The 55,881-nt window shown below is 69.7% G+C and carries 54 protein-coding genes and 5 pseudogenes; 23 read left to right on the top strand and 36 right to left on the bottom strand.

The window, feature by feature from the left end:
• Positions 1-139 precede the first annotated feature (139 nt).
• A complete protein-coding gene (locus ACWEN0_RS40865) occupies positions 140-2,830 on the bottom strand; it encodes a PKD domain-containing protein (protein WP_451985812.1) in 2,691 nt (896 codons plus the stop codon).
• 604 nt (positions 2,831-3,434) lie between these two features.
• Between ACWEN0_RS40865 and ACWEN0_RS40860 the strand changes: the two genes are divergently transcribed.
• Positions 3,435-4,256 carry a ZIP family metal transporter gene (locus ACWEN0_RS40860; RefSeq protein WP_451985810.1) on the top strand — a complete coding sequence of 274 codons (822 nt, stop codon included), beginning with the start codon at positions 3,435-3,437 and terminating at the stop codon, positions 4,254-4,256.
• Between the two features lie 166 nt (positions 4,257-4,422).
• Positions 4,423-5,154, top strand: a complete 732-nt coding sequence (locus tag ACWEN0_RS40855; protein WP_451985808.1) for an SDR family NAD(P)-dependent oxidoreductase — start codon at positions 4,423-4,425, stop codon at positions 5,152-5,154.
• Between the two features lie 81 nt (positions 5,155-5,235).
• On the opposite strand, the gene ACWEN0_RS40850 is transcribed toward ACWEN0_RS40855, so the two are convergent.
• Entirely contained in the window at positions 5,236-5,649 is a 414-nt protein-coding gene (locus ACWEN0_RS40850) for a GlcG/HbpS family heme-binding protein (RefSeq protein WP_451985806.1), read from the bottom strand.
• A 269-nt stretch (positions 5,650-5,918) separates the two neighbouring features.
• Between ACWEN0_RS40850 and ACWEN0_RS40845 the strand changes: the two genes are divergently transcribed.
• Complete coding sequence (locus ACWEN0_RS40845; protein WP_451985804.1) at positions 5,919-6,221, top strand: putative quinol monooxygenase; 303 nt, start codon at positions 5,919-5,921, stop codon at positions 6,219-6,221.
• Positions 6,222-6,250: 29 nt separating this feature from the next.
• Here ACWEN0_RS40845 and ACWEN0_RS40840 read toward each other — a convergent pair whose 3' ends face one another.
• Genes ACWEN0_RS40840 through ACWEN0_RS40815 form a run of 6 tightly spaced genes read right to left on the bottom strand, consistent with a single transcriptional unit; the run spans position 6,251 to position 12,095 of the window.
• Positions 6,251-7,411 carry an alpha/beta hydrolase family protein gene (locus ACWEN0_RS40840; RefSeq protein WP_451985802.1) on the bottom strand — a complete coding sequence of 387 codons (1,161 nt, stop codon included), beginning with the start codon at positions 7,409-7,411 and terminating at the stop codon, positions 6,251-6,253.
• 10 nt (positions 7,412-7,421) lie between these two features.
• Positions 7,422-8,144: an SDR family NAD(P)-dependent oxidoreductase gene (locus ACWEN0_RS40835; RefSeq protein ID WP_451985800.1), complete on the bottom strand. Its 723-nt coding sequence runs from the start codon at positions 8,142-8,144 to the stop codon at positions 7,422-7,424.
• Positions 8,141-9,028, bottom strand: coding sequence for a fumarylacetoacetate hydrolase family protein (locus tag ACWEN0_RS40830; RefSeq protein ID WP_451985798.1), 888 nt, complete (start codon positions 9,026-9,028; stop codon positions 8,141-8,143). Before ACWEN0_RS40830 ends, ACWEN0_RS40835 begins: the two co-directional genes overlap by 4 nt.
• A complete protein-coding gene (locus ACWEN0_RS40825; protein WP_451985796.1) occupies positions 9,028-9,954 on the bottom strand; it encodes a VOC family protein in 927 nt (308 codons plus the stop codon). The genes ACWEN0_RS40830 and ACWEN0_RS40825 overlap by 1 nt, the downstream gene beginning before the upstream one ends.
• A gap of 22 nt (positions 9,955-9,976) precedes the next feature.
• Positions 9,977-11,107 carry an FAD-dependent oxidoreductase gene (locus ACWEN0_RS40820; RefSeq protein WP_451985794.1) on the bottom strand — a complete coding sequence of 377 codons (1,131 nt, stop codon included), beginning with the start codon at positions 11,105-11,107 and terminating at the stop codon, positions 9,977-9,979.
• 25 nt (positions 11,108-11,132) lie between these two features.
• Complete coding sequence (locus ACWEN0_RS40815; RefSeq protein ID WP_451985792.1) at positions 11,133-12,095, bottom strand: cyclase family protein; 963 nt, start codon at positions 12,093-12,095, stop codon at positions 11,133-11,135.
• A gap of 84 nt (positions 12,096-12,179) precedes the next feature.
• Here ACWEN0_RS40815 and ACWEN0_RS40810 point away from each other — a divergent pair, with 84 nt between their 5' ends.
• Complete coding sequence (locus ACWEN0_RS40810) at positions 12,180-13,103, top strand: LysR family transcriptional regulator (RefSeq protein ID WP_451985790.1); 924 nt, start codon at positions 12,180-12,182, stop codon at positions 13,101-13,103.
• Positions 13,104-13,198: 95 nt separating this feature from the next.
• Positions 13,199-14,416: an MFS transporter gene (locus ACWEN0_RS40805; protein ID WP_451985788.1), complete on the top strand. Its 1,218-nt coding sequence runs from the start codon at positions 13,199-13,201 to the stop codon at positions 14,414-14,416.
• Between the two features lie 194 nt (positions 14,417-14,610).
• Here ACWEN0_RS40805 and ACWEN0_RS40800 read toward each other — a convergent pair whose 3' ends face one another.
• The 9 genes from ACWEN0_RS40800 to ACWEN0_RS40760 all read right to left on the bottom strand — a co-directional run bounded on the left by ACWEN0_RS40800 (position 14,611) and on the right by ACWEN0_RS40760 (position 23,819).
• Positions 14,611-16,125: an aldehyde dehydrogenase family protein gene (locus ACWEN0_RS40800; RefSeq protein WP_451985786.1), complete on the bottom strand. Its 1,515-nt coding sequence runs from the start codon at positions 16,123-16,125 to the stop codon at positions 14,611-14,613.
• 30 nt (positions 16,126-16,155) lie between these two features.
• A complete protein-coding gene (locus tag ACWEN0_RS40795) occupies positions 16,156-16,920 on the bottom strand; it encodes an SDR family NAD(P)-dependent oxidoreductase (RefSeq protein ID WP_451985784.1) in 765 nt (254 codons plus the stop codon).
• Positions 16,913-18,103, bottom strand: a complete 1,191-nt coding sequence (locus tag ACWEN0_RS40790) for a CaiB/BaiF CoA transferase family protein (RefSeq protein ID WP_451985782.1) — start codon at positions 18,101-18,103, stop codon at positions 16,913-16,915. The genes ACWEN0_RS40795 and ACWEN0_RS40790 overlap by 8 nt, the downstream gene beginning before the upstream one ends.
• Positions 18,100-18,819, bottom strand: coding sequence for an enoyl-CoA hydratase/isomerase family protein (locus ACWEN0_RS40785; protein WP_451985780.1), 720 nt, complete (start codon positions 18,817-18,819; stop codon positions 18,100-18,102). The genes ACWEN0_RS40790 and ACWEN0_RS40785 overlap by 4 nt, the downstream gene beginning before the upstream one ends.
• A 26-nt stretch (positions 18,820-18,845) precedes the next feature.
• Positions 18,846-20,033 (bottom strand): acyl-CoA dehydrogenase family protein, encoded by a 1,188-nt coding sequence (locus ACWEN0_RS40780; RefSeq protein WP_451985778.1) that lies wholly within the window; start codon positions 20,031-20,033, stop codon positions 18,846-18,848.
• Positions 20,034-20,036: 3 nt separating this feature from the next.
• On the bottom strand, positions 20,037-20,498 hold the full coding sequence (locus ACWEN0_RS40775) for a MaoC family dehydratase (RefSeq protein ID WP_451985776.1): 462 nt from the start codon (positions 20,496-20,498) through the stop codon (positions 20,037-20,039).
• Positions 20,491-21,807: an MFS transporter gene (locus ACWEN0_RS40770; RefSeq protein WP_451985774.1), complete on the bottom strand. Its 1,317-nt coding sequence runs from the start codon at positions 21,805-21,807 to the stop codon at positions 20,491-20,493. The genes ACWEN0_RS40775 and ACWEN0_RS40770 overlap by 8 nt, the downstream gene beginning before the upstream one ends.
• Positions 21,808-21,891: 84 nt before the next feature.
• Positions 21,892-22,899: a LacI family DNA-binding transcriptional regulator gene (locus ACWEN0_RS40765; protein WP_451985772.1), complete on the bottom strand. Its 1,008-nt coding sequence runs from the start codon at positions 22,897-22,899 to the stop codon at positions 21,892-21,894.
• Positions 22,896-23,819 carry a dihydrodipicolinate synthase family protein gene (locus tag ACWEN0_RS40760; RefSeq protein ID WP_451985770.1) on the bottom strand — a complete coding sequence of 308 codons (924 nt, stop codon included), beginning with the start codon at positions 23,817-23,819 and terminating at the stop codon, positions 22,896-22,898. Before ACWEN0_RS40760 ends, ACWEN0_RS40765 begins: the two co-directional genes overlap by 4 nt.
• A 254-nt stretch (positions 23,820-24,073) precedes the next feature.
• On the opposite strand from ACWEN0_RS40760, the gene ACWEN0_RS40755 reads away from it, so the two are divergent.
• Positions 24,074-25,252 (top strand): hypothetical protein, encoded by a 1,179-nt coding sequence (locus ACWEN0_RS40755; RefSeq protein ID WP_451985768.1) that lies wholly within the window; start codon positions 24,074-24,076, stop codon positions 25,250-25,252.
• Here ACWEN0_RS40755 and ACWEN0_RS40750 read toward each other — a convergent pair.
• The 3 genes from ACWEN0_RS40750 to ACWEN0_RS40740 form a co-directional block, all read right to left on the bottom strand.
• Positions 25,239-26,120 (bottom strand): fumarylacetoacetate hydrolase family protein, encoded by an 882-nt coding sequence (locus ACWEN0_RS40750; RefSeq protein WP_451985766.1) that lies wholly within the window; start codon positions 26,118-26,120, stop codon positions 25,239-25,241. The two genes, ACWEN0_RS40755 and ACWEN0_RS40750, sit on opposite strands and share 14 nt — an antisense overlap.
• 109 nt (positions 26,121-26,229) lie before the next feature.
• Positions 26,230-27,018: an IclR family transcriptional regulator gene (locus ACWEN0_RS40745; RefSeq protein WP_451985764.1), complete on the bottom strand. Its 789-nt coding sequence runs from the start codon at positions 27,016-27,018 to the stop codon at positions 26,230-26,232.
• A 68-nt stretch (positions 27,019-27,086) separates the two neighbouring features.
• The gene (locus ACWEN0_RS40740) at positions 27,087-27,821 is read right to left on the bottom strand and encodes a dienelactone hydrolase family protein (RefSeq protein WP_451985762.1); all 735 of its coding nucleotides are present in this window, start codon (positions 27,819-27,821) and stop codon (positions 27,087-27,089) included.
• Positions 27,822-28,335: 514 nt separating this feature from the next.
• On the opposite strand from ACWEN0_RS40740, the gene ACWEN0_RS40735 reads away from it, so the two are divergent.
• Together ACWEN0_RS40735 and ACWEN0_RS40730 are read left to right on the top strand one after the other, a co-directional pair.
• Positions 28,336-29,595: an esterase/lipase family protein gene (locus tag ACWEN0_RS40735; protein ID WP_451985760.1), complete on the top strand. Its 1,260-nt coding sequence runs from the start codon at positions 28,336-28,338 to the stop codon at positions 29,593-29,595.
• An 11-nt stretch (positions 29,596-29,606) separates the two neighbouring features.
• Positions 29,607-30,662, top strand: a complete 1,056-nt coding sequence (locus ACWEN0_RS40730) for an alpha/beta fold hydrolase (RefSeq protein ID WP_451985758.1) — start codon at positions 29,607-29,609, stop codon at positions 30,660-30,662.
• A 97-nt stretch (positions 30,663-30,759) separates the two neighbouring features.
• On the opposite strand, the gene ACWEN0_RS40725 is transcribed toward ACWEN0_RS40730, so the two are convergent.
• From ACWEN0_RS40725 to ACWEN0_RS40710, 4 genes are all read right to left on the bottom strand, one after another.
• Positions 30,760-32,235 carry an aldehyde dehydrogenase family protein gene (locus tag ACWEN0_RS40725; protein WP_451985756.1) on the bottom strand — a complete coding sequence of 492 codons (1,476 nt, stop codon included), beginning with the start codon at positions 32,233-32,235 and terminating at the stop codon, positions 30,760-30,762.
• 104 nt (positions 32,236-32,339) lie between these two features.
• Positions 32,340-33,311, bottom strand: coding sequence for a fumarylacetoacetate hydrolase family protein (locus tag ACWEN0_RS40720; RefSeq protein WP_451985754.1), 972 nt, complete (start codon positions 33,309-33,311; stop codon positions 32,340-32,342).
• Positions 33,299-34,378 (bottom strand): amidohydrolase family protein, encoded by a 1,080-nt coding sequence (locus ACWEN0_RS40715; RefSeq protein ID WP_451985752.1) that lies wholly within the window; start codon positions 34,376-34,378, stop codon positions 33,299-33,301. The genes ACWEN0_RS40720 and ACWEN0_RS40715 overlap by 13 nt, the downstream gene beginning before the upstream one ends.
• Entirely contained in the window at positions 34,372-35,268 is an 897-nt protein-coding gene (locus ACWEN0_RS40710; RefSeq protein WP_451985750.1) for an MBL fold metallo-hydrolase, read from the bottom strand. Before ACWEN0_RS40710 ends, ACWEN0_RS40715 begins: the two co-directional genes overlap by 7 nt.
• Positions 35,269-35,593: 325 nt before the next feature.
• Here ACWEN0_RS40710 and ACWEN0_RS40705 point away from each other — a divergent pair, with 325 nt between their 5' ends.
• Positions 35,594-36,580, top strand: coding sequence for a LysR family transcriptional regulator (locus ACWEN0_RS40705; RefSeq protein WP_451985748.1), 987 nt, complete (start codon positions 35,594-35,596; stop codon positions 36,578-36,580).
• A gap of 31 nt (positions 36,581-36,611) precedes the next feature.
• Here the strand turns inward: ACWEN0_RS40705 and ACWEN0_RS40700 are convergent, their stop codons facing one another.
• From ACWEN0_RS40700 to ACWEN0_RS40680, 5 genes are all read right to left on the bottom strand, one after another.
• Positions 36,612-37,277 (bottom strand): TetR family transcriptional regulator, encoded by a 666-nt coding sequence (locus ACWEN0_RS40700; protein ID WP_451985746.1) that lies wholly within the window; start codon positions 37,275-37,277, stop codon positions 36,612-36,614.
• A gap of 861 nt (positions 37,278-38,138) precedes the next feature.
• Positions 38,139-38,507, bottom strand: a complete 369-nt coding sequence (locus ACWEN0_RS40695; RefSeq protein ID WP_451985744.1) for a methyltransferase — start codon at positions 38,505-38,507, stop codon at positions 38,139-38,141.
• Between the two features lie 483 nt (positions 38,508-38,990).
• Positions 38,991-40,112, bottom strand: coding sequence for an epoxide hydrolase family protein (locus ACWEN0_RS40690; protein WP_451985742.1), 1,122 nt, complete (start codon positions 40,110-40,112; stop codon positions 38,991-38,993).
• A gap of 169 nt (positions 40,113-40,281) precedes the next feature.
• On the bottom strand, positions 40,282-40,545 hold the full coding sequence (locus tag ACWEN0_RS40685) for a hypothetical protein (RefSeq protein ID WP_451985740.1): 264 nt from the start codon (positions 40,543-40,545) through the stop codon (positions 40,282-40,284).
• Positions 40,546-40,554: 9 nt separating this feature from the next.
• Positions 40,555-40,704, bottom strand: a complete 150-nt coding sequence (locus ACWEN0_RS40680; RefSeq protein WP_451985738.1) for a TetR family transcriptional regulator — start codon at positions 40,702-40,704, stop codon at positions 40,555-40,557.
• An 850-nt stretch (positions 40,705-41,554) separates the two neighbouring features.
• Here ACWEN0_RS40680 and ACWEN0_RS40675 point away from each other — a divergent pair.
• From ACWEN0_RS40675 to ACWEN0_RS40665, 3 genes are all read left to right on the top strand, one after another.
• The gene (locus tag ACWEN0_RS40675) at positions 41,555-42,877 is read left to right on the top strand and encodes a hypothetical protein (protein WP_451985736.1); all 1,323 of its coding nucleotides are present in this window, start codon (positions 41,555-41,557) and stop codon (positions 42,875-42,877) included.
• Positions 42,878-43,007: 130 nt separating this feature from the next.
• Positions 43,008-43,523 (top strand): sigma-70 family RNA polymerase sigma factor, encoded by a 516-nt coding sequence (locus ACWEN0_RS40670; RefSeq protein WP_451985734.1) that lies wholly within the window; start codon positions 43,008-43,010, stop codon positions 43,521-43,523.
• A gap of 5 nt (positions 43,524-43,528) precedes the next feature.
• Positions 43,529-44,257: a hypothetical protein gene (locus ACWEN0_RS40665; protein ID WP_451985732.1), complete on the top strand. Its 729-nt coding sequence runs from the start codon at positions 43,529-43,531 to the stop codon at positions 44,255-44,257.
• Between the two features lie 276 nt (positions 44,258-44,533).
• Here the strand turns inward: ACWEN0_RS40665 and ACWEN0_RS40660 are convergent.
• Positions 44,534-44,992 (bottom strand): annotated as a pseudogene (locus ACWEN0_RS40660) (transposase); the annotation flags it as partial.
• Positions 44,993-45,267: 275 nt separating this feature from the next.
• Between ACWEN0_RS40660 and ACWEN0_RS40655 the strand changes: the two are divergent.
• Positions 45,268-45,534 (top strand): annotated as a pseudogene (locus tag ACWEN0_RS40655) (integrase core domain-containing protein); the annotation flags it as partial.
• A 26-nt stretch (positions 45,535-45,560) separates the two neighbouring features.
• On the opposite strand, the gene ACWEN0_RS40650 reads toward ACWEN0_RS40655, so the two are convergent.
• On the bottom strand, positions 45,561-46,760 hold the full coding sequence (locus tag ACWEN0_RS40650; protein WP_451985730.1) for an Ig-like domain-containing protein: 1,200 nt from the start codon (positions 46,758-46,760) through the stop codon (positions 45,561-45,563).
• 305 nt (positions 46,761-47,065) lie between these two features.
• Here ACWEN0_RS40650 and ACWEN0_RS40645 point away from each other — a divergent pair, with 305 nt between their 5' ends.
• On the top strand, positions 47,066-47,623 hold the full coding sequence (locus ACWEN0_RS40645; protein WP_451985728.1) for a hypothetical protein: 558 nt from the start codon (positions 47,066-47,068) through the stop codon (positions 47,621-47,623).
• A gap of 654 nt (positions 47,624-48,277) precedes the next feature.
• On the opposite strand, the gene fdhA is transcribed toward ACWEN0_RS40645, so the two are convergent.
• The 3 genes from fdhA to ACWEN0_RS40630 form a co-directional block, all read right to left on the bottom strand.
• A complete protein-coding gene (gene fdhA / locus ACWEN0_RS40640) occupies positions 48,278-49,495 on the bottom strand; it encodes a formaldehyde dehydrogenase, glutathione-independent (RefSeq protein WP_451985726.1) in 1,218 nt (405 codons plus the stop codon).
• Between the two features lie 526 nt (positions 49,496-50,021).
• On the bottom strand, positions 50,022-50,474 hold the full coding sequence (locus ACWEN0_RS40635) for a GreA/GreB family elongation factor (protein ID WP_451985724.1): 453 nt from the start codon (positions 50,472-50,474) through the stop codon (positions 50,022-50,024).
• A gap of 12 nt (positions 50,475-50,486) precedes the next feature.
• Positions 50,487-51,044: a type 1 glutamine amidotransferase domain-containing protein gene (locus ACWEN0_RS40630; RefSeq protein WP_451985722.1), complete on the bottom strand. Its 558-nt coding sequence runs from the start codon at positions 51,042-51,044 to the stop codon at positions 50,487-50,489.
• 240 nt (positions 51,045-51,284) lie between these two features.
• On the opposite strand from ACWEN0_RS40630, the gene ACWEN0_RS40625 reads away from it, so the two are divergent.
• From ACWEN0_RS40625 to ACWEN0_RS40585, 9 genes and pseudogenes are all read left to right on the top strand, one after another.
• A complete protein-coding gene (locus ACWEN0_RS40625; protein ID WP_451985720.1) occupies positions 51,285-51,875 on the top strand; it encodes an NAD(P)H-binding protein in 591 nt (196 codons plus the stop codon).
• A gap of 63 nt (positions 51,876-51,938) precedes the next feature.
• The gene (locus tag ACWEN0_RS40620) at positions 51,939-52,205 is read left to right on the top strand and encodes a hypothetical protein (protein WP_451985718.1); all 267 of its coding nucleotides are present in this window, start codon (positions 51,939-51,941) and stop codon (positions 52,203-52,205) included.
• Between the two features lie 143 nt (positions 52,206-52,348).
• The gene (locus tag ACWEN0_RS40615; RefSeq protein WP_451985716.1) at positions 52,349-52,582 is read left to right on the top strand and encodes a hypothetical protein; all 234 of its coding nucleotides are present in this window, start codon (positions 52,349-52,351) and stop codon (positions 52,580-52,582) included.
• A gap of 24 nt (positions 52,583-52,606) precedes the next feature.
• Positions 52,607-52,990 (top strand): annotated as a pseudogene (locus ACWEN0_RS40610) (hypothetical protein); the annotation flags it as partial.
• Between the two features lie 68 nt (positions 52,991-53,058).
• A pseudogene (locus ACWEN0_RS40605) lies at positions 53,059-53,325 on the top strand (ATP-binding protein); the annotation flags it as partial.
• 94 nt (positions 53,326-53,419) lie between these two features.
• Positions 53,420-54,022 (top strand): ArsR/SmtB family transcription factor, encoded by a 603-nt coding sequence (locus ACWEN0_RS40600; protein ID WP_451985714.1) that lies wholly within the window; start codon positions 53,420-53,422, stop codon positions 54,020-54,022.
• 26 nt (positions 54,023-54,048) lie between these two features.
• Positions 54,049-54,219 carry a hypothetical protein gene (locus ACWEN0_RS40595; RefSeq protein WP_451985712.1) on the top strand — a complete coding sequence of 57 codons (171 nt, stop codon included), beginning with the start codon at positions 54,049-54,051 and terminating at the stop codon, positions 54,217-54,219.
• Positions 54,220-54,785: 566 nt separating this feature from the next.
• The gene (locus ACWEN0_RS40590) at positions 54,786-55,088 is read left to right on the top strand and encodes a hypothetical protein (RefSeq protein WP_451985710.1); all 303 of its coding nucleotides are present in this window, start codon (positions 54,786-54,788) and stop codon (positions 55,086-55,088) included.
• A gap of 214 nt (positions 55,089-55,302) precedes the next feature.
• Positions 55,303-55,548: a 1-aminocyclopropane-1-carboxylate deaminase gene (locus ACWEN0_RS40585; protein WP_451985708.1), complete on the top strand. Its 246-nt coding sequence runs from the start codon at positions 55,303-55,305 to the stop codon at positions 55,546-55,548.
• A gap of 10 nt (positions 55,549-55,558) precedes the next feature.
• On the opposite strand, the gene ACWEN0_RS40580 is transcribed toward ACWEN0_RS40585, so the two are convergent.
• Together ACWEN0_RS40580 and ACWEN0_RS40575 are read right to left on the bottom strand one after the other, a co-directional pair.
• Positions 55,559-55,681 (bottom strand): hypothetical protein, encoded by a 123-nt coding sequence (locus tag ACWEN0_RS40580; RefSeq protein WP_451985706.1) that lies wholly within the window; start codon positions 55,679-55,681, stop codon positions 55,559-55,561.
• A gap of 100 nt (positions 55,682-55,781) precedes the next feature.
• Positions 55,782-55,881: pseudogene (locus ACWEN0_RS40575) on the bottom strand (IS481 family transposase); the annotation flags it as partial.

The following is a 55,881-nucleotide window of genomic DNA, read 5'->3' as shown; positions in this document are numbered from 1 at the left end:
GTTCGTCGAGTACCAGCTGACGTCGGGTCAATGAGACGGTGCCGAACTTGGCCGCCATGCCGGCTGACGCCTCCGGGGAGCATCCGAACAGAAGCCGCCCCGGGGACGCGGGTCCCCGGGGCGGCCGGTCTGCTTCCGCTCAGCTCACGGTGACCGCGGTGTCGTCGAGGACGAAGGACGTTTGTCTCGTGTAGTCCTCGGCTCCTGTGAACTTGAGGGTGATCTGCTGGCCCGCGTAGGGGGCCAGATCGAAGGTTTTCTGGCTGTAGCCGGTGTTGTGATCCAGGTTGGAGTACGTCGCCAGTGTCGCCGCGACAGTTCCCGCGCTGGTGAGCACCTGCACCTTGAGCGTGTCGTACTTGGTGGTCGTCGTGGTTTCGGCTGTGTCGATGTGCTGCCAGTAGCTCAGCTGGTACGTGGAGCACCCGGACGGCAGGGTGACGGGCTGGGACAGCGTGTCGGTGTGCGCCGAGCCGTAACCGTCGAGCCAGGCGTCCCAGCTGCCGGTGTGGGCGGGTTCGGCGGTCTTGCTGGCGATCACGCCGGGCGTGGTCGTCCACGGCGCCGCGCTTCCGGTTTCGAAGCCCGGGTTGCCGAGCAGCTGCCTGGATGTGCAGCCGCTGGGGGTGGCCGGCGCCTCGGCGCTCTGTGCGCCCTCGCCGATCGAGTTCACGGCGCTGACCCGGTAGTAGTAGGGCTGTCCGTTGGTGAGACCGCCGTCGGTGCACGAAAGCACGGCGCCGAGGTTGCCGCAGCCGCCAGTGGTCAGCAAGGTTTCGCCGCCGCTCGCGGTACCGCGGTACACACGGTAGGACGTGATGTTGACGCCTCCGTTGCTCGCGGGCGCCGTCCAGTTCAGCGTCACCTGGCCGTTGCCCGGGGCGGCGGTGAGACCGGTGGGTGCGCCGGGTGGGGCCCCGGCGATGGGCGACGCGGTGACCTGCACGGTCGAGGTGGCGGTCTTCGCGGGCGACGCGCTGTCGGTCACGGTGAGCGTCGCCGTGTACGTGCCGGCGTTGTCGTAGGTGTGGGCGGGGTTCTGCGCCGTGCTCGCCGCACTGCCGTCACCGAAGTTCCAGCTGTAGGAGTACGCCGGTGTCCCGCCGGTGGCAGTTCCGCTGAACGCGACGGTCAGCGGAACCTGGCCGGACGTCGGTGCGGCGGACGCGGAGGCCGCGAGCGGCTGGCCGACCGCGCCGACTGCCACGGCGACGCTCGACGTGGCCGTGTGCGGCGGCGAAGCGCTGTCGGTCACGGTGAGCGTCGCCGTGTAGTTACCGGCCGCGTTGTAGGTGTGACTGGGATTCTGCGCCGTACTGGCCGCCGACCCGTCGCCGAAGTTCCAGCTGTAGGCGTACGGCGCCGAGCCGCCGGTCGCCGAGCCCGTGAACGACACGGTCAGCGGCGCGTTCCCGGTCGTCGGCGACGCGCCGGCCGTGGCCGACAACGGGGTGGCGCCTTGGATCCACAGGTCCTCCAGCGGGTCCCCGAGCGCGGCCTGGTCCGCGGAGGTCATGGGGAAGGTGGTCAGGCTGAGGTTGCCGTTCGGGTCGATGGCGCCGGGCGAGACGTTCTGCAGGGTGCGCTCCATCGCGGCCAGCACGTTGTTGGTGCTGTAGGCGACGTGCGAGACGTAGCCCTGCTTCATGTACTTCGGCGAAGCGACCACGACCGTCGGCACGCGGTAGGTGTTGCTGATGTGGTCGGGGCCGTTGCTGCCGTTCTGGGTGTCGTCCTCGGTCACCACGATCACCGTGTTGTCCTTGTACGACGTGTTGTTCATGAGCGAGTCGACGACCTGTTTGGTGACGGCGTCGTTCTTCGGGATGTCCTGGTAGGTCCCGGGGTGGTCGTTGAACAGCTCGACGTAGGAGTAGGCGGGCAGGCCGTTCGTGGAGACGTAGTTCAGGAAGCCGTCGCCGATGACCTGGTCGTCGTCGTTCTGCGCCTTGCAGGTGTAGTTGTTGTAGTTCAGCAACTCCGGCACGGACGTGCCCGGCCGGTTGACCGGGAGCACCTCGGGCTTGCCGGTACCCGGGTTCTTCCACTCGCCGCTGCCGCTGCTCAGCATCCAGTAGAAGTCACCGTTCATGACGTACGGGTACGGGCCCGTGCCCGTCGTCGTGCCGGTCTGCGTCGCGCACGGGTCCGTGCCGAGGCCGCCCGGACTCGAGACGCCTTTGAGGAAGCGGTCGAACTGCGTCCCGGTGGTGGCCGGGTAGGGCTGCTGCTGGGAGCTGGACTGGGACTGGGCGGAGAAGAGCCACCAGTGGTTCGGGCCGCTCGGCGGCTGCGTGCCGGTGCTGTAGGCGTCCATCAGCGCGTTGTTCTTGGCGAGTGTGTGCAGGTTCGGGACCGAGCCGATGTGGTTCGTGCTCTGCACCGCGCCGTGGCAGCCGGCCTGCACGGTGGTGGCGCAGTCACCGAGGTAGTCGTCGAAGGTGTGGTTCTCCCGGACCAGCACGACGAAATGGGTGAACGGCGGGAAGTAGGGCGCCAGAGGATTCGACGCGGTCGTGGCCAGCGGCTGCACGAGGCCCGACCGGTTCGCGAAATTCTTCGGTTGCGGGAACTGCGTGAATTCGACGCCGGGTGCCGCGAAGGTCGCGCCGCTGCAGTCGTAGTCGTCCCCTTTGTAGGACTGTGGCCGATTTCCTTCCGGAAGGTCTTTGGCGTCGTCCGGGTCGCCGCCCGGCTGCCAGTTCTTGAGCGTGCACGAGCCGACGCCCGTGTGCGGCCGGGCTCCCGCGCTGACCGGGCCCAGTCCGAGCCCGCCCAGCAAGAGCACGACACCTGCGATGATCGCCAACCGCGACTTCCGTCTGTTCATGGGTTCTCCCCGGCAGAGTCCTCGGCGAAACGGCGGTCGACGGCCGCCGAAATGGCATGGTCCGGACCGGAACTGCCCACCACAACCACCCTCAGTCTGGAATTCCTGCCGTAGCCGCTATTTTTAGCGTCCGCTAACTTTCGGAGCGCTCTGGCTTTGATTCGGAAACGTCGTGTCGACCGCTTCGACCCCGGAGATTTCCGCGTACGTCACCCTGGAGACGTTGCGCTCTCGCCAGCGGCCGTGCTTGAACCTTCGTCGGCGACAGCGTGAACACGCGCCGCGCGATGGTGGCGCACGTGAACCCGGTGGCGCTTTGAACAACGTGGTCGGTTCGGCCGCGAAGTCGCCCCTTCAGGACAACCCCTGCCAACCCATTTCCACCGGAGTTCGGTAGCCGTTCGATGGCCTCCGGCCGTCCGGTCACTTCAACCGGCAAGGACAGTCTTCCCGGCAAGACGTTTACCTGCCGTGAGCAATTCTCTTGCCTAGTTCTCACCTTCGTCCATTCCGGACAGACAAGGTTTGCCTCACCTCTTTGAGGACAGGCTTTCCTGAGTTACGGTCATCGAGCCAGCCCGTTTCGACACCTTCAGGAGCTCGCATGTCGCCCGCCCAGATCGCCCTCCTCGGCGCCGTCTCGGGGTTGACCATCTTCCTCGGCCTCCCGCTCGGCCGGCTGCGGGCGGAGCTGCCGCGCACGAAGACGCTCCTCAACGGCACGGCCACCGGCATCCTGATCTTCCTGCTCTGGGACGTCCTCGCTCACGCGTGGGAACCAATCGACACCGGGCTGAGCAAGGGTGAAGTCGGCTCCGTGCTCGGGAACGGCGCGGTGCTGGCGGTCACGTTCGGCGCCGGGCTGCTCGGCCTGGTCCATTTCGATCAGGCCGCCGGCCGCACCGCGTCCCGACGGCGGGCCTTCGGTCCCGGCGCCGCGGCGGTCGGCGAGCTCAGCGCGCCGGCCGTGCGCGACCCGGGCGCCCGGCTGGCCATGACGATCGCCGCCGGCATCGGGCTGCACAACTTCGCCGAAGGCCTCGCCATCGGCAGTTCGGCCGCCGCGGGCGAACTGAGCTTGGCCGTGCTGCTGGTGATCGGGTTCGGCCTGCACAACGCCACGGAAGGCTTCGGCATCGTGGCCCCGCTGACCGGCAGTCGACCTTCCTGGGGCCACCTCGCGTTGCTCGGCCTCATCGGCGGCGGCCCCACGTTCCTGGGCACTCTTGTCGGGCAGGCCTTCGTCAACGACACCCTCTCGATCGCGTTCCTCGGCCTGGCCGCCGGATCGATCCTCTACGTCGTGATCGAACTGCTCTCGGTGGCACGCAAGGCAAATCTCAAGACCACCACCACGTGGGGCCTGTTTCTCGGCCTGTTCCTGGGTTTCGCCACCGACGCGGTCATCACCGCCGCCGGGGCGTGAACTCCGTCTCATGCAGATGGCCAGACTTGTGAAAGTCCCTTGAGGACAAGTCGAGCGATCACTCTGCACCGGCCGGGGAGCAGGGCAGGATCGGTGGCCGAGCGCACATAGGTTCTCCCTGCGGTCGCGGATGCGCGCACGGCGAGGAGATGGCCATACTGGCGGCATGCGGATCTTGATCACCGGGGGAACCAGCGGTCTCGGATGGGCGATGGCGAAGGCGCTTCGCGTCGACGGGCACCACGTCGTGCTCACCGGGCGTGACGCGGATCGCGCGGCGACGACCGCTGCCGAGATCGGTGCGAACGGGATCGCGATGGATGTGCGCGACCCGGTCTCGGTGCGGGCCGGGCGTGACCGGGTCCTCGACCTGTTCGGCGGGCTGGACGTGCTGATCAACAACGCCGGAATCGGGATGCGCACGGTCAACCCGCGGTTCCTGACCGAGCCGCAGCCGTTCTGGAAGGTCTCCGAAGCCGGGTTCGACGAAGTGGTCAAGACGAACCTGACCGGCTACTTCCTCGTCGCGAAGGCTTTCGTGCCCGACCTGCTCGCTTCGCCGGACGGCCGGATCATCAACGTCACGATGAACCACGAGACCATGCGCCGCGCCGGGTTCGTCCCTTATGGCCCGTCCCGTGCCGGTGCCGAATCACTCTCCCGGATCATGGCCGCCGACCTCGCAGGCACCTCCGTCCGGGTGAATCTGCTGCTCCCCGGCGGCGCCACGGTCACCGGAATGATCCCGGACGGCTCGGTCGACACCTCGAAGCTGCTCCCGGCGGACGTAATGGCCGCGCCGGTGCGCTGGCTGTGCTCGCCCGCAGCCGACCAGGTGCACGATGAACGCGTCGTCGCCACCGAGTTCGACGACTGGCTCCGCCACCGGCGAAGCTGACCTGCCGGCCCCACCCGGGCGGCGGGTGCCAGCACGCAGCGGTAGCCGCGTCGGCGGCGCTGATCACGGTCTGGCTGGTCGTCAGAAGGCCGTCGCCGCGGCGTCGGCCACGGTCTGGTCCTGCTCGCCGCTGCCGCCGGTGACGCCCACGGCGCCGACGATCCGGTCCCCGTGCCGCAGCGGGACCCCGCCCGCGAAGATCATGACGCGTCCGTTGTTGGAGGCGTTGATCCCGAAGAACTGCTCACCGGGACCCGCGCTGGCGGCGAGGTCGGCGGTACTGATGTCGAAGGCCCGGGACGTGAAGGCCTTGTTGATGGAGATGTCGACGCTCCCGATCCAAGCCTCGTCCATCCGGATGTGCGCGACGAGGTTGCCGCCGGCGTCGACGACGGCGATGTTGCTGGGCGAGCCGATCTCAGCGGCCTTGGCCTCCCCCGCGGCGATGACTCGCCGGGCGTCCTCCAAGGACACGGACTCCGTCTTGATGGTCATGACCAGGGCCTTCCTGCTGTGAGAACCGGTGGCGAACCCACAGATTGGTGTCGTCCGACCCCGTGCGCCTCCGCCCGGCGGGCCGAACCTCGCCTGCTCCGATGCGCACGGCGGGGCCAGCCCCAGGACTACCCCAGCCGGGGACGCCACCCGGCCCGACAGGTCGACAACCACGCTCGATATCGGGCCCGGCGGGCTGATGCGCCGTCCGCCCACACCACCCGATGCTGAATCCGGTCCGGCGATCGAACGAACCGCAGGAGGTCGACATGTCCGTCACAAAGGGGCTGCTGGTGACGCTGGAAGCGCAGCCGGGCAAGGAAGCCGACGTCGAGGAATTCCTCAACACCGGCCGCTCGCTGGTCGAGGACGAGCCGGCCACCTACCCCTGGTTCGCCGTCAAACTCGGACCGACGACCTACGCGATCGTGGACTTCTTCCCCGACGACGCCGGCCGGACGGCCCATCTGGAGGGCAAGGTCGGCCAAGCACTCGGGGCGAGGGCCGCCGAGCTGTTCGCGAAGCCGCCGGACATCGCGCAGCTCGACGTGCTGGCTTCGAAGCTGACGTGAAGGGGACCGAGGACAGCCCCGAGGCGCCTTCAGGAGCCGACGGTCGCGAAGGTGTCGGTCACCCAGTCGGCGATGAAGGTGCTGACATGGGGCAGGTGGTCGAGTCCGATGTGCTCGGTCGCGCCCTCCTCCGCGGTGAACACCCGCAGTTCCCGCCGGGGTGAGTTGACGGCTTGGTCGTAGGAGCGGTGGGCGTACTCCAGCGGGATCTGCCGGTCGTTCTCGCCGTGGGCGACCAGGAAGGGGACGGTGATCTTCTCGACCACGCCGTCGAGGTGCACGCCGTCGGCGAAGGTGATGAACGTGTCCAGGTCGTCGTGGCCCCACACCCACAGCACGTGCTCCCAGTAGTGCGGGACCGGTCGTTCACCTTCGCGTTCGAGGCGGCGGCGCTGGACCGCGCCCCAGTTGTGGTTGGCGCCCCAGGCGACGCAGAGCGCGAACCGCTTCTCGAACGCCGCGGCGCGGGGTGCGTAGTAGCCGCCGAGGGACCAGCCGACGATCCCGATCCGGGCTTTGTCCACTTCGGACCGCGTCTCGAGCCAGTCCACGGCCGCGCCCGCCCAGGCTTCGGCGTCGATGCGGGCGGTGAGTCCCTGCAGGCGCAGGGCTTCACCAGTGCCGGGCTGGTCGAGCATGAGGCACGTGATCCCCCGGTCGGCGAGTTCGCGCCAGTGCGCCGAGGTGTACATGTGTTCCTTCGTCGAGTCCAGGCCGTTGACCAGGACGATCACCGGCGCCGGCCCGGCATCGGTGGCCGGGGCGAGGGAAAGGTAGGCCGGCAGCGTCGTGCCTTCGTACGGGATCGCCACCCGGGAGATCCGCCGGTCGCGCAGGTCGAAGGCCTTCTGCGCGAGTTCGAGGACCCGGCGGTAGGTGGGCAGCCGGTTCGGGTCGGAGTGGGCGAGCATGCGCTCGGCCTGGCAGAGGTAGTTGGTGGCCCGGAAGTACAGGTCGCCCGCCGTGCGGGTGTGCCCGGCCTGCTCGGCCTGCCCGGCCTGGGCCACGAGCTGGTCGGTGAGCGCGGTCCAGGCCCGCAGGAAGTCCGGCGTTCCGGCATCCGAGCCCCGGGCCGCGGCTTCGCGGAGGGGCCGGCAGGCGCGGTCGACCTCGTCGATCAGGCCGCCGCTGTTGAGCGCGGCCACCACGCCGAGATTCCACACGTAGTTGCCGGGGAAGTATTCGAACACGGGGTTCCCTTCAGGTTCGGGCGGCTTCGCTGATCGACTTGACGCCGCCGTGCGCGGTCATGCCGCCGTCGACGGGGATCTCGGCGCCGGAGATGTAGGAGGCCGCGTCACTGATCAAGAACGCGGCGAGCGCGGCAACGTCCTCGGGGGTGCCGGTGCGGCCGAGCGGGGTCTCGGCGACGTTCGCGGCCCGGAACCCGGGTGGCGCCGAGGCGGTCATCGGGGTGTCGATGTACCCGGGGTGCACGGCGTTGACGCGGATGCCCCGCTCCCCCAGCTCGAGGCAGGCGGCCTTGACGAAGCCGCGCAGGGCCCACTTGCTCGCGGTGTAGGCGAGTGGGTAGTGCCCGGTCAGCGCCGCGGCCGAACCGGTCACGACGATCGACCCGCCGGACGGCATCAGCGGCACCACCGCCTGCACCGCCCGCAGGACGCCGCCGACGTTGACGTCGTGCACGTGCGCCAAGTCCGCGGGGTCCAGTTCGCCGAGCCGCGCCCGCCAGGTGACCCCGGCCGCCGCGACGAGCCCGTCGACTCGCTCGAGGCCCGCGGTGAGCCCGGCCCAGCCGGCGTCGTCGGTGACGTCGAGCCGGTGGTGCTCGACGCCGGGCAGACCGGGGTCTTCGGCGCGGTCGACCCCGATCACCCGGACGCCGTCCGCGGCCAGCAGCCGCGCGGTCGCCGCGCCGATGCCCTGGCCCGCACCGGTGACGACCACGACCTTGCCGGTCACCTCGACCGCTTCCGCGGCCGGGGCCGGGCCGGGCGGACCGGCGGCAGGTCGAGGCCGGGAACGACGGTGTTGCGGATCGTCCCGATGCCTTCGACCGTCATCTCCACGACGTCACCGGGCCGCAAGGGCTCCTGCGTGCCACCGCGGCCCCACAGCTCCGCCAGGCAGCCGCCGTTGCCGCAGGTCCCGGAGCCCAGGACGTCGCCGGCGCGCAGCCGCGTGCCCCGGCCGGCGTAGGCGGCCAGGTCCTCGAACGGCCAGCCCATGTTGGACAGCAGGTCCTGTCCCGCTTCGACGCCGTTGACCGCCACCCGCATGTCCAGGGCCAGGAAGCCGTCCGCATCGCGGTACGGCTCGAGTTCGTCGGCCGTGACGAGCCACGGCCCGAGCGTCGTCGCCGAGTCCTTGCCCTTCGCGGGGCCGAGGTTGACCTTCATCTCGCGGCGCTGGAGGTCGCGGGCGGACCAGTCGTTGAGGATCGTGTAGCCGAAGATCCCGTCGGGGCCCAGGACGGCGGCGACCTCCAGTTCGAAGTCGAACAGCCGGGAGCCGGGCGGAACCGGAACGTCGTCGTGCGCGCCGATCAGGGCGGCGGGGTTGGTGAAGTAGAACGTCGGCGCCTCGTACCACTCCGGGGGCACGGGACCCGGCGCGACCATGCCCTCGACGTGCTCCTCGAAGGCGACGAAGTCCCGGACGCTCGGCGGGGCGAGCGGCGGCAGCAACCGCACTTCGGCCAGCGGCACGGACGGCCCACCGGCGACAGGCCGGGCGCCGCGGACCACGTCCAGCACGGTCACCCCTGCGGGGAACGCGTGGACGCCGTCGCCGGCCACGACGCCCGCGTGCACGGTTCCGCCGTGCTCGTAGGTGGCGAAGCGCATCAGACCGGGGGCGCCACGAACAGGCCCTTGTCGGGGTCGTTGAACGATTTCCGGGCGACGAACTCGTTCATCGCGTTCGCCGTGCCCCACTGGTCGGACACCTCGGGGTCGCTGAAGTCGTGGACGTGCGGGTGCCAGGTGTCCTCGTCGACCAGCTCCAGCTCGGTGGTGTACTCCATCGTGTTGCCGTGCGGGTCGAGGAAGTAGCTGAACGTGTTGTTGCCCGCGAGGTGCCGACCGGGTCCCCAGATCTTCTCGATGCCCGCGCGCAGGAGCCGTCCGGTGCCGCGCATGTACTCGTCGAGCCCGCGCATCTCGAACGACACGTGGTGCAGCGACGGGTGCGGGCAGCGGGCGATGGCCATGCTGTGGTGCCACGAGTTCACCCGCAGGAACCACATCATCTCCCCCATGCGCGGGTGCATGAGGACGTCGGACAGCCGGAACCCGAGGTGCTTTTCGTAGAACGCCCGGGTGGCCTCCGGGTTCGCCGAGTTGATCACCACGTGCGACAGGCGGACCGGGATCGGCTCGCCGGCCTCGATCCTGCGGTGGGCGCGGACGGCGACGTCGGCACTGATCTCGATGGTGCGGCCCTCGTTGTCGAAGAACCGGAAACCGTAGCCCCCGCCCGGGGTGTGCAGTGTCCGTGGCTCGTGGACGAGGGTCACCCCGGCAGTGGCCAGGCGGGCAGCAAGACTGTCTACATCGGACGGTGTGGCGACGCCGAAGGCGATCAGGTCGATCCGCTTGTCGTCGGCCTGGCGCAGCCGCACCACGTACTGCTCGGGCGAGCCTTCCGCGGCGAGGAACGCGACGCCGGTGTCGGTGTGCTCGGTCTTCAGGCCCCAGGCGCCGGTGTAGAAGTCCTGCTGGCGGGACAGGTCTGGCACGGCGAGGTCGACGTGCCGCAGGTGCGTGATCATCTAGTTCTCCTCCGGAAGGGGTTCAGGCGGGCTCGACGACGAGAGCGGAGATCCGGGCGATCAGCCCGGGAACGTCGCCTTGCTCCCGGTCCAGGAGCCACTGTCCGAGTTGGACGGACGCCTCGACCACCGTGGCCGCTCGCGCACAGCGACGTTCGGCGAACCGGGCCCAAACGCGGTCGTCGAGGGTTTCCGACGCCAGCAGCAGTTCGGTCAGCACCGCGGCGTCTTCGAGCGCTTGGGCACCGCCCTGGGCCAGGGTGGGCGGGCAGGAGTGGGCGGCGTCGCCGATCAGCACCACCCGTCCCCGGTTCCAGGGTGCAGGGAGGGCGTGGGTCTCGAACAGGGTGTAGTTGACCCGCGACGCATCGGTGAGCGTGGCCCGGACGTCGTCCCACGGACCGTGGTACGGCGAAGCAAGCTCGCGCATGGTCGCCAGTTGTTCCGCCGGGGACAGGCCGCTGCGGTCCTGCGCGGCCTCGACGACGTAGGCGTAGAGCGTGTCCTCGCTGGTCGGGCAGTACCCGGCGATGTAGGACGGCCCGCCGTAGAACAGATCCGTCCGGGTCACCGAAGCCGGACGCGGGCCGAACGCGCGCCAGATGCCCATGCCCGTCGGCCGGATCGCCGGGTCGACGCCCAGCAACCGGCGGACCGTCGACCGGATGCCGTCGGCGCCCACGACGAGGTCGTAGCGGCCGGCCGAGCCGTCGGAGAACGTGACGTCGACCCCGCCGGCGTCCGGCACCAAAGCGGTGACCGTGCACCCGAAGCGGATCTTGACCCCGGCCGAACCGGCGCGCTCGTGCAGGATCCGCGCCAGGTCCGGCCGGGGCATCCCCACCGTGGCCGGCAGGTCGGGGCCGCCGGTCCGGACGTCGGGGAGCTCGGCGAGCAGCGTCCCGGCGGGGTCCGGGGCACGCAGGCCAAGACTGTCGAAGCCGTATCCGTGCGCCTGCACGGCGTCCCAGACGCCGAGCTTGCGCAGCTCGCGCAAGGCGTTGCCCTGCAGGGTGATTCCGGAGCCGATGGCGGCGGTGTCCGGCTTGATCTCGATCAGGTCGACGGCGACGCCGTGGTCGGCGAGGTGGATCGCGGCGGCCGTGCCGGCGAGGCCGCTGCCGACGACGAGGACGGTGTGCACGGCGGGCATGGGACTCCTTCGTCCGGTCCGGGAGCTACTTGACGGCGACCGGGGCGACCGGCGCGCCGACCGCCCCGGTCACCGGCAGCGGGTCGGCGGTCAGCCAGAACTCGTACCGGCCGTCGGCGGCGCAGTCCGCGGCCAGGGCGTCGAGGTCCCACATCTCGCCGAGGAACAACCCAATGTGCGGGATGGCGACCTGGTGCAGCGGCTGGAAGGCGTCGTCGAACTCGTTGGGCCGGACCTCGAACCCCCAGGTGTCGGTGGCGATCGCGGCGATCTCGTTGTCGTGTAACCATTCCGCGGTGGTGAACGACAGTCCGGGCGCGGGCCCGCCGGCGTAGTCGCCCCAGCCTTCGCGCCGGGCCCGGGCGAGCCGTCCGGTCCGCACCAGGAGCAGGTCGCCGCGGCCGACGTGCGCGGTTTCGCCGTGCGCGGCCATGGTTTCCTCGAGGTGCGCCACGGTGATCGCGAACCCGTCCGGCAACTCGCCGTCCGTGCCGAGCGCGCGGCCGACGTCGAGCAGGACCCCGCGCCCGGCGATCCGGCCGGACGCGGTCTCGATCCCGGTGACGCGATCCCCTTCGCTGGTCACGACGTCTCCGGCCCGGCGGCCGTTCCACGCCACGCCGTGGTCGAAGATGTGCCCGAGCCCGTCCCACTGCGTCGACGCCTGCAGCGGCATGAACACGACGTCGTCGGCCCCGCCGATCCCGTGCGGGAAGCCCTGGGTTCCGCGCTCGGCGTCCAGGCCGGTGTCCAGCATCGTGTGCACCGGGTTCGTGCGGCGGCGCCAGCCCTTCTGCGGGCCGTCGGCCTCGAACCGCTGCGCCAGCGAGAAGCTGACGCCGCGCCTGGCCAGGGCGGCCCCTTCGCGGCGCTTGGCGTCGTCGAGGAAGTTCAGGGTGCCGAGGACGTCGTCGGCGCCCCAGCGGCCCCAGTTCGAACAGCGCTTGGCGGCGGCGGCGATCGCGGCTTCGGGATCGGTGCGGTCCATGCCGCTCACGGTGCGGCATGTCACAGCATCAGGGAAGACGAAATAGCTAATGCGGACTATCAGTCCGGTGGATAACCTCAGGTGGTGAACCTCGCGAGCCTGGACCTGAACCTGCTGGTGACGCTGGACGCGTTGCTGGAGCACCGCAGCGTGAGCCGGGCCGCCAAGCAGGTCGGCCTCAGCCAGCCCGCGGTCTCCGCGCAGCTGGCCAGGCTGCGCCGGCACTTCGGCGACGAACTGCTGGCCCGGTACGGCAACCAGTACCGCCTCACCCCGCTGGCCGTCCAGCTGCGTGGCCGCGTGCAAACGGCGATCAACGGCGTCGAGCGGGTCTTCGCCGCCGAGCCGGACTTCGACCCGGCGACCACCTCCCGTGAGTTCTCGCTCGCCATGACCGACTACGGCGTCGCAGTCCTCGGCTCCCCGCTGGCCGCTGCCTTGGCACGGGAGGCACCCGGCGCGCGCGTGCGGTTCATCGCCAACACCCCGGCCGTCGTCGACAACGCCCGCCAGGTACTCACCGGCGTCGACCTGCTGGTCCTGCCGCACGGCTTCCTCGAGGGCCTCCCGCACCAGGATCTCCACCGCGACGACTGGGTCTGCCTGGTGGACGCCGGGCACCCCGCGGTGGCGCACGGGCTGACGGTGGAGCAGCTGCGGACCATGCCGTGGGTGGTCACCTACCACAGCCCGACCGCGTCGACCCCCGTCGTGCGGCAGATGCGGATGCTCGGCATCGAACCGCACGTCCAGGTCGTCACGGAGAACTTCCTGACGGTGCCGGGCCTCGTCGCCGGCACCGGCCGGGTCGCGCTGCTGCAGCGACGGCTCGCCGAGCGCATCCCGGCCGACACGAACGTGCGGGCGCTGGCCTGTCCCTTCGACGCCGGGCCGCTGCTCGAGGCGGTCTGGTGGCACCCGATGTACGAGCACGATCCCGAGCACCGCTACCTCCGCGAACTGCTGACGCGGATCGCCGCCGGCGTCGCCGGGCATCCACTGCGCTGATACCGCGGTTCGCCAGAAGTGATTTCCGCTTGCCCGCCGCGGAATTCACACTTTCGGCACCTTCCCTGGACCAACGACGGAATTCAGGTGCCGAAATGCCCGAAAGCCCAGCCGTGAACCTGTCATCAGCGGCCTCTGCCACCGGCCAAGGGGCGACCGCCGGCCCGGTCCAGCTGCTCCTCCTGCTGGCCGGGAGCTGCCTGTCGGTGCTCGGTGCCGTCCTCATCGCGCCCGTCCTGCCGCAGCTGTCCCGGGCATTCGCGGACACGCCCGGCGCCGCGGTCATCGTCCCGATCGTGCTGACCGCGCCCGCGCTGCTGATCGGGCTGACCGCGCCGTTCGCCGGTGTCGTCGCCGACCGGACCGACCGGAAACGGTTGCTGCTCGTGGCCATGCTGGCCTACGCCGGGTTCGGAACCGCGCCCCTCTACCTGGACTCCCTCGGGGCGATTCTCACGAGCCGGGTGCTCGTCGGGCTGTGCGAGGGCGCGATCATGACCTGCTGCACCACCCTCATCGGCGACTACTGGTCCGGCGCACGCCGGGCACGTTACCTGGGCCTGCAGACCCTGGTCGCCACCTTGTCAGCCACCGCGTTCCTGGCGCTCGGCGGTGCTCTCGGCGCGTCCGGCTGGCGCACGCCGTTCTGGCTGTACGCCCTCGCCGCCCCGCTCGCGATCCCCATGGCGCTCAAGCTTTGGCAGCCCACGCCGCCCGGCGAGCCGGGCGGACACCCGGCGAAGCTGCCCTGGCGGCAGCTGGCCGCGCCCTGCCTCGTCACCCTGTTCGGCGGCGTCGTCTTCTACGCCCTGATCGTCGAACTGTCCTTTGTGCTCACCGGCGTCGGCGTGACCGCCACCGGGACCATCGGCGCGATCTCCGCGGTCATGTCCCTGGCGACCGCCGCGGGAGCGATCGCGTTCACCCGGATGTCCGGTAAAACACCCCGGACCCTGCTGCCCGCCGAGTTCGGTCTCGCCGCCGCGGGTCTCCTCCTCGTGTTCGCCACCGCCTCACCGGTCGTCATCACGATCGGCTCGGTCTTCACCGGCTTCGGCACCGGCATGCTGCTGCCCACCCTCCTGACGTGGGCGGTCAACCGGCTCACCTTCGACCAGCGAGGCCGCGGTACCGGCCTGTGGACCGGCACGCTGTTCGTCGGCGAGTTCGCGTGCCCGCTCGCGCTGGCCGCGATCGGTGCCGGCACCGGCGGACTCCAGGGCGCGCTCGCCGTCCTCGGCATCGCGTCCACCATCGCCGCGGTCCTGACCGCGTTCCTGCTGCGGCACGACAACCAGCCGCTGAACGGCTGACCGGATTTGCGCAGCACAACCGTTCGGACCGCGGCCGCTCCGCCACTCGCGCAACGTCATCGCTCGCGCACTCACCCGCGGAACGAGCTGAGCCGCGGGGCCCGAACCGAGAACGGACCGGGCGACGACGAGCCAACCGACGTCGCCCGGCGCCCTGGCGGCTTCCGCCGAGGAGACCCGGCCTGGCTGCCAAGTCAGCCGGGTAGCCGGAGAACGCCGTCCACCCGCCGGGGCACCGGCCGGGCGGGAGTGTCGCGCAGTTCGTCCGGCAACGCCTGCTCAGGCGCGTCCTGCCACGTCACCGGCCGCAGGAAGCGGCGGATCGCGGTCGCGCCCACCGAGGTGAACAGGCTGTTCGTGGCGGGCCACGGTCCGCCGTGGTGCTGGGCCCAGCCGACCGCGACGCCGGTCGGGTAGCCGTTGAAGACCAGTCGCCCGGCCGTGTCCCGCAGGGCGCCGATCCACCGTGGCGGGGCTTCCCGCGCACCGAGGTGCACCGACGCGGTCAGCGACGCCGGCAGGCGCCCGATCACGGCCGTGAGTTCCTCCTCGGTGCGGTAGCGCACGAGCACCGTCGCCGGGCCGAAATACTCCGCGAGTGCCTGCTCGGGCAGGGCGCTCGCCTCGACCGACACCAGCAGCGGAGCCACCCGGAAGCCACCTTGCCCAGCGTCGCCTTCGGCCACTGTGGACACCTCCGGCGCAGCGCGGAGCCGGTCGGTGTCGGCGAGGTAGGAGGCGTGGATCCGCTCGTTGAGCAGGGGCACGACGTCGGTGCCCTCGAGCCCCTGCGCCGCGGCGGCGACCACGGCGTCCCCGGCGGCGCCGGCCGGGATCAGGACGAGCCCCGGCTTGGTGCACAACTGGCCCGCGGATCCGGTCACCGACGCGGCCAGCCCGGCACCGATCTCGGCCGCCCGCTCGGCCGCGGCGGACTCGGTGACGACCAGGGCGTTGAGGCTGGACAGCTCGCCGTAGAAGGGGATCGGGTCGTCGCGGCCGTTGACCGCGTCCAGCAGTGCCCGGCCGCCGCTGAGCGAGCCGGTGAAGCCCACCGCCCGCACCGCCGGGTGGCGGACCAGGGCTTTGCCGGCCGTCAGGCCGAACACGATGCCAATCGTGCCCTCGGGCGCGCCGGCTTCGGCGGCGGCGTCCCGCAGGATGTCGTGGACCAGCCGGGAGGTGGCCGGGTGCGAGCCGTGGGCCTTGACCACGACCGGGTTGCCCGCGGCGAGCGCCGACGCGGTGTCCCCGCCGGGCACGGAAAACGCGAGCGGGAAGTTACTCGCACCGAACACCGCAACCGGCCCGATCGGGACCAGCATGCGGCGCAGGTCGGGCCTCGGGCCCATCGGCGTCGAGTCGCTGTGGTCGATGGTCGCCTCGAGGTAGCTGCCCTCCTCCAGGACGTCGGCGAAGAAGGCGAACTGGTAGATCGTCCGGGTGAGCTCTCCGCCGAGCCGGGCCGCGCCGAGTGCGGTCTCCTGGTCGGCGATCGCCACGACGTCGTCGCGGCGGCTCTCCAGGGCGTGGCCGAACGCGCGCAGCAGCGTGGCCCGGCCGCTGCGGCCGAGCGCGTCGAGGGCGGGGGCGGCGGCCTCCGCCGCGGCGACGATCCGCCCGACGGCGGCGGCGTCGCTCGGCGGTTCCCCACCGGGCAGTGCGGCGCCGGTGCGCGGGTCTCGTCCGGTGGTCAGGGTGGCGGTCACGGTACTCCTTCAGTGATCAGGGGCTCCGGCTCAGGTGGTGGTCCAGCCACCGTCGACGAGCAGGATCTGGCCGGTGACGTAGTCCGACGCCGGGGCGGCGAGGAACACGAACGTGCCGGCCAGGTCCGCGGGCGTGGCGAACTGCCCGAGCGGGATCCGGGCCCGGAGCCGTTCGGTGCGGTCGGCGTCGCCGTAGATCCACGGCGACGCCATGTCCGTGGCGACGTAGCCGGGCGCCACCACGTTCGCCCTGATCCCGTAGGCCCCGGCCTCGCTGGCGAGGCTGATCGTGTACTGCGCGACCGCGCCCTTCGTGGTCGCGTACCCCGTCCGCCGTTCCAGGCCGCGGACCGAACCCAGCGAGCCGACGTTGACGATCTTGCCGTAGCCCCGCTCGATCAGCTGGGGCAGCAGGGCCTGCGTGACCTCCACGGTGCCCCGCACGTTCACCCGCCACAGGGTGTCCAGTTCGGCCGCGGTCAGCTCGGTGATCGCGGACCGCACCATCACCCCGGCGGCGTTGACCACCACCGTGACCGGCCCGGCGGCGGCCGCCGCGGCGCGGACCCGTTCGCCGATGTCGTCCGCGGTGACGTCGGCGAGCAGGGTGTCCACCGCGGCGCCCGCCTCGGCCAGCTCGGCCGCCGTCGAAGCCAGCTCCGCCTCGAGCCGGTCGACCAGCAGCACCCCGGCCCCCTGCCGGGCGAGCGCCCGCGCCGCCGCCTTCCCGATTCCGCGCGCGCCACCGGTCACGACGGCGACGCTGCCCCGCAGGGAAAACAGGCCCTCAGACAACGCCGGCCTCCCGGAGCCCGGTGATCTCCTCGGCCGAATAGCCGAGCTCGCTCAGCACCGCATCGGTGTGCTCACCCAAATCGGGCGGCGGGGTCCGCAGTTCCGGTTCGCCCGAGCTGAACCGCACGGGATGTTTGAGCATCTTCACCTTCCCCGCCCGGGGGTGCTCGAACTCCAGCACCGGATCCAGGTGCGTCACCACCGGGTCGGCGAAGACGGCGTCGTAGTCGTTGACGGGCGCGCACCAGATCCCGTGCTCGCGGAACAACGCGAGCAGCTCCTTCGCGGAGCGGTCGCGCAGCACCGGGCCGAGCGCACGCCGGATCTCTTCACGCCGGCTGAACTTCACCGCCGGGTCCAGGAACTCCCGCAGTTCGGCGGGATCACCGAGCGCCACGCTGATCTTGGCGACCGGGCTGAGCGACAGCGCGATGTGATCGTCGGCCGTCTCGTACACCCCGTAGGGCGCCTCGTGGAAACTGGAGCCGAGCGGCTCGGCCGGGCGCTCCACGAGGCCGCCGTTGAGGTGGTACACCACGGGCTCCAGCTGCAGGTCGAGCGCCGCCTGCACCATTGTCGCCTCCACCCGCTGGCCCTCGCCGGTGCGCTGCCGGTGGTGCAGCGCGGCGAGGATGCCCATGGCCAGCAGCGCCGCGGCGTGCTGGTCGACGACGGCCGCGCCCGCCGGGGTCGGCGGGTCACCGGCCCGGCCGGTCGCCGCGGCCAGCCCGGTCATCGCCTGCAGGAGCAGGTCCTGACCGGGCAGGTCGCGGTAAGGGCTGTCGGAGCCGTAGCCGGACCCGCAGGCGTAGATCAGGTCAGGGCGCAGCTCCGACAGCTTTTCGTAACCGACGCCGAGGCGGTCGAGCACGCCCGGCCGGAAGTTGTCCACCACGACGTCGGCGCTCGACGCGAGCTTAAGCGCGGCTCGCTGCCCTTCCGGCGACTTCAGGTCGATCGTCACGCTTCGCACGTTCCGGTGCGACAGCAGGAAGAAAGCGCTTACCCCTTCGACGTAGGTGTTGCCGCCGGACCAGGACCGCTCGTACGCGCCGCGCCCGGGTTGCTCCACCTTGACCACGTCCGCGCCGAGGTCGCTGAGGTACTGCACGCTCGCCGGGCCCAGGAGGAACTGGGTGAACGCGACGATCTTGACGTCACGCAGGATCTGCAGGGGTTTCATGGTTTCTCCTTCAGGAAGCCGCGCACGGCCTGCTGCGCGCGCTCGGTCGCGAAAAGCGGGCCGCCGAGACGCCGCTCGGCGGCCAGCCCCGCGTCGACGCCCTCGGTCAGGCTCGTCCGGACCGCGGCCTTGATGGCACGGGTGGTGGCGCCGGGTGCGGCGGCGATCGACGCCGCCAGCCCGGCCACCGTCTCGCGCAGCCGGCCCGCCGGCGCCACCTTGTCCACGAGCCCGTACGCCAGCGCCTGGCCGGCGGTGATCCGCTCGGTGGACAGCAACAGCAGCTGCGCCCTGGCCGCGCCGACGAGGTGCGGCAGCCGGGCGGTGCCACCACCACAGGGGACCAGCCCGAGCCCCGCCTCCGGGAAGCCCAGGTGCGCTCCTTCGTCGGCCACCCGGATGTCGCAGGTCAACGCGAGTTCCAGGCCGCCGCCGAGGGTGTGGCCGTGCACGGCGGCGATGGTCGGCTGCGGAAGGTCGGCGAGCGCGGCGAACCAGCCGTGTTCGAGATCGGCGCGTTCGAAGCCGCCCGCCTCGTCCGAGGGGAACTCCCGGACGTCGGATCCGGCCGAGAAGGCCCGGTCCCCCGCCCCGCGCACCACGACCACCCGGCAGGACTCGTCCCCCGCCAGCCGGCGGGCGTGCGCCGCGAGCTCGGCGCGGACGGCGAGCGTGAGCAGGTTGAGCGGTGGGTTGTCCACCACCAGCTCGGCCACGCCGCCTGCCAGTCCGCAGTGGACGGTCACTTCCCGCCGGCCTTCGGCAGCAGGTGCCGGGCGATGATGACCCGCTGGATCTGGTTGGTGCCCTCGTAGATCTGGGTGAGCTTCGCGTCCCGGTAGATCCGCTCCACCACGGCGTCCTTGGTGTAGCCGTACCCGCCGTGGATCTGCACGGCGTTGGTCGCGACCCGCACCGCGACGTCGGAGGCGAACAGTTTCGCTTGGGACGCCTGCAGGGCGAACGGCGCGCCCGCGTCCTTGAGCTGGGCCGCCCGGCGGACGAGCAGCCGCGCCGCGTCGATCTCGACGCAGGCGTCGGCGAGCATGAACTGCACCGCCTGGAAGTCGCCGATGCGCTGGGAGAACGCCTCACGGTCCTGCGCATACCGCAGGGAGGCGTCGTGCGCTCCCGCGGCGAGGCCGAGAGCCAGCGAGGCGATCACGATGCGGCCGTTGTTGAACGAGCCCAGTGCGTTGCCCAGCCCGCGGCCGGGTTCCCCGAGCACGTGCTCGTCGGAGACGAGCGTGTCCTGCAGCGTGATCCCGGCCGTGGCCAGGCCGCGCATGCCCATCAGCTGTTCCTTGTGGTCGGCCAGGAAGCCCTTGGCCGGGTCGCCGTCGGGACTCTTGGGCACGAGGAACGTGGTGAGTCCCTTGCTGCCCGCGGCCGGATCGGTGCGGGCCAGCACGACGGCCAGCTCGCCCACCGCGCCGGCGGTCATGAACGCCTTGGTGCCGTTGAGCTTCCACCCCGACTCGGTGCGCTTCGCCGTGGTCTTGACGTTGGCGACGTCGGACCCGGTGCCGGGCTCGGTGACCGCGATCAGGCAGATCAGCTCGCCGGCGGCGATCCGGGGCACGTAGGTGCGGATCTGCTCGGGCGTGCCGCGTTTGACGATCAGCTCGGACTGCAGCTTCGCGAGCAGGCAGGCATTGGCGACCGTGCCGGAGACCCTGGCGAGCTCCTCCAGGGTGATCGACATGCTCAGCTCGTCGGCTCCGCTGCCGCCGTGCTCCTCGGGCACGTTGAGGCCGAGGAAGCCCAGTTCGCCCATCCGCCGGTACAGGTCGTGCGGGAACTCGTCGTCGCGGTCGATCTCGAACGCCCGCGGCGCGACTTCGGATTCGGCGAACCTGCGCACGGTCTGCCGCAGCAGCTCGTGTTCCTCGCTCAGCTCGCCGAGGGGGATGGCGATGGTGGCAGTCATGGTTCAGACCCTCCGCAGGATGTGGGTGGCGACCGCGACGACGTCGCCGTGCTGGTTCTTCGCGGTCACCTGGGACCGGATCTCACCGCGTTCGTCGTCGCGTTCGGCGACGGTGTAGGTCACCGTCACGGTGTCGCCGATGAACACGGGCTTGACGAACCGGACCCGGTCGTAGCCGTAGGACACGGCGGGTTCGTTGCCCGCTTCCTCGATGAGCTTCGTCGAACAGGTCGACATGTAGGAGACGATGAGCACGCCGTGCGCGATCCGGTGCCCGTACCGGGTCTTGCTCATGTACTCCTCGTCCACGTGGTTCGGGCCGAGATCGCCGGAAACACCGGCGAAGAGGTAGATGTCGCTCTCGCCGACGGTCTTGGTGAAGGTGGTCGTGCGGCCGATCGCGAAGGCGCCTTCGGCGAGTTCGGCCGAGATGGGAACCAGTTTGGTAGCGGTGCCGTCAGTCATGGTGAGCCTCCGTTTTCGGTGCGGTGGAAGGGACTCCTGCCAGGTCGCCGCGCTTGACGTGCCCGCGCCACAACGGCGCCAGTGCCAGTGCGGTGACCACGAGGAAGCCGGCCAGCAGGAAGAAGCCGAGGTTGTAGGAGCCGGAGCTGTCCACCAGCGCGCCGACGAGTGCCGGGCCGAAGGCCGAGGCGATGTAGGAAACGCCGTTGGCGATGCCGGTGCCCAGGCCGGTGGTGCCGCGCGGGGTGAGCTCCTGGATGACCGACCACATCGGCGCCAGCGTGAAGCCGAGGAAGCCGACCGCCGCGGAGATGAACACCACCGACATGCCGACCGTCCCGGTGGCCACGCCGAGGTAGGACAGCAGCGCGCCGAGGACGTAGCCGCCGGACCACAGCAGCACCCGGCTGCGGGGCATCCGGTCGCCGATCATCCCGCCGACCAGGTTCAGCACGGCGGCGGTCAGCCAGGGGATCACGGCGAAGGTGCCGGACGAGGTGAAGCCCAGGTGGCGTTCGTGCTCCAGGTAGGACGGCACGAACGTGCTGATGCCCCAGAACCCGAGGCCGTAGCCCATGTAGGAGAACACACAGATCCAGTACCGGTAGTTCGAGACCAGCCGGCGCAGGCTGGCCCGGATCGGCTCGGGGTCGGCCGGTTTCGCCTGGCCGTCCCGGATGTGGCGCAGTTCCGCCGGGGACACCCCGGCCATCTCCTCCGGGCGGTTGGCGGTCCAGCGCCACATCATCGGCAGGGCGACGAAAAGGCCCACTGCCGCCAGCACGAAGAAGCTCTCCCGCCAGCCGAACACGTTGACGATCCACACGATGACCGGGAAGGAGACGGCGGGCGCCAGGAACAGGCCGCCGAGCCAGGCCGAGTTCGCCCGGGCGCGTTCCCGGTCCGGGAACCATTCGGCGACGATCATGTTGCAGGACGGGGTCATGATGGACTCGCCGAGGCCGAGCACGACGCGCAGGACGAGCATCACGACGAAGTTCGAGACCAGTCCCATCGCGCACATCAGGACGGTCCAGGCGATGATCGACCAGATCACCCCGCGCCGGCCGCCGATCTTGTCGCCGAGCGATCCGGTGAAGAAGTTGCACAGGCCGTAGGGGAACAGGAACCCGGTGATCAGCAGGCCCTGGGCGAATTTGTTGCCGGTGATGCCGAGGCTGTCGGTGAACTCCTTGTTGGCGATGAGGACCGACACGTTGGTCCGGTCGAAGTAGGCGACGAAGAACGCGAAAGAGATCGCGATGGCCACCCGGTAGCGGCGGTTGGACATGGCTGTCTGCAAGGACATGAGGGCGTGCTCCTTCCACACTGAAGGGCAGTGTCGGTGTGGATCGGGGGTCGGCGGTGAGGGGAACGGTCCGAAAAGGACCGGTCAGCGGCGGGCGGTGCTGTGCCGCCGCAGGAGTTCGTGCGGGAAGGTGATGCGCTGGCCGGCCGGGAGCGGGTCCGAGCCCAGGATCATCTCCGCGGCGTTGCGGCCGAATTCGTACTGGGAGAAGCTGACGCTGGTCAGCGCCGGGTGCACCATCCGGGCCACCGGGATGTCGTCGCAGCCGATGACGGCGACGTCGTCGGGCACCCGGACCCCGGCCGACGCCAGCGCGTGCATCGCGCCGATGGCGGCGTAGTCGTTGAACGCGATGACGCCGTCGAACGAACCGGTGGCGAGTGCCTTGGCGGTGAGCTCTTCGCCGGCCGACTCGGTGAAGTCGCCGTACACGACGAGCTCCGGGTCGGCGTCGAGGCCCAGTTCCGCGACCGCCTGCCGGTAGCCCGCGAGCCGCCGCTGGGTGACCAGCCAGTTGGGCTGCCCGGCGAGGCACAGGATGCGGCGGCACGAGATCTCCGCCAGGTGGTGCACGGCGTCGGAGATGGCGGCGGAGTCGTCCACGGTGATCGACGGGAAGGGCAGCTGGTGCGGTCCGATCGTGACCACCCTGGTCGAGCTCCAGTCGAAGCCGTCGAGGTGGGTGTCGTCGTCGATCCCGCCGCCGGCGAACACGATGCCGTCGACCCGCTTGTCCAGCAGCAGGTTCACGCAGGCTTCCTCGCGGGCGGGCACGCGATCGGTGTTGGTCAGGATGACCACGCAGCCCGCGGCCTGCGCGACGTCCTCGACCCCGCGGGCCACCTGGTGGAAGTAGGCGTCGGAGATGTCCGGCACGATCAGGCCGATGCTTTGCGTCGTACCCTTGCGCAGGGCCCGCGCCAGGGAGTTCGGCCGGTAGCGGAGCTGGCGCGCGGCGGCGAACACCCGGTCCTGCGTCTCCTGCGGGATCGCCGACGCCTGGCCGCTGAGTACCCGGGAAACGGTGGTCACCGAGACCCCGGCCAGCTCGGCGACCGCCTTGGCGGTGCCCGGTCGAGCGGCTCCGGTCATCGTGCGCCCGTGGGCAGCAGCCCGGCCTCGGCGAGCGCCTGCCGCAGTTGCCCGCGTTCGGCCTCGCTCACCCGTTCCAGCGGCGGACGCACCGCGGGGGTGAGCTCGTGCCCGAGCATGATCAGGTGCTCCTTCATCCTGGCGTACATGTTCGCCATCGGCGCCCGGTAGACCACCCTGGTGAGCGCCTGGATGCGGGCGTACTGCCGCTCGGCCTCGGCGAGGTCGTGCGCCCGGACCGCGGCCAGCAGGCGGACCTGCAGGTCGGCGATCACGCTACCGTGCCCGGACAGGATACCGTCCGCGCCCGATGCCAGCGCTGGTAGCAGGTTCGTGCTGAAGCTGGTGAGCAGCGAGACCGGACGTCCCAGCCCCTGCAGCACGCGGCGGGTCTCCTCGTGCTTGCGCAGGTCGAGGCTCCACTCCTTCACCGCGACGACCTGATCGAGCGAACAGAGGCGCGCCAGGGTGTCCAGGTCGTAGTGCATCCCGGTGAACTCGGGATAGGAGAACAGCACGAGCGGCAGGCCGGCCGCGGCGGCAAGCTCGGCGACGTGCCGGTAGGCCATCTCCTGACTGCCGCCCAGCGCCAGCGCCGGCAGCGGGAAGACGAGCAGCGCGTCCGCGCCCTCGTCTTTCGCGTCCCGGGCGTACTCGATCGCCTGGATGTGATTGTCCGCGTGGACGCCGGAAATCAGCGGCACTTTCCCGTTGATTGTCTCCGCGGCGAGCGCGACGGCTTTTCGCCGTTCCGCCCGATCCAGACTGCTCACTTCGGCGGCGTGCCCGTTGCAGGTGATCGCCACGACGCCGTCGACGTCGGACAGGTGCCGCAGGTGCCTGCGGTAGGCCTCGACGTCGATCGAGAGGTCGTCGTCGAGGGGGAGGATGTTGGCCGGAATTACTCCGTTGAGGTCCACTGACTCTCTCCGCAATCGGTTGCGCAATGGATTGCGTGGACCATACCCTGACGAACACCGACGTTGTCAAGAGGAAGTTCGACCTTCGCTCGGCGGCCGCTGACCGGGTTGACTCGGCCGTGGCGGTTGCCTAGCCTTCGATCATCACGACCGAATTGCGTTCAGTATTGCTGAACGACTCTGTCTACGGTCGCCCTTTTCCCGGAAAGCGACATCCGTCGCGTCGTCGACCTCGCTTCAGCCACAGGAGAGTCATGGACAGTCACAGCACCGGCGATTTCCTGCCGACCACGGAAGAAATCGAAGAAATGGGCAGGCGGGTGACCGGCGCGGTGCTCGGCGGTGGCGCCGACCGGGCCGCGCACTACGCCGAGCACGGCCGCTGGGTCTACCGCCCCATCGACGAGGCCAGCCGGTGGGTCGGCGCGGACTACGACCACGGCAACTGGACGACCGGGTTCTGGGCGGGGGCGATGCTGCACCTCGCCCAGCTCGGCTGCGCCGACGACGGCCTCGTCGAGCGGGCCCGGACGCTGGCGGCCAAGCTGGACTGCCGGGTGGACGACCACGGCACGCACGACATCGGGTTCATCTTCTGGCCGAGCGCGGCGCTGGTCGCCCGGCTGTTCGGCGATCCGGCGGCGGCGTCCTCGGCGTTGCGGGCCGCCGAGGTCCTGGCGGAGCGACGGGTCCCCGGTTCCGGTCACCTGCAGGCGTTCGGCGCGGTCGGCGAGGACCGGTCCCGGCCCACCAGCACGATCGACACGATGATGAACCTGCCGCTGCTGTGGTGGGCGCACCACCACACCGGGGCACCGGAATGGGCCGAGATCGCTCGCGCGCACGCCGACCGGACCGCCCGGAGCCTGCTGCGCCCGGACGGCTCCACCTACCACCTGGCGCGGATCGGCGACGACGGCGAGGCGTTCTGGCAGGGCACGTTCCAGGGCGCGGCCGACGACTCCTGCTGGGCCCGCGGTCAGGCGTGGGGAATCGCCGGCTACCTCACCATGGCCTGCGAAACCGGCTCGGCGGAGTACGGCCGGATCGCGGCGCGGCTGCTCGGCTACTACTGCGGGAGCCACGACATCGACGCGCTGACCCCGTACGACCTGGTGGTCGACACCGGCATCCAGGACTCGTCGGCCGCCGCGATCGTCTGCTACGGCCTCGCGCTCACGCTGCGGCAGGACCCGGACCTGGCTCGTCTGGTGGGAGCGGAAGAACGGCTGACCCGCATCTTGCGGGCGCTACGGCGCGACGCGCTTTTCCAGGACGAGGTCGGCGTGCTCGCCCACGCCTGCTATTCGGCGCCCCACCGGCTCGGGATGGACGGACCCCTGCCGTACGGCGACTACTACTACCTCGCCGCGCTGGCGCTGGTGCGCGGGGTCGCCGACCTCGTCCCGGAGCGGACGATCACTCCCGGCTGAGCTTGCCCGCGCCTCGGACCACCGGGGTGCGCAGGGTGCCCACCTGCCCGATCTCGATCTCGACCACGTCGCCTTCGGCCAGGCCGAGATCGAGTTCGGGCACGATCGAGGTGCCGGTGGAGAGCACCGCCCCGTCCGGGTGGACGTTGTCCCGCAAGAGGTACTCGACCAGCTCGGCCGGCTTGCGGTTCATCTCGGCGGTGTTCGCGTGCCCGCTGAACACCTCCCGCCCGTCGCGCAGGATCCGCATGCGCAGGTCCAGCTTCAGCGGGTCGTCGATCTCCCAGGCCGGCCGCACGCCGGCCGACACCGCGCAGGAGCCCTGGTAGATCTTCGCCTGCGGCAGGTACAGCGGGTTCTCGCCCTCGATGCTGCGCGAGCTGACGTCGTCGACCACCAGGTAGCCCGCGATCTCACCGCGGCTCGTCAGCAGCAGGCCGAGTTCGGGCTCCGGCACGTTGTTGGGCGAGTCGGCCCGGATGACGATCGGCTGGCCTTCGGTGACCACCCGCCAGGCCGCGGACTTGAAGAACAGCTCGGGCCGCGGGGCGTGGTAGACGCGGGCATAGATGTCCGCGTCTGCGCTTTCCTCGCGGCGGGCCTCCTCCGACCGGCGGTAGGTCACGCCGGCCGCCCACACTTCCATTCGCCCGTCGAGGGGCGGCAGCAGCCGCGCACCGGACGCGGGCACGGCCGGTGCGGCGGCGGCCGCGGCGACCAGCTCCCGGATTTCCGTCAGCGGACGGCCAAGGAGCTCGCCCATGCTGCCCACGGGAAGGGCGCGCAGGTGCTCACCTTCGTCGTCCAGCACCCCGACGCGGATGTCCGCCGGCCGCTCGGGCCCGGCGAATCGAACAAGATGGGTCACGCTTTTCCCCTTATGCCTCAGCAACTTCGGAGTTCAGCGATACTGAACGCCGTTCAGTATCAGTCAGACACTACGGGCCCACGAGCAGCCCGTCAACGCGGGGCGCGAGTCAGCGGGGCCGGGCACCCACCGGGCGCGGCGGGAGCTGGAGCGGCGGCACGAGGTACTGCGCCGCGAGCGCGTGCAACCGCTCCACGTAGCCCGCGAGGGTGTCGGGACCGGTCTCGCCGGCGAGCGTGGAGACCGAGATCGCGCAGCACGGAACTCCGTTGAGCAGCACCGAAACCGCGACGCAGGCGATCCCGGGCTCGTTCTCTTCGAGGTCGAGCGCGTAGCCGCGAGCCCGCGCCTGCGCCAGCGCGTCCTGCAGGTGGGTCCAGCCGAGCCCGGGCAGCGGCCCGGCCTTCGTGCCCCCCAGCTGGGCGCGCAACGCCCCGTTGTCCCACTCGTGACAGGCGAGCACCGCGCGGCCGAGCGCGGTGCTCGCCGCCGGGTTGCGGCCGCCGATCTTCGAGCCCACCGTCACCGACCGGTCGGCGTCGACCTTCTCCAGGTAGATGATGTCCGCGCCGTCCAGGATGCCGACGTGGCACACCTGCCGGATCTCCTCGGACAACCGCCTGATCAAGGGCAGCAGGCTGGTGCGGAAGCTCAGCTTCTCCTCATAGGACGCCGCGACCCGCAACGCCTCGCCACCGAGCCGGTACCGGCCGCTTTCCCGGTCCTGCGTGACGAAACCGCGGTGCCGCAGGGCGGACAGGGTGAGGTGGGCCCCGCTCTTGGGACTGCCGAGCGCCTGCGCGATGTCCACAAGGGACAGGCCGTCCGGCCCCTTCTCGCCGAGCAGCTGCAGTACCGCGAGCGCCTTGTCCACGCTGCGCACCGGTGATTCCGCCACGTCCGGTCCCTTTCTGCCCTGCTGAATGGCATTCAGTATAGCTGAAAGGCCGAACAGCGGATTGGTGCTCAGCCGTTGCCCAGGGTGCGGTCGAGGAGGGCGAGCAGGCGGTCCCAGTGGCGCCGCACCGCGGCGGGGTTGAAGGCGTCGGTGTCGGCCATGGTGAAGCCGTGGACGGTGCCGGGGTAGATCTCGGAGGTGTAATCGACGCCGGCGGCGTCCAGTCCCTGGTTGAACTCGTCGAGCGCCTCGGGCGTGATGTCGGTTGCGGCGTGGCCGAAGTGGACTGGGGCGGTGACGTTGGAGAAGCTGCCGGGCCCGTCGGCGCCCACCGGGCCGTGGAATCCGGCGACGGCAGCCACCTGGTCGGGGTGGGCCGCGGCGGTGCGCGTCGCCAGGAGGCCACCGATGCAGTAACCGGTCACCGCGACCGGCCCGGCGCCGACCTCGGGCTGGGTGGTGAGGAACCTGAAGTAGGCCTCGGCGTCGCTCCGGACGCGTTCGGCAGTGTGCGCCTGGATCAGGGGCATCAGCCGGGCGATGACTGCGGGCCGGATCTCTTCGCCGATGTGCGCCGGAAGTTCGATCACCGGTGCCGGGCCGTGCCGGTAGAAGAAGTTGGGGACGAGCACGTAGTAGCCGTGCCCGGCCAGTTCGAGGGCCATCTCCCGCAGCACGGGCCGGATGCCGAACGCGTCCCCGTACATCAGCACCCCGGGGTGCTGCTCACTCTGGTCGGGGAAGGCGGCGAAGGCGTCGGCTTGGCCGTCGGTCGTGGGGATTGTCAGAGTCTTGATGGGCATGGCTTCTCCTGTCGTGGTTGATCTGCTGAGCTTGGAATCAACATGACGGAGGCGGAGCCCTCGCAGCAGCGCGAGACCCTCGATCGAACAGCGGGCCCGCGGAGGCCCGTTCGGCGCTCAGAAGAGCACCGGGTCGCCAATCCGTGTGTGGCGCAACGCCGTCCCGGTGATCATCGCTGCACAGCGTAGCCCACCGGACCGGAACCGCGCCCACGTGAACGGGCCGCGGGTCCAGCTCTGCGGCTTGCGTCCGAGAACCCGAGTTGAGCTGCCTCCCTGCGGGAAATCTCCCGCGGTTGCGTGTTCAGAGCGGGCACTGCGTGTGCGTCGACGCGTCGGCCGCCCCTCACCGAGGCACCCTGGATCGAGCACGTTCGGCGACCCGTGACCGCACCCCTCGATATGGTGCCCGCGACCATGTCCGAGGCGCGCGGGGCGTTGCCGGCGCACATTGCCCCGGCTCGTCCGGTGGCCGATAGTTGCGGAGTTCTCCCGATGTCGTGAGGAGCCCGTCGTGCGCCTGCTCAGCCTGGTGGTCGTTGCGGCCATCGTCGCCGGTGTGGAGGTCGCCGCGCCGGCCTTGCCGGTTGCCGCCGCCGATCCCGCCTACCTGACCAAGGAGGCGACGTTCGGCACCGTCGCCAACGGGTGGGACAAGGTGGAGCGCTACCGCGACACCACACCGGGATTCGCCGACGAGCAGTACCCGCCGGACGGACGGGGCAACCAGGACGGGCAGCGGCTGACCTTCTTCGGCGGGGTGCCGCAGCCGTCCTCGTCGCGGTTCCTGCTCTACTCCGCACCCGGCTGGTCGACCGGCGCGAAGGCCACGCCGGTGCTGCTGGTCCACGGCGCCAACGACAACCCCGACCGGGCCTGGGCCAATCCGAACGAATCCGGCGGCTTCGGATGCGGCTCGGCGACCTGCCCGTCGACCGGGCTGATGCAGTACCTCAGCTCACGCGGGTACCGGGTGTTCGCCATCGGCTTCGCGCACAAGCAGGGCGAGAACCGCCAGCAGGCGCAGCAGGTCGGCGACGCGATCGCGCTGATCAAGTCACGGCTGGGCGTGAGCCAGGTCGACCTGGTCGGCTGGAGCAAGGGCGAGCTGTCCACCCGGATGTACGTCTCCTCGGTGAAGCCCCCGTGGGGACGGTCCTACGCCGGTGACGTGCGCAAGCTGATCACCCTCGGCGGACCGAACGGTGGCTACGACTACCCGTTCGCGCACGGCTACGCGCACGACCTGTCGATCTGGCCGGAGTGCGGCGTCGGCATCAACGCGCCGAGCCCGCACACCAGGATGACCTGCTACGGCGCGTACACCTACCACCCGGAACTGTCGATCACCCCCACTGCCGGCTGGGACACCTACCCCGGGCAGCGGCAGATGCTGGCCCGCTTCGACAGCGCGTTCGGCGTGGACGGCTCGCAGCAGGACTGGTACACGACCTACTACGGCGGCCAGGGTTTCTACACCGACGGGACGGGCATCCAGGCCGCGATCGACGCCGGGTCGATGATCTCCACCATCCAGTCCGCCGGCACCCCGGCCAGCGTCTCGGTGTACCTGCTGGCCGGCGGCTCGCCGAGCATCGTCGGCGTGTTCAACGAGAACCGCGGCCCGAGCGACGGCATCGTCTTCGTGGCCAGCGCGTTGGACAGCACGGGCATCGGCCACCTCGCCGCGACCGCGCTGGTCGGTTCGGTGAACCACCTGCAGCTGGGCTGGGCGTCGGCGTCGATGTCCCAGGTGACCAGCTGGCTGGCGTGAAAGGAACGGCAGTGACCACACTCCTCGACGGAATCACCTCGGCGAAGGTGCCGACCGACCGGCTGACCGCGCACGTACTGGAGGTGGCAGGCCGCGAGCACGGCGAACCGGTCGTGTTCGTCCACGGCAACGTCTCGTCCGCCGCCTTCTGGCAGGAGGTGATGCTCGACCTGCCGCCGCGGTACCGTCCGATCGCGGTGGACCTGCGCGGCTTCGGCGGCACCGACCCGTTGCCGGTGGACGCGACGCGGGGCGTGCGCGACTACGCCGACGACGTGGCCGCCACGCTGGCCGCGCTGGGCATCGACGCCGCGCACCTGGTCGGCTGGAGCATGGGCGGCGGCGTAGTCCTGCAGCTGCTGCGCGAGCACACCGCGCTCGCGCGCACCGTGACGCTGGTCAACCCGGTCTCGCCCTACGGCTTCGGCGGCACCAAGGGCGCGGACGGCGAGCTGGTCGACGCGGCGGGCGCCGGCTCGGGCGGCGGTGGCGCCAACCCGGACTTTGTCGCCCGGCTCAAGGCCGGCGACACCTCGGACGAGTCGCCGTTCTCCCCGCGACAGGTGCTGCTGGCCTTCTACGTCAAACCGCCGTTCCACCCCGCCCGCCTCGACGACCTCGTCGAGTCGATGCTCACCACCCGGGTCGGCGACGACCACTACCCCGGCGACTCCACCACGACCGACGCGTGGCCGGGCGTCGCGCCGGGCACCCGTGGCGTGCTCAACACCCTGGCGCCCGGCAACTTCCGCCTCGACGACCTCGACGCGATCGAGCCCAAGCCCCCGATCCTCTGGGTGCGGGGAGCCGACGACCAGATCGTGTCCGACGCCTCCCTGTTCGACCTCGCCCACCTCGGCCGGCTCGGCGCGGTGCCCGGCTGGCCGGGCGAGGACACCCACCCCGCGCAGCCGATGGTCACCCAGACCAGAGCCGTCCTCGACCGCTACGCCGCGGCGGGCGGCCACTACCGCGAGGTGGTCATCGCAGACACCGGGCACAGCCCGCACATCGAGAAGCCGAAGGAGTTCTCAGCGGCACTGCTCGAGGGTTTGGCCAAAGGCTGATCCGACACCGGCGAAGGACTCGGCAGATCCCGGGGCGGGCTGAGCACAAAGATCCATCTCGCTGCAGCCCGGAGGTGGCGCGAGGTTACCTGTCGGTTCAGCCGAGCAGTTCGTCGACGACCGCCCAGCGCGGCACCGGGTTCATCCCGGAAGGAAGCCGCACTGTCTTGCTGTAGCCGAACTCGCGCAGTGTCTCGGCGGCGTGTTCGCGACCGTAACCACTGTGCTTCGTTCCGCCGAACGGGGTGCCGATGACCGCGCGGTTGTAGTTGTTCACGAACACGATGCCCGCTTCGATACCGCGGCTGACCCGCAGTGCGCGCGCATTGTCCGCGGTGAACACCCCGGCCACCAGGCCGAAATCGGTGTTGTTGGCGATGGCCACGGCCTCGGCCTCGTCGTCGAAGGGGATGACGCACACGACGGGGCCGAAGATCTCCTCCTTGGCCACGCGCATGTCCGGGGTCACCGCGGTGAACAGCGTCGGCGCGACGTAGAACCCCTCGGCCAGCTCGGGATCCACCGGCAACGGGGCCTGCGCGGCGATGACGGCACCTTCCCGGACGCCGATGTCGATGTAGTCGAGCACGCGTCGCTGCTGGGCCGCCGTGACGAGCGGGCCGACGTGCGTGGTTTCGTCGAGGCCGCGCCCGACCCGCAGCCCGGCCACGGCCCGGCTCAGCCGTCCGACCACCTCGTCGTGCACCGAGCGGTGCACCAGCAACCGCGAGGCTGCCGTGCAAGCTTCGCCCTGGTTGAAGTACCCGCCTTCGAGGGCAGCGGCCACGGCGTCGTCGAGATCGGCGTCTTCGAAGACCACGAGCGGGTTCTTGCCCCCGAGTTCCATCAGGGTGGGGGTGAGGTTGTCCGCGGCTGTCTTCGAGACCGCGACACCAGTCGTGGGAGCCCCGGTGAACGACAGCTTCCGGACCAGCGGGTGCCCCGCGAGCGCCGCGCCCACGGACCCCTTGCCCGCGACGACGTGGACGACGTCGTCGGGCAGCACGGACTGGATGATCTCGGCCAGCCGCAAGATGGTGAGCGGTGCCTGCTCCGGGGGCTTCAGCACGACGGCGTTGCCCGCCGCGAGCGCCGGTGCGGTCTTCCCGGCGGTGTGGATCGGGGGCCAGTTGAACGGGATGATCGCGCCGATCACGCCGAAGGGCTGCAGCGTCGTGACGTCCAGCGAATAGCCGGTATCCCGGACCGCTCCGGGCATCTCGTGCGTGAGACTGCCGAAAAGCTCGAACACGGCGATGCAGGATTCGAGGTCGAAAGCCCGCGCCTGACTCCGCGGCTTGCCGTTCTCCCGGGATTCCAGTTCGGCCAGTTCGTCGGCGTGCAGGCGGATCTGGCGAGCGACCTCCACCAGCAACCGGCCGCGCTCCACCGCGGGCCGGCGACTCCAAGCGAGAAACCCATCGTGGGCGGCACGGACCGCCGCGTCGACCTCTGCCACTCCCCCGCCCTGAACCGTGGCGAGGTGGTGGCCGGTGGCGGGGTCTTCGACGACGAATCGGTCTTCCTCGCGTGGAGAGGACCAACGGCTTGTGAAGAGGGTTTCGAGATTCATCGTGCTCCTTCAAAATCCAACAGTCGTGTTGGCTTCTGTTTTGAACGTACGCCTACCACCGGCGTTCTGCAACGCAAGTGTTGGAGTTGGCTGCGAGACCGCGGTCATTGCTGGGTGAGCGGGCTGCGCCGTCGTGTGAGGGGGTGAAGCGGAGCCGCTTGAGTGATCGAAGCGTGGATCTCACCGAGGTTCTCGACGCTCAAGGTGACCTGGTCGCCGGCGTCGAGCCAGGGATACTCCGCTCCACTGTGGACTTTGGCGAGTTCCAGGATGCAACCGGTACCGACGGTGCCGGAGCCGATGACGTCCCCGGTCTGCAGGGTCGTCCCCCGGGATGCGTAGGAGAGCAGGTCGGCGAAGGACCAGAACTGGTCGGCCCAGTTCCCTTCGCTGTAGAGGACGCCGTTCACCGAGGCGGTCATCTTCAGATCGAACCCTTCGCCGCTGCGCTTTCCCTCGATTTCGTCGGGGGTGACCAGGAAGGGCCCGAGGCTGGTGGCCGTGTCCTTGGCTTTGCCGGGGCCGATCGCCATGGTCATCTCCGCCGCCTGGAGGTCCCGGGCGCTCCAGTCGCAGAAGATCGTGTACCCGGCGATGTGGGCGGGGGCTTCGGCCGGGCTGACGTTGGTGGCGGGGGCACCGACGATCGCCGCCACTTCGAGTTCGTAGTCGAACTGCCGGCTCCCGGGGGCGATCGGCACCGTCTCGTGCGGCCCGCGGAGCGCGGCCGGGTTCTGGAAGTAGAAAACCGGTTGCTGGTAATAGACCGGGTTCGTGGGGAGCCCCATCGCGGTCATCGAGGTGACGTAGTGGTTCTCGAACGCCATGAAATCCCGGACCGACGGTGGGCGCGGTATCGGTGGCAGCAGCTGTGCGACACCGGCGGGGACGACCTCGAAAGGGTCGTCTCCGGCTTCGCGGGCGGCTTCCGCCAGGGCCGCGGGAGACCCGATGAGGTCGATCAGCTTCCGGTCGCCGCGGAGGCCGTGGAGTGTTCCGCCCTCGAACAGAGCTGCGTGTTCCTTGTCGTCCGCCGGTGAGCGGTAAGTGGCCCACTTCACTTTCATTGCTCCCATTCGGTGATGGTGATTCCGGGTTCGGCCTTGTCCGGCATTTTCGGCTCCCTTTGCTGCTTGAGACCGAGCAGTGCGGCCGCATTGAGCCCGGCGATGCGCCGCGACTCGGCCATCGGCAGACCGGTCTGCTCAAGCCGGGTGAGCGGGTCGCTCACCGCCATGTCGAACGGGTAGTCCGTTCCCAGCAGGACCCGGTCGGCTCCCATCGCTCGCGTCAGCGCCGCCAGCTCCGACGGCCGGTAGACGAGACTGTCGACATAGAGCTGGGACAGGTACTCACTGGGTCGCTTGGCCATCGAGCGGCTCTCCGGGCGCACCTCGTAGGCGTGCTCGGCCCGGCCGAGGTAGACCGGCAGGAAACCGCCGCCGTGCGCTCCGCAGATCCGCAACCGGGGGAACCGGTCGAGCACACCGGCGAAGACGAGCCGGCACAGGGCGATCGTGGTTTCCAGTGGCTGACCGATGACGTTGCCCAGGTAGTACGACGATAGCCGTTGCTCCACAGTGCATCCCCACGGGTGCACGAAGACGAGCACCCCGAGTTCCTCAGCGGTGGCCCAGAAGACGTCCAGGGCGGGGTCGGAGAACTCGCGCTCACCGGAGCGGGTCGGGATCTGCACGGATCTCATCCCGTACCGCTCCACCGCGTCACGCAGCTGAACGGCCGCCCGGTCGGGGTGCTGGAAAGCGACGTGCGCCATGGCGGTCAGCCGGCCGGGCGACTTCGCCGCCAGGTCGGCCAGGTGCTCGTTCACCAGGTACGTCAGTTCGTCGGCGAGGACCTCCTCCGCCCACGAGTGGTACTGCGTGGGTGCGACGCTGACGGCCTGCATGTCCACGCCCGCCCGGTCCATCGCACTCAGGCGGACGTCCAGTTCGGTGAGCGCCGGGTACCACTCGTCCCGGAACAGACGGTGGTTGACCGCGACGGAGTCCGGCCCGAAGACCGCGAGCTGGGCGCGCTGCTCCGCGACATGCTCGTGCCGACCGGCCACCAGTTCATCGACCGGCGCGTGGGCGTGGGCGTGGATGTCCACCACCAGCGGGAAAACGTCGGCCGTCAGCATGCTTCGCGCTCCGAGCCGATGAGGTTGTCGTACAGCGCCCCCGCGTTCGCCGACTGGATGTAGTCCATCAGGTGATCCAGGCCGACGTCGGTCCGGCACGCTTCGGCGAAGTTGACGCGCTGAACCGTTTCTTCGCGGGACCACCCCTTGGCCACGGCGTCCGCGACGGCGCTCTGCCAGCCCAGCAGCACGGCCCGCTGCTCCCGAACGGCGTCGAGGGTGGTGATCGCACCGTGGCCGGGCACGACGTGGTCGACGTCGAGCTGGGCGATCCGGTCGAGCGAGCGCAGCCACTGGTCGACGTCGGACGTCATCAGCCAGGTCTGGCACCCGGAGAAGATGGTGTCACCGGTGAAAACCGTGCGCTCCCGGGGAACGTGCACGGCGATCTGGCCCGGCGTGTGCCCGGGGGTGTGCAGCAGCTCGAAGGTGTGTTCGCCCAGCCTGAGCGTCAGGTCACCCGTGAACACGATGTCGCCCTTGTTGGGGTCGTCGTAGTACTCGCCGCGTTCGGGAATCAGCTTCGCCCCCTCGGGATCGTCGTCCTCGGCGGCGTTGACCGCGAAGGCGAACGGATCCAGGTCGTAGACGGTCATGAAGTTGTCGAACACCTCTTGGTGGTGGACCACCAGACCGGCACCGGCGAAGAAGTAGTTGCCGAAGATGTGGTCGACGTGGTGCTCGGTGTTGACGACGTAGCGGATGGGACCGTGGCCTTCCGCCTGCTGGCGCATCGCGAGCGCGTGCGTCGGCAGCTGAGGGGTGTCGATGACGACCACCCCGTCCGACGTCACGACGAAGCCGGGGTCGCATCCGCGAGTCCCGGTTTCCACGTACACGTTCGGCGTCAGCTGCCCGAGCGGCCGGGGGCGCCCTTCACCTTTCTCCATCGAGGAGAACCTCCCTGTTCTCGAACGAGTTCTTCTCGGGTGTCACGGCCGGTCGGACCGCTCGCCAACGAGCCGGAACGAGCGGGGAAGTACGGCGATCGGCAGGAGGAGACGACATGCGTTTCTCGCTTCATCGAGGGAAACCGGGTCGGATGTGGACAGTCGCGATCGGGACCTGGAACACCATGCGCCACACGGAGCGGACCGGGGAAGCGCGATCTGCCGATGGGCGGTATCGACCCGCTCTATCCCGGGCCCGCTTGCTGTCGCAGGGCCGGGTGTGTAGTCATGGCGCTGTGAACGAACCCACGACGGCGGGCCACCCGTGAAGGAGCTGAAGCACCTCAACCTGAACCTGCTCGTGCACCTGGACGCACTGCTCGCCCAGCGCAGCGTCTCCGGGGCGGCCCAGCAGCTCGGGTTGAGCCAGCCGACGGTGTCGTCCGCGCTGGCCAGGCTCCGCCGGCACTTCGGTGACGAGCTGCTGGCGCGTCAGGGAAGCAGGTACGTGCTCACCCCGCTGGCCGCGTCCCTGCAACCCCTCGTCACCGACGCGGTCACCAGCAGCGAGCGGGTCTTCCTCGGCCGCGCGGGGTTCGACCCGGCACGCACCCGTCGCCAGTTCGTCATCCTGACGAGTGATTTCTGGCTCGAGGCCGTCGGCCCGGCCGTCAGCCGGCTCCTCAGCGTGGCCGCGCCGGCGTCATCGGCCCGGTTCGACCAGCTGCGCATCGCCGACCTCGACGATCCCCTGGAAACCCTGCGCACCCTCGACGGCATCCTGCTGCCGCACGGAGCCATGCCGGAGGCACCGCACGTGGATCTGCTGACCACCGAATGGCGGGCGCTGGTCGACGCGCGCAACGACCGGGTCGGAACGGTCCTCGACCGGGACACGCTCGCGGCACTCCCGTGGGTGCTCTACGCCGACCGGTCCACGGCGACCGCGGCGCTCGTCCCCTCCACGATCATGCGCCAGCTGGTACTGGCCGGGCTCGACCCGCGCGTCGAGGTCACGGTCGGGACGTTCTCCGCCGTGCCGTCCTTCGTCCGCGGCACCGATCGCGTCGCGGTCGTCCACAAATCCCTCGCGTTGCGCGCCGAACTGACCTCGGGCCTGCGCTCGTTGCCGCTTCCGATGGCTTTCGACGCACTCACGCTGGCGTTCTGGTGGCACCCGCGCCACACCCACGACCACGCCCACCGGTGGTTCAGGTCGTTGACGAGGTCCGCTGCCGCGCTGGTCGCCGCCGACGTCCCGGGCTTCGAACTCGCCCCCGCCACGGAGGAGCCACCCCGCAACGGTAAGTAGGCCGGGGCTGTGGTGCTCGACCCACCGCACATCACCTGCCGACGGCCGCGATACGCCGTGCCGCCTGCACGACGGCCTCCCGGCGCCGAGCCGGCGTGTCGTCGTCCTGCCCGGTCGCGAGCATGCGAGCCATCTGCGGCGTCGCCCACCACTGGACGGCCAGCGCGATGAGCAGGAAGACGAGGTGAGCGGGGTCGATCGACGAGTCGATCAGCCCCGACCGCTGGGCCTCGGCCACCGCACGCGCCTTGCCCACGTACAGCCCGGTTCGTTCGGCTTCGTCCTGGACAGCGCCCGAATCGGCGAGGCCCTCCCACAGGACGAGCCGGGCAACTTCCGGGTGTTCCCGCAAGTAGTCGAACGAGAGTCCGGCGAAGTCCGCCAGGTCGTCCGGGCCCGTCACCTGGCGCAGAGGCACGTCTGCGGCGAGCTTGTCGAGTTCGTCCCGGACCACGTTCGAAAACAGCGCCGCCTTGTCGCCGTAGTACTTGTAGACCCGTTCCCGGTTCACCCCGGCGCGCTTGGCGATCCTGTCGATCGTCGTCCCGGCCGCACCGAACCGCGAAAACTCGGCGAGCGCAGCTTCCTGGATCCTCCGCTTCGTACCCTCGACGTCCCAGGCCATGGCGCAACCATACTCCAACACCAGTGTTGCCGATCCGGCGTTCAGGGCGTACGGTGACCGAACTTCCAACATGAGCGTTGGAGTTTTCACGGGGGCATCGGGTCATAAATTGAAACTTCAAGTTCACTCGTTCGGAGCAGGAGGAGACGTTGGACCTCGCTCCGAGCTGGCGCCGAGCCTGCGAGACGACGACCCACCCTCACCTCCGGAGCTGCGGAAAAGGCGTGTGTCGGGAGCGCCGCGGGCTAGATGACGCGCTGACTGCGCCGATCGGATAAACCGCTCAGAGCGCGCCGTCATGACCCAACGGCCGCGACATCCGTCCAACGTGATCCCACCGCACCCGCCCCCGCGTTACGTGACCGCACCACCCGCCGGCACGGCCGGCCTGCTGGCGCAGTGGATGAAAAGCAAGAAGCCGACAACCACTACTGCCCGTCCCGACCACTGCAGTGGCTTGCGGTTCGCCTTCTACGGCCGCACGTCCGCAGAGTCACCAAGTGCGCTCGCGTCACGCAGGCGTTCAGCCGCGCCCGCTGGTGCTGTTTCCAGCCCGGTTGGGTCAGGCGGCGGGGGTAAGAGCCGCGAAAGGCGGGTAGAACCGCCGTAAGCCGCTGTCGTGCTACTTCTGCTCTGCTCCGCGATCGCGGATGGGCATTCGGCCGAGCTCGACAAATGTGGACACCGGGCGCGTCAGTCGCCGCGGCGCGGCAGCTGCGCGCCGACGCGCCGCGCGGGAGTGCCGTGACGCCAGGTCTCACCAGCAGCGCGAGCCGCTCCGGGCGCCTACCTGAACCGCCGGCCGACGATGACGCCCAGCCATCGGAGTGTGGCGAGGCTGTCGTCCGGTCGCGCCAGGATTTGAGATTGTGGACGGCAAATTCGGCAATCTTCTGATCTGCTCCGCAAGGGTTGTGCATTTATTCAGTATGCCTACATTGGCCGTTTCGTCCCAGTCGTGCAGTATTGATGACGGGAGTATGACGTCGTGCGCGTCGCTAGGTAAGCGTCAGCGAAGAAGTCGCCGGCAAGGACGGAAACACGATCTGACATACCGGCTTCTTCGATGTTCCCGGCAGCCATCGTGGACACGTGCGGCAGATCGTAGCTGGTCACCGACAGGTCCGGGTAGATGCGGCACAGTTCAATGCCGTAGGTGCCGGAGCCGCCGCCGAGATCCAGCAGGCGGTGACGCGGGGTCAGATCGAGTGTCCGACCCAACTCCTGGTCCGTGAAAGCGGAGATCGTGTGCATCGCCTTCCAGAAGACGTCCACGTTCTCCTGGTCGTCGGCGGAGAACACCGATTCTCGGCGTCCGGATCCCAGGCGACCGGCCGATTACCGCGCAAAGCGTCGGCGAGGCCGTCCCAGGCCGGGTACGCACGACGTTCCATATACCGGAAAAGCGCACCGTAGTAGCGAACCCGTCCGGGGACGAGAAACTCCTCGGCGATCTCGGTGTTGTGATAGCGGTCGTCGCGTTTGCGGGCAAGCCCAAAATCGCACAGGCGGCAAGCAGGAGGTCTGCCGGCCGATGATGGATACCCAACGCGCCCGCCGCATCGTCGACGGTCATCCCCTGGCGTCCGAAACGACGCCGAAAAGGTTCATTCAACAGCGGCGGCGACCGTTTTCGCCATCCAGAAAGCGGACACCGGCGACTCTCACCGATATCACTGATCTGATTCTGCTCGCCGGCCACCGGACGACCGCGAGTGTGCTCGGACCGCCGTAATGTCAGCGTGTTCGGCAGCGCCCCACTCGCGGTCGTAGGCGATCAATCATCTATCGGTGCTCACGGAAGAACGCCCGCACGTCCGGTACGAGCAGGTCCGGCGCCTCCAGCGCGGCGAAGTGGCCGCCGCGGTCGAACTCGGTCCAGCGCGTCACCCGATGCTGCCGCTCGACCAGGGGCCGTACCGCGAGCACCAGCTCGTGCGGGAACACCGCGACCCCGAGAGGTGCGTCGAACGTCATCGGTGCGCCCCGGACGGCCAGCGACTCGTAGTAGATCCGCGCGGACGAGTTGGCGGTGCCGGTCAGCCAGTAGAGCATCACGTTGGTGAGCAGCTCGTCGTCGCTGACCGTGCTGGTCGGGTCCGTCCACTCGGCGAACTTCTCCGCGATCCACGCCAGCTGCCCGACCGGTGAGTCGGTCAGTCCGTAGGCGAGGGTCTGCGGGCGGGTGGCCTGCTGGCGGAAGTACCCGGCCGGTTGGGCCATGTACGTGCGCATCGCGTCCACCCGCGCCTGGTCGGTGTCGCTGAGCGGGACGTCGATGTCCTTGGGCGGTGGTGCCACCAGGAAGTTCACGTGCACGCCCACCACGTGCTCCGGGGCCTGGTTGGCCAGGGCGCGGGAGAGGATCGAACCCCAGTCGCCGCCCTGCGCGCCGTACCGATCGTAGCCCAGGCGCCGCATCAGCTCGGCGAAGGCGGCGGCGATGCGTCGGACGTCCCAGCCGGTGTCCTTGGTGGGGCCGGAGAACCCGAACCCGGGGATGGCGGGGATGACCACGTCGAACGCGTCCGCCGGGTCGCCGCCGTGCGCACGCGGGTCGGTGAGCGGGCCGACGCAGTCCAGGAACTCCAGGACCGAGCCGGGCCAGCCGTGGATCAGCAGCAGCGGCAACGCGTTCGGTTCCGGGGAACGGACGTGGATGAAGTAGATGTTCTGGCCGTCGATCTCCGTGGTGAACTGCGGCAACGCGTTCAGGCGCGCTTCGTGCGCGCGCCAGTCGTAGCCGGTCTGCCAGTACTTCGCGAGCTGCTGGACACGGTCCAGCGGCACGCCGTAGGCCGCGCCGACCCCGTCGAGCTGGTCGGGCCACCGGGTTCGGCCGATCCGGTCGTGCAGGTCGGCGAGGTCCGCGTCGGGGATGTCGATACGGAACGGAACAATCGTCATACGAAGATCGTAGGTTCGTTTGTCGGTGGGGTGCGACCTCTGGCCGGTTCCAGCAGCTCTGCCCCACGGTCGCGGCCGTTTGTACAGCACCGGGATCAGCGGGGCTCTCGCGCCCACGGCCAGCGACGACAACGTAACCGGCTCTGACCGATCTCGACCGCACCGGTCGTCAGCGGCTGCCGGCACTCAAGGCACGTCGCCATTGCTCGGTCACCTCTGTGGGTAGCCCTTCGACGTCGACGGCTTCCACATCGAGCAGTCGCTGCATGCCGATTCCGCGCAGCTGTCCGATAACGGCGACCGCGACGGCCTCGGGGCGAACGGTGTCGCGGATCGTGCCCTCGGCGATGCCTGCCGCAACGTCCTCGGCGATGTCATTGCGGAAGGCACTGTCTCGCTCGCGGAACGTCGGGGCCAGTTCGGTGTCTGTCACGGCTTCGGCTCAGAGCAGCAGAAAGGCGTGGCCGGCGGTCGAGGAATGGGCGAGCGCACCGAGGTAGCCGTCGATCAGTTCCTGCTTCGAGCCGAAGTAGTGGGTGACGATGCCGCGGCTGTACCCCGCCCGCTCGCTGACCCGAGCCAGCGTGAGCACGAAGGGCCCCGGCCTGACGGGGCGCGCCTGGGCTCTGTCCGAGCTGGGCCCGGGCACCGAACTGGTCCACGACGAGAAGAAGCAGGCGACCGACTTCACCTCCCTCCAACCAGGCGACGTGCTGGCCCCGGGCGGTGACCTAAGGCACCGCCCTCCACGCATCGGGCAAGAGGTTGATCGATCGACCCGCACCGTGGCTACGCTCACCTTTTGCACACAGGCTGTTCGTCCTACGTTTTGGCGGCAGGCAAGGCTCGAACACGTCTGAATTCGAAGGAATCGTAGGACGAACGCCGCAAATTTGCTTCGCTCGCGCGAGTCGTTCTGCGTGGCGTCGTCAAGTGCAGCCTAATTGACCCGGGCACCACCGGACGATGTTCATTGCCCTGGGCGTTACGCAACTCGACGGAAAGGAGAAAATTACCATGTCGGACAGGTCGACCAAGGTCACCCTTGTCTGCGTCGACCCCGCGACCTAGCCCGACCGCTCGACACATCGACTGCCGGACCGTTACTTCACCACGACGCCGCCGGTGCTTTGAGGGAGCCGGAGCGCCTGGTCAGCACGACTGGCGAGCGCCCAGCGGAGGCCTGGGATCTCCTTCGCGTTCGCAGAACACACCTTGATCCATCTTTTCATGTCAAAAACTTGTCGTTCGCCGACTCGTTTACGCGTTCGTCCAAACGGCGGATAGAGGCGTCAAGATCACGCGCGTAGCATCCTCCCCGGGGACGGGGGTCGCATCTATTACTTTCTGTTCCGGGAAATCGTTCCGGAATCGCGCGGCGGATCGTTCCCGATTCAGAAAATGCCGTTCACGCACCGATTCCAGGGAGGGTAAGGATGCGCATGGACCCGGACAGGAAAGGGAAGACGAAGCTCAGGCGGCGAGCCGGGAGAACCGGCCTCGTCATGGCGGCCGCTTTGCTCCCGGTTGCTTTCGCCGTGCAGACCGGCGCGTCTGCGGCCACCGGCGGCTCGACGTCGGCGTCGGGGGACGATGCGGTCACCCAGTTCGTCCGGACCGCCGGGGCGCCGGTCGTCGACAATCAGGAGGCGCTCGCCGTCTTCCGGCTTTGGATGCACGACCAAGCGGGCTTCGCGGGCAGTGGCTACGTCGGTACGATCGACGATCTGGCGCAGAGATCGATCACGGTCATGTGGTACGGGCCTCGCACGGCTCTGCTGTCGGCGATCGTCAAGGAGGGCGAGCGACGCGGCATCGCGGTGTCCGTTCAGCAGCGCAGCCACAGCCTGCAGCAGATCGACGCGGCGATCGACGCGGTCTGGCAGCAGGCGGCCGCGGGCAGCTGGGCCGGGTTCAAGGTCTCGGCGATCGCCGCCGTCGGCGCGACGGATGACGGCCTGACGGTCTACGGGACCTACACGGAGGTGCCGGCGGCGCATCGTGCAGCTCAGGTGCGGTCGCTGGCCACGGCGGTCGAGGGTATCCCGGTGCGCGTCGTGCCGGGTGTCGGCGCGGAGACGAGCAATGGCCGGGACAACGACTTCGCGCCGTTCGACGCGGGCGGGTACATGATCAGCCCCTCCACCGGGCACACCTGTTCCAGCGGCTTCGCGATCAACCTCAACGGGACGGCTCGCACGACGACCGCGCGCCACTGCGACCGAAACGACTACCGGGATCGTTCCGCCTCGAACACCTACGGCACGGGCATCGTCAATTCCAGGGACGGTGGCGGCCGGGTTCTGAGCGCGAGCGGAGCGGCGCTGGCCCTCGACGGTCCGTACAACTCGGACAACTTCTCGAAGACCGTCATCGGCTACGAGGACCTGGGCATCAACAGCTTCGTGTGCACGGGCGGCGGGAACTCCGGGGAGCACTGCAACATCAAGGTCACCAACCTGCGGGTGTCCTTCAACGACGGCTTCGGCACGTTCTCGACGATCGAAGGCGTGCAGCAGTCGGGAGGCGCGATCGCGGTCATCCAGGGCGACAGCGGCGGGCCGGTGATTTCGCTCGCGAGCACCTCGTCCGGCCAGGTCCGGGCGGCCGGGATGATCCAGGGCTTCCTGGGGTCAGGCTCGACCGGCGCCGCCTGCGGCCCGGTGTTCGACGCCGGTGGCAACTTGTGCAGCACGAACGTCCTGTTCTCCTCGATGCGGACAGTCGTGAACAACATCACCGGCGCGTCGCTGCGAACAGGGTGATCCCGGCCGGTATCACGGTGAGCTCTCCTCGCATGGGTCCCGCGCCCGCCCGGGCGCGGGACCCGTGCGTGCGGACTTCAACAACCGGCCGGGGTGGCGGCGTTATCACCGTGAGGCCAGGCTGAGCGAGGTGAGGCAGGGAAGGACCGCGATGACGTTCGAGGAGTTCGTCCGGGCCGAACTGGGCGCGCTGACCAGGTTCGCCGGTGCGCTCGCCGGTGACCGCTGGCTGGCCGAAGACGTCCTGTCCGACGCGCTGCTCAAGATCGCCGCCCGCTGGCGGCGGGTTTCCGGGATGGCCGACCCGGCCGCCTACGTGCGCCGGACCGTCGTGACCACCTACCTGTCCGACCGGCGGAAAACCCAGCGTCGGCGCACCGATCCGGCCGGCGACCTGTCGGTGCTGGATCGCCCCGGCGGCCCGGACGCGAGCGCCGCCGTCGTCGCGCAGGACGAGGTCGAGCGGCTCCTGGCCCGGCTGCCCCGCCAGCAGAAGGCGGCGATCGTGCTCCGCTACCTGCTGGATGAGTCCGACGACCAGATCGCACAGGCCCTCGGCTGTACGCCCGGCACCGTGCGTTCGCACCTCTCCCATGCCTGCGCGGCCCTGCGCCTCGCCGGCACCACCCGGGCGAACAAGGAGTGAGCACCGTGAACGTCGACCAACTCACCTCGGCCCTCGCCGCGCACGACGCCGATCCCGATGCCGTCCTGTCCGCCCTCCACACCAAGCGACGCCGCCGCGTCCGCAACCGCGGCCTCGCCGCCGTCGGGCTGGCAGCTGCGGTCGTCGCGGCGCTGGTCGTCGTGTGGCAACCGTGGACGACGTCGCCGCAGCCGGCCGCGACCGCCCCGCCGGACATCGCGAACGGCTGTGGATCGGTCTCGTTGCGGGACACGCTCGCAATGGCCCGTCAGAGCGGCGCGTCCGTGCTCGTCGCCAACGGTTCGCTGACCCGGAAAACCGTGGCCGACAACGAGATCTACTACGAAATGGTGCTCAGCTCCGTACAGACGCTCAGCGGGCCGCCGATCACCTCCGGCACCAGCGGCTGGATCGGCAGCGGCCGCGGCCCCGCAGGACCGATCCCCAGCGCCGACACCGGCGCCCTCTGGGCACCCGACGGCCGGTTGTTCGCCATCGCCTGGCCCGCCCGGCAGACCGGCACCGCGGTGGGCCCGATCCTGCGGATCGCCCCGGTCGCCGGCGACCAGGTGATCTTCAGCACGGCCGGCTGCTGGGACACCACCGGCCTGCCCAGCCGGCCTTACTCCGGCAGTCTCGCGGAAATCCCCGGCAGCAACTCCTACACCCGCTCGGCCGCGAACGGCTTCCACGCGGTTCCCCTGGCCACCGTCGAGCAACTGCTGGCGGGCTGACGCGCGTCCGGCTGGGACCGCGCACCTGATGACGCAGGCGAAGAGCGGGTGCGGACCCACGTCGACCGGGAGTCCGCGCCGCCGATCGCGAAGCCGTGCACCAGTGCCGTGGGCCGGCACGCGTACGCGGTCCAGCGGATGGCCTTCCAGAACCGGGCGCTGATCCGGGTCGCAGCGGGCTCGAGACGATCAACGCGACGAGCAGGTCGAGCGCGACCGTTCCGAGGCCCAGCGTCATGCGGTAATAGACCGTGGCGAACGGGACTACCGCGTCGATCAGGCCCGGAAGGGCGCAGTCGAGCCGGTGCGTCCGGTCGCGCTCGCGGCGAGCGCGCCGAGGCCGGTCGCCGCGACGGCCCCCAGGTCGGCCGGGTGCGGTGTCGTACGCAGCACGGCGTGCGCCCGCAGGACGGTCGCCGATCTGCGGTTTCCTCCGCTGCCTTCGCAACCGCGCCCACAGGTGCTGCTCGCCGTCCGACGCCCGGTGCCACCGGAGGCAAGCGGCCAGTAGCAGTCCTCGGAGAGGCAGCGGTTCTCCCGCCGCAACCGGGCCAGCTCGTCCCGCTCGTCGGTGGTCAGCCCGTCGGTGCGGGTTCCCGCGGCCCGCTCGGCCTGGGTGACCCACTGCCGCACAGCGGTCTCGGTCAGGTCGAAGTCCTTCGCGACCTGTCCCACCGACCGGTCGCCGCGCTGGCACAGCTCGACGATCTCGGCCTTGAACTCCCACGTGAACGAACGACGAGGTCGAGGCTACTTCTTGCCCATGGTCTCCATGATGAGGGACATCCTTCCGGAGGCTCGCGCCCCCTGATCTCAGGTGTCCGTCAAAACGGGGCACGCCCAGACTTCCTCGACCGCACCGAGCTGGAACGAGCTGACCTGCCGCGAGGTGACGCGGCGGGCCACGCAGCCGCGATCACGATGCCCGCCACCGAACGCCGCACCGGGAAGGCCAGCGTGATTACTCTGACCGCTTCCGTCGGCGGCCGCCTGCGGGCCCCTGACCCCACCGCATGGTCACCGACAACGGCGCCTGCTACCGCCCGAACGACTTCGCCACCGTCCTGCGCGGGGCCCGGCATCAGCGGATCAACCCCTACACCCCACGCCACAACGGCAAAGTCGAGCGCTACAACCGGATCCTGGCCGAAGAGTTCCTCTACGCGCATGTCTGGCTCAGCGAAGCCCACCGCGCCGCAGCCCTGGCCGTCTGGAACATCCCTCACAACTACCCTCGACCACACACTGCCGCCGGCGAAGGCGACGATGCCGATCGCGGGCGGCGTGTCACAGCTGGCGATGCTCAGCCGTGCAGGGCGCTGCCTGCCTGCCAGGCGCTCCAGCTGATCGCCCAGTCTCCGTGGCCGTTGTTGATCGCCAGCTGTGGGCCGCCCGAGTTGGTGATCTCGACGACGTCGCCGATGTTGAAGTTGTCGAAGAACCACTTGGCGTTCTCGGTGTTCATGTTGAGGCAGCCATTGGAGACGTTGTCGCTGCCCTGGACACCGACCGTCTTCAGGTTCTCGTGCAGGAACTCGCCGTCGTTGGAGATGCGGACGTCCCAGTTCTCCGGGGCCTTGTAGTAGCCGGGGTCGCCCTCGCACACGCCGTAGGTGCAGGAGTCCATGATCGTGTGGTCGACCTTCGCCAGCACGGTGTGCGTGCCGTTGAACGTCGGCGTCGGGCCGCGCGGCGGAGTGTCGGCGGTCTTGCCCATGCTGATCGGCGCGGTCTTCACGAGCTGGCCGTTGTGGAACGCGTTGATCTGGTGCGTCTTGCCGTCCGCCTTGGCGATCCAGGAGTCATGCACCTTGTAGGTGGCCGAGAGGTCCTGGCCGCCGTACACCCCACCCCCGATCGGCGAGCCGAAGGTCGTGGTCTCGAGCTTCACCGTCGAGCCGGCCTTCCAGTAGTCCTTGGGCCGGAAGTGCACCTCACGCTTGCCCACCCAGTACCAGCCGCCGTCCTGGGCTGGTGAGGAGGTCACCTTGAACGACTTCTCGGCCGTGGCCTTGTCGGTGATGTCGTGGTCGAACTTCAGGCCGATGATCAGGCCGACGCCGAAGTCACCCGCCGTCGGCTGGAAGAGCGCCGGCGTGGCGACCGCGGCCGGCTTGATCGTGTGCAGTTCTCCGCGCTGCTCGGTCGCCGCACCTGCCTGGTTCACGGCGGTGGCGACCACCTGGTACGTGGCGCCGTAGCGGAGGTGGTCCGCACTGGTCCACGTCGTCTTGTCCGGCGAGAGTTCACCCTTGACGGCGTTGCCGGTCTGCGGGTTGGTGACCGTGACCGCCTGCAACGTGCCACCCGACGCTTTGACGACGATCGGGTCCTTCGGGCTCAGCTGGTCCGCGGGAGCGAACGCCACTGTCGCGGCCGGCACCCCAGGCGCTGTCGTCGCGGTCGTACCGGCCGCGCCGGCCGGATACGCGGTTCCCCCGGTCGGCCCGCTGCACGCAGCCAGCAACAGAACACCCAAACCGAGCCCGGCGATACGGATCACTCTCACGATCTTCCAGACGTATGCCCCCGTCCGACGTTGCGTAACGATTCGAACTTCGCAGACCCACCTCAGCGAGGCACCGCGAAATGGCTGATTTGCTCTATATGCGTACTTACGGCGCCGCTCCTCGATCCAGCGTTCGGCGGCGCCGGCCACCGCCCGCGACTGTCACTGCGACGCACCGAGTAGCGGTGCAGCTCGGGAGGTGTTGTGTCCGGCCAGCTCCACAACCGTACGGTTGAGTCGAAAATCCCGCGGCAGCTGCTGGTCCGGCCCGAGGACGACGCCCGGGGTACACCCCGGCCGTGGTCTTCGAGGGGCCGCACGTACCGGGAAGACCCAGCTGCTGCACAGCATCGCGAAGGGCTGGAACGGCAAGATCCCCCCACTCGTTCCTCGACGTCGCCGCCGTCGAGGAACGGCTGGGCGAGGACGCGATCCGGAGCCGCTCGCCGCCGTCGCCGCGCAGTTGTGTAGTTCCCGGCGCCAACGCGAAGTTCGCGGCGTCCACTGCCACACCCCGGACGTTCTCCTACCGGACCGCGATCCCGCGGTTCTCGGTCTGGGACTACCGGATCCAGGTGACCCGCGGCACTGACGGCTTCCTCGATCTCACCGGCGCCCGCACGGACGGCCGGGCGCTGACCATCACCGGTGCAGGCAACGCGGACATCACCACGCCCGCCACGTTCACGGCCGGCCCGACCTACACGATCCATGCCACGCACCAGCCGGTCATGACCACCCGAGAGGCCACCGCCGACCCGGAAGGCCGGCTGCCCTTCGCACTCGACGTCGGCGCGGGCGAATTCGGGACCGCCAAGGGTGCGACACCGGGCACGACGACGCTTACCGTCACCTGACGAGCACCTGCCGCCGTCTCCGTTGCAGGGCGGCAGTTGCTCACGGAAAGCAGCACGCGCACCGGCCAACTCGGCAACCGCGACCAGGTCAGCGGGCGCAACGCCCGCACAGGTGTCGAGGTCGAGAAGCGCCGAGGCGCTTCGCACCACGGTGCGCCTCGCTCGTGGACCCGATCAGCTCGCCGCACCGCTCGCGGGTTCGCCATCGGCCGCAGGCAGTTCGCTGTGGCGGGCGGTCGAACCCGTGGAGGTCGCTGCGGCCGAGAAGCATCGGCCGCGTTCCCAGTCCTCGGACAGCGACCTTCCCCCGGCGCGTTCGGTCGCCCACTCGACGACGTCCGCGGGCCATGCGGCCTGATCTGACATCCGGGAGCCCTCCCAGTCCATTCGGCCTCCTCACGGCCGCCGGCCGCGCCGACCCGGCACGACACAGCGACTCGTTCGACCGACCCGATGCGCATGTCGCCCGCGGCGGAAACCCCGGGCATGCCGGTTTCCACGGCGGCGGCGCGCGTCCCTGCGGCGCCCTGGACTCGTCAGGAGGGTCACGCGACGGGCGGTGCGAACCACGACGCGAATCGGCGACGGTCATGGCCGGACCCGTCGCGACACGCACGATGCGGGCGTCGGCGCACCGGGTCGATGCGCGGCCCGTCAGGTTGCCGGGATCATGCCGTGCGGGTCGAGGATGAACTTCCGCGGGACGCCGGCGTCGAACTGCGCGTAGCCGTCCGGTGCGTCGTCCAGCGAGATCACGGTGGCGTTGACATTGCGGGCGATCTGCACCCGGTCGTTGAGGATCGCCGTCATCAGCCCGCGGTTGTAGCGCAGCACCGGGCACTGGCCGGTCGCGAGGGAGTGGGACTTGGCCCAGCCCAACCCGAACCGCATCGACAGCGCACCGACCCTGCTGTCCTCGTCGGCTGCGCCGGGGTCGTCGGTCACGTACAGCCCGGGGATGCCGATCCGCCCACCGGCCCGGGTGATCTCCATCGCGGTGTTGAGTACGGTCGCCGGCGCCTCGCGGCCGTCCTTGGTGTGGCCCTTGGCCTCGAAGCCGACGCAGTCGACAGTGGCGTCCACTTCGGGCACGCCCAGGATCTCGGCGATCTGGTCGGGCATCGGGCCCGCCGACGGGTCCAGCGTGGCGCAGCCGAAGGTGCGCGCGTGCGCGAGCCGCTCGGCGTTCATGTCGCCGACGATCACCACCGCGGCCCCGAGCAGGAACGCCGAGGTCGCTGCGGCGAGCCCGACCGGTCCGGCTCCGGCGATGTACACCGTCGAGCCAGTGCCCACCCCCGCCGTGACGCAGCCGTGGAAGCCGGTCGGGAAGATGTCGGTGAGCATCGTCAGGTCGCGGATCTTCGCCAGCGCCTGGTCCCGGTCGGGGAAGCGCAGCGCGGTCCAGTCCGCATAGGGCACCATCACGTACTCCGCCTGACCACCGGGCCAGCCGCCCATGTCGACGTAGCTGTAGGCGCCACCGGGACGGTCGGGGTTGACGTTCAGGCAGATCCCGGTGTCGCCCTCGTGGCAGGTGCGGCAGCGCCCGCAGGAGACGTTGAACGGCACCGAGACGATGTCGCCGATGGTGAGGTTCTCGACGTCGGGTCCTTTCTCGATGACCTCGCCGGTGATCTCGTGGCCGAGGATCAACCCGACCGGCGCGGTGGTGCGCCCGCGGACCATGTGCTGGTCGCTGCCGCAGATGTTGGACGACACCACCTTCAGGATCACCCCGTGCGGGCACTTGCGGTTCTCGTTGCCCGGCGGGACGCCCGGGCCCGGTCGCAGGACCAGCCCGGGGTAGTCGACCGTCTCGACGCTCACCTTGCCCGGACCTTGGTAGACCACTGCACGATTGCCCGCCATGACGCTCTCCTCGCTGCTCGTCGTGGAGACCAGCCTGGTTCGCGGCCCCGCTTCGGGCACCGGCCTGCCGGGTCTGCTGTGTGGGCCGTCCACTGTCCTGACGGGACGACGACCCGGAGACCGCCCGACCCGCACGGACGCGACTGGAACGGGCACGGCGGCGTCCAACCGAGCAACGCCGCCGAGGGCTGGTCCGGGTCGGTGTGGCGCTGCCCCTGGACGTCGCTGCCAGGCAGCGGGTAATCGAGCCCCGCGTTCTGCTGGTGGCCGTCGGGCCCACCCCCGACGTCCTGGGGTCGGCCTCGATGTCACCGGTGCCGATCTCGACCCGCGCGGCTACGTGCAGGTCACCGATCGGCTCGAGACCACCGCGCCCGGCCTCTGAGCCGTGGGCGAGCGCGCCGGCAGCCCGACCTTCACCCACGTCGCCGGCGACGACCTCCCTGCTCATGGCGGCCATAGGTGGCGTCATCGCGGTGGCGCGGACGGCGAGGGCTGCCCTACATGGCGCTGCGCGATGCCAACGTCACGATTCTGACGGATGGTCGGATGTCAGCGGCCATACGGCGACCACCTCTGCCACCTGGGGCCCGGCGGGCGTCGGGTAGGTGATGCGGTCGCCGGCGCTGCGACCGATCAGCGCCACACCGAGCGGGCTGTCGGCCGTGAGCACCGCACCGCCCGCGTCGCTCTCGGCCTCCTCGGGATAGCCGACCCGCAGATCCTCCTCGGTACCGTCCGGGTGGCGCACCCGCACCCGCGTGCCTCGGGACAGCCCGGCGTCCGACGGGTGGTGGAGCTCGCGCATGATCTCGCCGATCCGGGTGTCGAGGCGGGCCAGCTCGTCGCCCAGCTCCAGGGTCACAGCCTGGTCGGCTCGGTCGCCGGGACCGTCGTCCCCGGTCAGGCCGGCCTGCACTGCTCGCCGCTGGGCACGGAGCACGTCGAGCTCCTCAGCGGGCCCAGCATCGCCGGTCACGGCCGTTCCTCGTCAGCTCGGCACCCGCGATTTCGCGAACTGCTCCACGATGGCCGGACAGAAGGCGGGCAGGTCGGCCGGCGAGCGGCTGGTGGTGAACTGTCCGTCGACGACGACCTCCTCATCGACGGCCTCGGCACCCGCGTTGCGCAGGTCGGTCCACAGGCTGGGCCAGGACGTGAGCCGGTGGCCGCGGACGACGTCGGCCTCGATCAGCGTCCAGGGGCCGTGACAGATGGCCGCGACGGGCTTGCCGGTGGCGACGAACGACCGGATGAACCCGACGGCGTCGGAGTTGATCCGCAGCCCGTCGGGGTTGACGGTGCCGCCCGGCAGGAGCAGCGCGTCGTACTCGTCGGCGGAGGCGTCGGTCACGAGCCGGTCGACGGAGAACGTCCCCGCAGACACCAGGTCGAACTGGCGGGCCTGGATCTCCCCGGGATGGATCGAGAGCAGGTCGCTGGACGCACCCGCTCCGTAGAGCGCCCCGCGCGGTTGTTCCAGCTCGACCCGCTCCACCCCGTCGGTGGCCAGGATCGCGATCCGCTTGCCCTCGAGTTCGTGTGCCATGTGAATCTCCCAGACGTCGTTGCACCGATGAGTCGGCGCTACTTTTCCCGCCCGTAGGACCGAGCCGGAAGGGCCTGCCGGGGCGAAGTGGTCGGTAGCGGCTCGGCCCGCCGTGCCGAATGCGGCGTCCGTTCGCCACCGCAGGCTGCCCCGACGTGCGGTGTTTGGTCCTCGCAGGTCCTCATCCGGCGCGCTCGCGGCGGACATGGTGTGGGCTACTGCCCCGTGGAAGGACCTCTCATGACCATTGCCGTGACCGGTGCCGCCGGCGCCCTCGGACGCCTCGTCATCGATTCTCTGCTCGCCACCCAGGAACCCCGTGACGTCGTCGCCATCGTCCGCGATGCCGACAAGGCCGCCGACCTCGCCGCCGGGGGTGTCGAGGTCCGGGTGGCCGAGTACGCCGACGCCGACGCGCTCGGCAAGGCGCTCCTCGGCCTCGACAAGGTGCTGCTGATCTCGTCCAGCGAGGTCGGCCGACGGTTCGCCCAGCACCGCAACGTCATCGACGCCGCCGCGTCCGCCGGCGTTCCCTACCTCGCCTACACCAGCATGACCAAGGCCACCGAGAGCAGCAGTCCGCTCGCCCCGGAGCACCGGCAGACCGAGGAGTACCTCGCGGCCAGTGGCCTCGCCCACACCGTGCTGCGCAACAACTGGTACCACGAGAACTACCTGGCCCAGCTGCCGGCGATCACCGAGACCGGCGTACTCACTGCCGCAGCCGGCGAGGGCAAGGTCGGCGCCGCCGCGCGCAGGGACTTCGCCGACGGCGCCGCTCCACCGGGGCGAGGCGCCGCGGGCAGAGCCCGGGCACACTCGGTGCTGTGACCGACGACCACGACCGGAAGGGCTCCCGTGAGTACCGCGACGACCGTGTGCAGAGCGACGACCGTGACCGACGCGCCACCGGAGACCGAGCCGCTGCCCGGCGACGCCGCCGCCACCCGGGTCGGCGGCGACGTCGTCGACGAGTGGGGGAAGCAGTCGTTCCCCGCGAGCGACCCACCGGCCAACTGGCGCGCGTTCGGGCCGGAATGCAAATTGATCTATGTCCGAAGTCACAAAAAGGATCGTAATTTGCATGTCGGGGCACGTTATCCCAGGTGGCTGGGCCTGGATGCCCCTTTGGACAGACGGCCCCTGCGCCGATCCGATTGAGGTTTGAACTGAATGTTGACTCCCGCGTTGAATCGATGCGGGAACCAGCAATGTTGCAGGGCAACCAACTTCGTGACCTGAGTGTTATTTCGGCTGTTGGTGGACATTGCACGGACATTGGTGGTCCGGCAATCATCTGCGCCATGACGACGCCGAACCTCCCGGCACCCGAGCCGGGCCACGAGCCGGACAGCGCGATTAATAGGCTGATCGACCGGCTGCCGAAAGAGATCAGCCCCGGCTGGTTCCTTCTTGCGCAGCTGATCCTCGTGCTCGGGGTGATCGGTGTCGCGTACGTCGCAGGGCTCTGGCTCGCCGCCGGCGGCGGCCTGCTCGGCCTCGCCGCGTTGCTAGCCGCATTCCGCAGACATCCGTGAAACACGAAGGCTGGGTCGCCGGTCATGAGGGGTTGCCAAGGGCCCGCTCTTGCAGCACGCCGAGCGTCTCGAACTCCGGCCACGACGATCCTCGACTGGCGCACGTGCTGTCCGATCTCCCGATCACCGTGCTGGTGCGGACGCGCACCGATCAGATCCTGCACCGCACGGTCCCGCAGTAGCAGCCCGGCACCCAGGGCAGGCCCGCCGCCACGGCGACGAGTACGGCCGCTCCCGCGGCGGCTGGAGCACCAAGGTGCACCACCTCGTCAACGGGGCAACGGCCGCCCGCTGGTCGTGTTGGTCGGGCCCGGCCAGGCCGGAGACGCGCCGATGTTCCCGCACCTCATGCGGCACTTGCGCATCCGCCGGGCGGAACGCGGACGAACCCGGACCTGGCCTGATCGTGTCCGCGGCGACAAGGCCTACTCCTCGAGAGCGATCCGCGGACGTCTGCGCGCCCGCGGTTCGACCTCCTCTGCCTTGACGAGCTGGGCTATCTCGAGCTTGACCGCCGCGGCGCGGAGCTGCTGTTCCAGGTGTTCACCGAACGCGAGGAACGCTCCAGCATCGCCATCGCGAGCAACTCCGCGTTCAGCGAATGGGCCCGCACCTTTACCGACCCGCGGCTCTGCGCCGCGATCGTCGACCGCTTGACGTTCGACGCGTCGATCATCGAGACCGGCACCGAGTCGTTCCGGCTGCGCACCACCAAGCGCCGATGCACCAGCAGGGCCAGCTGACCACGCAACTGTGTCGTCAACCGAGTGCGGCGAGGACATGCCCCGATCGCAGAGGGATCTTTGCAAAGGATGCTCTGTGGTCTAGGGTGGGTGCATGACCAAGGACGGCCGGGATCAGGCGTCGCGACGGCTCGACGCCCGGATGCTTCGGGCCCTGGCCCACCCGTTGCGGATGCGGATGCTCGAGTTGCTGCAGGCAGACGGCCCTGCGACCGCGACCGGGCTGGGTAAGCGGGTCAGCGAAAGTTCGGGGACCACCAGCTGGCACCTGCGGCTGCTGGCCGAGGCCGGGCTGGTCGAAGAGGACACGGGGCGCGGGAACAAACGTGAACGCTGGTGGCGGTCCGTCCAGAAGTCGACGCGTATGCAGGCCACGGACTTCATCGATGACCCTGATCTCGCCGGCCCGCTGGACACATATCTGCGGTCTCTTGTCGAGCAGCGCTACCAGGCCGAATCGCGGTTCGTCAGCGAACTTCCGCAGTGGATGGACCAGTGGCACGACAAGGCCTATTTCAACGACGCAAGGCTGTCCTTGACTCCCGAGGAAGCAGCGGCGATGAGCGTGGAGGTCGACGCGGTGGTTGACCGCTACCGCCGGGATGCGCGACCGGGCGACCACAACGTGATTACCCACTGGTCGGCGTTCCCCCGGCAAGCGCGACCAGAGGAACCTGACACACCAAATTCCGACTGAGGGGGACGAACATGGTGCACTTTCTCATGGCGGAAGACCTGGTCCGCGAACGCCAGGCGGAACTACGACGGATCGCTGGCCAGGCGAAATACCGCCGGCGGGAGGGAACGCGACGGCAACGCCTCGGGTGGATTCTCGTTGAAACCGGCCTGAAGCTGACAGCGAAGAACGCCTCACCCGCGCGCCACACCATATGAAACTGGCGGTAGTTCGCTGAGGCCGCGCCAGATCTGCCTTGGCCGGCCCAACCCTGCGGGACGTGAGTCGTTCCCGCGTCAATCTCGATCCACGCGGCCGCGGGCGGTCTCGACCGCGAACACGTCCAAAGTGTCCTCGGCCGGCGCCCACACCACCGTCGCCGCCGGAGCGGGGCTCACGCTCGCACGCCATCGTCACCCGCCAGCACGCAACCTCTACCAGCGGAAACACTGAACGAAGAGGGCCTGCCGCCCCCTACGCCGACGACAGCAGGTGGGGGCCAGATCAGAATGCCGAACCGGGGCCAATTCGACTTGCCGAAATCAACAGCCGGCGTCAGCACCGGCGGGCTGTCCGGCAGGATCACGCGGATTGCCAGCAGGCTGTTCAACACCACTGATCTGGACAGCTCGGCGCCTCTTGGTACCTCGCGCAAGGTCTCGAACGGCTGATCCTTGCTAATGACCAGCGAGATCGGGACGCGCTACCGACTACTAGGCTGACCTGCATGAACCGTGGCTAGGACGACGACCTGGCGAGTCGCGTTCGTCTGCCGTCGCCGCTGGTGGAGCTGCGGGATGAGCGGCTGGAGACGTTCGGCATAGAGCTGCTGCTCAAGCGGGATGACCTCATACATCCCGAAGTTCCGGGGAACAAGTGGCGCAAGCTGCGCTACAACCTCGAGGCCGCCCGCGATCAGGGCTTCACCCGGCTCCTGACCTTCGGCGGAGCGTTCTCCAACCACATCCGGGCGACGGCCGCCGCCGGTCACTACCTCGGCTTCGAGACCGTCGGGGTGATCCGGGGTGAGGAGCACCTGCCGCTCAACGACTCGTTGGCGTACGCCACAGCCGCGGCATGGTGCTGACTTACCTCGACCGCGCCACCTACCGCCGCAAGACTGAAACCGATGTGCTGGCGAGGCTCCAAGAGCGGTTCGGACCCTGCTACGTCTTGCCAGAGGGCGGCTCGAACGGCCTGGCGGTGCGCGGCTGTGCCGAGCTGGTCGCAGAACTCACGACCGACTTCGATGTGATCACCTGTGCCTGCGGCACCGGCGGCACCAGTTCCTCGAGGACGAGGTGCGGCGGCTCCAACGCGAGGCGTTCGGTGAGGCGACCTCGAACTGGGCCATCGACTACGACTTCCACTTCGGCGGTTACGCCAAGCGCAACTCCGAGCTCGACGCCTTCATCGCCGATTTCACGGCTCGCCACAAGATCACGCCCGACTGGGTGTACGAGGCCAAGACGCTCTACGGCCTGTTCGCGCGCATTGAGGCCGGGGCGTTCGCGCCCGGCACCCGGATCGTCGCGGTGCTGAGTTAGGGACGTTCGATCAGACCTTGCCGTGGTAGGCCCGCTGGGCGGCCAGCGAGGTGTCGGTCTCGCAGCGCTCCAGCTGCCAGTCGCCGCTGTTGATGGCGAAGTCCCGGCCGAAGCCGAGCCACATACCGCTCATCCGGCGTCCCACCGGATCCACCACCAGCTGCAGCGTGCCGTGATACGTGGCGCCCTGGTAGTAGCCACCCGGATTCGAGGCCCGAACCTTGCTCCGCAACCTAGGTGTATGAGGCCATGACGTTGGTGACACCAGCGTGGAGCCGGGTGACCGGTGGCCGGTTTCCGGCGGCAGTGTGTGGTCGATGGTAGTTGTAGTGG

It is taken from the genome of Amycolatopsis sp. NPDC004378 (assembly GCF_053602455.1).
Note: the sequence above shows the minus strand (reverse complement) of the source record. Positions and strands in the feature narration are given on the sequence as shown.

Coding starts and splice junctions, on each gene's coding strand:
- ACWEN0_RS40790 (WP_451985782.1), bottom strand. CDS start 18,103: ATGAAACCCCTGCAGATCCTGCGTGACGTCAAGATCGTCGCGTTCACC.
- fdhA (WP_451985726.1), bottom strand. CDS start 49,495: ATGGCGGGCAATCGTGCAGTGGTCTACCAAGGTCCGGGCAAGGTGAGC.
- ACWEN0_RS40715 (WP_451985752.1), bottom strand. CDS start 34,378: ATGCTGACGGCCGACGTTTTCCCGCTGGTGGTGGACATCCACGCCCAC.
- ACWEN0_RS40595 (WP_451985712.1), top strand. CDS start 54,049: ATGGCGGAAGACCTGGTCCGCGAACGCCAGGCGGAACTACGACGGATC.
- ACWEN0_RS40720 (WP_451985754.1), bottom strand. CDS start 33,311: ATGGGAGCAATGAAAGTGAAGTGGGCCACTTACCGCTCACCGGCGGAC.
- ACWEN0_RS40755 (WP_451985768.1), top strand. CDS start 24,074: ATGGACAGTCACAGCACCGGCGATTTCCTGCCGACCACGGAAGAAATC.
- ACWEN0_RS40580 (WP_451985706.1), bottom strand. CDS start 55,681: ATGAGCGGTATGTGGCTCGGCTTCGGCCGGGACTTCGCCATCAACAGC.
- ACWEN0_RS40825 (WP_451985796.1), bottom strand. CDS start 9,954: ATGATCACGCACCTGCGGCACGTCGACCTCGCCGTGCCAGACCTGTCC.
- ACWEN0_RS40700 (WP_451985746.1), bottom strand. CDS start 37,277: ATGTTGGAAGTTCGGTCACCGTACGCCCTGAACGCCGGATCGGCAACA.
- ACWEN0_RS40805 (WP_451985788.1), top strand. CDS start 13,199: ATGCCCGAAAGCCCAGCCGTGAACCTGTCATCAGCGGCCTCTGCCACC.
- ACWEN0_RS40780 (WP_451985778.1), bottom strand. CDS start 20,033: ATGACTGCCACCATCGCCATCCCCCTCGGCGAGCTGAGCGAGGAACAC.
- ACWEN0_RS40675 (WP_451985736.1), top strand. CDS start 41,555: ATGGACCCGGACAGGAAAGGGAAGACGAAGCTCAGGCGGCGAGCCGGG.
- ACWEN0_RS40710 (WP_451985750.1), bottom strand. CDS start 35,268: ATGGAGAAAGGTGAAGGGCGCCCCCGGCCGCTCGGGCAGCTGACGCCG.
- ACWEN0_RS40765 (WP_451985772.1), bottom strand. CDS start 22,899: ATGACCGGAGCCGCTCGACCGGGCACCGCCAAGGCGGTCGCCGAGCTG.
- ACWEN0_RS40775 (WP_451985776.1), bottom strand. CDS start 20,498: ATGACTGACGGCACCGCTACCAAACTGGTTCCCATCTCGGCCGAACTC.
- ACWEN0_RS40850 (WP_451985806.1), bottom strand. CDS start 5,649: ATGACCATCAAGACGGAGTCCGTGTCCTTGGAGGACGCCCGGCGAGTC.
- ACWEN0_RS40615 (WP_451985716.1), top strand. CDS start 52,349: ATGACGACGCCGAACCTCCCGGCACCCGAGCCGGGCCACGAGCCGGAC.
- ACWEN0_RS40690 (WP_451985742.1), bottom strand. CDS start 40,112: ATGACGATTGTTCCGTTCCGTATCGACATCCCCGACGCGGACCTCGCC.
- ACWEN0_RS40815 (WP_451985792.1), bottom strand. CDS start 12,095: ATGGACCGCACCGATCCCGAAGCCGCGATCGCCGCCGCCGCCAAGCGC.
- ACWEN0_RS40855 (WP_451985808.1), top strand. CDS start 4,423: ATGCGGATCTTGATCACCGGGGGAACCAGCGGTCTCGGATGGGCGATG.
- ACWEN0_RS40820 (WP_451985794.1), bottom strand. CDS start 11,107: ATGCCCGCCGTGCACACCGTCCTCGTCGTCGGCAGCGGCCTCGCCGGC.
- ACWEN0_RS40740 (WP_451985762.1), bottom strand. CDS start 27,821: ATGCCCATCAAGACTCTGACAATCCCCACGACCGACGGCCAAGCCGAC.
- ACWEN0_RS40725 (WP_451985756.1), bottom strand. CDS start 32,235: ATGAATCTCGAAACCCTCTTCACAAGCCGTTGGTCCTCTCCACGCGAG.
- ACWEN0_RS40770 (WP_451985774.1), bottom strand. CDS start 21,807: ATGTCCTTGCAGACAGCCATGTCCAACCGCCGCTACCGGGTGGCCATC.
- ACWEN0_RS40865 (WP_451985812.1), bottom strand. CDS start 2,830: ATGAACAGACGGAAGTCGCGGTTGGCGATCATCGCAGGTGTCGTGCTC.
- ACWEN0_RS40845 (WP_451985804.1), top strand. CDS start 5,919: ATGTCCGTCACAAAGGGGCTGCTGGTGACGCTGGAAGCGCAGCCGGGC.
- ACWEN0_RS40625 (WP_451985720.1), top strand. CDS start 51,285: ATGACCATTGCCGTGACCGGTGCCGCCGGCGCCCTCGGACGCCTCGTC.
- ACWEN0_RS40600 (WP_451985714.1), top strand. CDS start 53,420: ATGACCAAGGACGGCCGGGATCAGGCGTCGCGACGGCTCGACGCCCGG.
- ACWEN0_RS40830 (WP_451985798.1), bottom strand. CDS start 9,028: ATGCGCTTCGCCACCTACGAGCACGGCGGAACCGTGCACGCGGGCGTC.
- ACWEN0_RS40630 (WP_451985722.1), bottom strand. CDS start 51,044: ATGGCACACGAACTCGAGGGCAAGCGGATCGCGATCCTGGCCACCGAC.
- ACWEN0_RS40860 (WP_451985810.1), top strand. CDS start 3,435: ATGTCGCCCGCCCAGATCGCCCTCCTCGGCGCCGTCTCGGGGTTGACC.